At 66.4% G+C, this 57,671-nt stretch carries 52 protein-coding genes and 1 pseudogene (2 of these 53 running past the window's edge); 31 read left to right on the top strand and 22 right to left on the bottom strand.

Features of this window, described 5'->3' with window-relative positions; genetic code table 11:
• The 4 genes from rpoN to DFR24_RS02340 all read left to right on the top strand — a co-directional run.
• On the top strand, positions 1-135 hold the 3' portion of the coding sequence (gene rpoN, locus DFR24_RS02325; protein WP_133879735.1) for an RNA polymerase factor sigma-54. 1,332 nt of this gene lie to the left of the window's left edge; the window shows 135 of its 1,467 coding nt (coding positions 1,333-1,467); its start codon lies off the left edge, out of view; the stop codon is at positions 133-135.
• 18 nt (positions 136-153) lie between these two features.
• A complete protein-coding gene (locus DFR24_RS02330) occupies positions 154-537 on the top strand; it encodes a response regulator (protein ID WP_133879736.1) in 384 nt (127 codons plus the stop codon).
• The gene (locus tag DFR24_RS02335; protein WP_133879737.1) at positions 530-1,993 is read left to right on the top strand and encodes a sigma-54 dependent transcriptional regulator; all 1,464 of its coding nucleotides are present in this window, start codon (positions 530-532) and stop codon (positions 1,991-1,993) included. The genes DFR24_RS02330 and DFR24_RS02335 overlap by 8 nt, the downstream gene beginning before the upstream one ends.
• Positions 1,994-2,140: 147 nt before the next feature.
• A complete protein-coding gene (locus tag DFR24_RS02340; protein WP_133879738.1) occupies positions 2,141-2,413 on the top strand; it encodes a DUF2277 domain-containing protein in 273 nt (90 codons plus the stop codon).
• Positions 2,414-2,499: 86 nt separating this feature from the next.
• Here DFR24_RS02340 and DFR24_RS02345 read toward each other — a convergent pair whose 3' ends face one another.
• From DFR24_RS02345 to DFR24_RS02365, 5 genes are all read right to left on the bottom strand, one after another.
• On the bottom strand, positions 2,500-3,279 hold the full coding sequence (locus DFR24_RS02345) for an SDR family NAD(P)-dependent oxidoreductase (protein WP_133879739.1): 780 nt from the start codon (positions 3,277-3,279) through the stop codon (positions 2,500-2,502).
• Between the two features lie 199 nt (positions 3,280-3,478).
• Positions 3,479-4,342 (bottom strand): SDR family NAD(P)-dependent oxidoreductase, encoded by an 864-nt coding sequence (locus tag DFR24_RS02350; RefSeq protein WP_133879740.1) that lies wholly within the window; start codon positions 4,340-4,342, stop codon positions 3,479-3,481.
• A gap of 31 nt (positions 4,343-4,373) precedes the next feature.
• The gene (locus DFR24_RS02355) at positions 4,374-5,948 is read right to left on the bottom strand and encodes a FadD3 family acyl-CoA ligase (protein WP_133879741.1); all 1,575 of its coding nucleotides are present in this window, start codon (positions 5,946-5,948) and stop codon (positions 4,374-4,376) included.
• Between the two features lie 139 nt (positions 5,949-6,087).
• On the bottom strand, positions 6,088-6,858 hold the full coding sequence (locus DFR24_RS02360) for an SDR family oxidoreductase (protein ID WP_133879742.1): 771 nt from the start codon (positions 6,856-6,858) through the stop codon (positions 6,088-6,090).
• A 66-nt stretch (positions 6,859-6,924) separates the two neighbouring features.
• Entirely contained in the window at positions 6,925-8,592 is a 1,668-nt protein-coding gene (locus tag DFR24_RS02365) for an FAD-binding protein (protein ID WP_133879743.1), read from the bottom strand.
• Positions 8,593-8,838: 246 nt separating this feature from the next.
• Here DFR24_RS02365 and DFR24_RS02370 point away from each other — a divergent pair, with 246 nt between their 5' ends.
• The 13 genes and pseudogenes from DFR24_RS02370 (at position 8,839) to DFR24_RS25245 (ending at position 22,522) form a co-directional block, all read left to right on the top strand.
• A complete protein-coding gene (locus tag DFR24_RS02370; RefSeq protein ID WP_133881429.1) occupies positions 8,839-9,729 on the top strand; it encodes a VOC family protein in 891 nt (296 codons plus the stop codon).
• Between the two features lie 5 nt (positions 9,730-9,734).
• Entirely contained in the window at positions 9,735-10,610 is an 876-nt protein-coding gene (locus DFR24_RS02375) for a CoA transferase subunit A (protein ID WP_133881430.1), read from the top strand.
• Positions 10,611-10,682: 72 nt separating this feature from the next.
• Positions 10,683-11,471 carry a CoA-transferase subunit beta gene (locus DFR24_RS02380; protein WP_133879744.1) on the top strand — a complete coding sequence of 263 codons (789 nt, stop codon included), beginning with the start codon at positions 10,683-10,685 and terminating at the stop codon, positions 11,469-11,471.
• A 97-nt stretch (positions 11,472-11,568) separates the two neighbouring features.
• Positions 11,569-12,462, top strand: coding sequence for an enoyl-CoA hydratase (locus DFR24_RS02385; protein WP_133879745.1), 894 nt, complete (start codon positions 11,569-11,571; stop codon positions 12,460-12,462).
• 145 nt (positions 12,463-12,607) lie between these two features.
• On the top strand, positions 12,608-13,750 hold the full coding sequence (locus DFR24_RS02390) for an NAD(P)H-dependent flavin oxidoreductase (protein ID WP_133879746.1): 1,143 nt from the start codon (positions 12,608-12,610) through the stop codon (positions 13,748-13,750).
• Entirely contained in the window at positions 13,744-14,508 is a 765-nt protein-coding gene (locus DFR24_RS02395; protein WP_133879747.1) for an enoyl-CoA hydratase family protein, read from the top strand. The genes DFR24_RS02390 and DFR24_RS02395 overlap by 7 nt, the downstream gene beginning before the upstream one ends.
• Entirely contained in the window at positions 14,505-15,671 is a 1,167-nt protein-coding gene (locus DFR24_RS02400; protein WP_133879748.1) for an acyl-CoA dehydrogenase family protein, read from the top strand. The genes DFR24_RS02395 and DFR24_RS02400 overlap by 4 nt, the downstream gene beginning before the upstream one ends.
• A gap of 3 nt (positions 15,672-15,674) precedes the next feature.
• Positions 15,675-16,727 carry an acyl-CoA dehydrogenase family protein gene (locus tag DFR24_RS02405; protein WP_133879749.1) on the top strand — a complete coding sequence of 351 codons (1,053 nt, stop codon included), beginning with the start codon at positions 15,675-15,677 and terminating at the stop codon, positions 16,725-16,727.
• A gap of 77 nt (positions 16,728-16,804) precedes the next feature.
• Entirely contained in the window at positions 16,805-17,953 is a 1,149-nt protein-coding gene (locus tag DFR24_RS02410; protein WP_133879750.1) for an acetyl-CoA C-acetyltransferase, read from the top strand.
• A 196-nt stretch (positions 17,954-18,149) separates the two neighbouring features.
• On the top strand, positions 18,150-19,031 hold the full coding sequence (locus tag DFR24_RS02415) for an SDR family oxidoreductase (RefSeq protein ID WP_133879751.1): 882 nt from the start codon (positions 18,150-18,152) through the stop codon (positions 19,029-19,031).
• 191 nt (positions 19,032-19,222) lie between these two features.
• Entirely contained in the window at positions 19,223-20,107 is an 885-nt protein-coding gene (locus DFR24_RS02420; RefSeq protein WP_133879752.1) for an alpha/beta fold hydrolase, read from the top strand.
• 90 nt (positions 20,108-20,197) lie between these two features.
• A pseudogene (locus tag DFR24_RS25240) lies at positions 20,198-21,310 on the top strand (acyl-CoA dehydrogenase family protein); the annotation flags it as partial.
• Positions 21,311-21,322: 12 nt separating this feature from the next.
• Positions 21,323-22,522, top strand: coding sequence for an acyl-CoA dehydrogenase family protein (locus DFR24_RS25245; protein WP_366518896.1), 1,200 nt, complete (start codon positions 21,323-21,325; stop codon positions 22,520-22,522).
• Positions 22,523-22,605: 83 nt separating this feature from the next.
• On the opposite strand, the gene DFR24_RS02430 is transcribed toward DFR24_RS25245, so the two are convergent.
• Positions 22,606-23,952, bottom strand: a complete 1,347-nt coding sequence (locus DFR24_RS02430; protein WP_133879754.1) for a phospholipase D-like domain-containing protein — start codon at positions 23,950-23,952, stop codon at positions 22,606-22,608.
• Between the two features lie 373 nt (positions 23,953-24,325).
• Between DFR24_RS02430 and DFR24_RS02435 the strand changes: the two genes are divergently transcribed.
• Positions 24,326-25,018, top strand: coding sequence for a hypothetical protein (locus tag DFR24_RS02435; RefSeq protein ID WP_133879755.1), 693 nt, complete (start codon positions 24,326-24,328; stop codon positions 25,016-25,018).
• A gap of 66 nt (positions 25,019-25,084) precedes the next feature.
• Here DFR24_RS02435 and DFR24_RS02440 read toward each other — a convergent pair whose 3' ends face one another.
• A complete protein-coding gene (locus tag DFR24_RS02440) occupies positions 25,085-25,336 on the bottom strand; it encodes a hypothetical protein (RefSeq protein WP_133879756.1) in 252 nt (83 codons plus the stop codon).
• A gap of 172 nt (positions 25,337-25,508) precedes the next feature.
• Positions 25,509-25,934, bottom strand: a complete 426-nt coding sequence (locus DFR24_RS02445) for a MarR family winged helix-turn-helix transcriptional regulator (protein WP_210772561.1) — start codon at positions 25,932-25,934, stop codon at positions 25,509-25,511.
• 27 nt (positions 25,935-25,961) lie between these two features.
• On the opposite strand from DFR24_RS02445, the gene DFR24_RS02450 reads away from it, so the two are divergent.
• From DFR24_RS02450 to DFR24_RS02495, 10 genes are all read left to right on the top strand, one after another.
• On the top strand, positions 25,962-27,458 hold the full coding sequence (locus DFR24_RS02450; protein WP_133879757.1) for a nitronate monooxygenase: 1,497 nt from the start codon (positions 25,962-25,964) through the stop codon (positions 27,456-27,458).
• A gap of 60 nt (positions 27,459-27,518) precedes the next feature.
• Positions 27,519-27,707, top strand: a complete 189-nt coding sequence (locus DFR24_RS02455) for a hypothetical protein (RefSeq protein WP_133879758.1) — start codon at positions 27,519-27,521, stop codon at positions 27,705-27,707.
• A gap of 34 nt (positions 27,708-27,741) precedes the next feature.
• Positions 27,742-28,701: a L,D-transpeptidase family protein gene (locus DFR24_RS02460; protein ID WP_133879759.1), complete on the top strand. Its 960-nt coding sequence runs from the start codon at positions 27,742-27,744 to the stop codon at positions 28,699-28,701.
• Positions 28,698-29,288: a M23 family metallopeptidase gene (locus tag DFR24_RS02465; RefSeq protein ID WP_210772560.1), complete on the top strand. Its 591-nt coding sequence runs from the start codon at positions 28,698-28,700 to the stop codon at positions 29,286-29,288. The genes DFR24_RS02460 and DFR24_RS02465 overlap by 4 nt, the downstream gene beginning before the upstream one ends.
• A 397-nt stretch (positions 29,289-29,685) precedes the next feature.
• Entirely contained in the window at positions 29,686-30,390 is a 705-nt protein-coding gene (locus DFR24_RS02470) for an FkbM family methyltransferase (RefSeq protein ID WP_162850992.1), read from the top strand.
• 127 nt (positions 30,391-30,517) lie between these two features.
• Positions 30,518-31,315, top strand: coding sequence for an SDR family oxidoreductase (locus DFR24_RS02475; RefSeq protein WP_133879761.1), 798 nt, complete (start codon positions 30,518-30,520; stop codon positions 31,313-31,315).
• A 7-nt stretch (positions 31,316-31,322) separates the two neighbouring features.
• On the top strand, positions 31,323-31,781 hold the full coding sequence (locus tag DFR24_RS02480) for a MaoC family dehydratase (RefSeq protein ID WP_133879762.1): 459 nt from the start codon (positions 31,323-31,325) through the stop codon (positions 31,779-31,781).
• 13 nt (positions 31,782-31,794) lie between these two features.
• A complete protein-coding gene (locus tag DFR24_RS02485) occupies positions 31,795-33,000 on the top strand; it encodes an acetyl-CoA C-acyltransferase (protein WP_133879763.1) in 1,206 nt (401 codons plus the stop codon).
• Positions 33,001-33,056: 56 nt separating this feature from the next.
• Entirely contained in the window at positions 33,057-34,064 is a 1,008-nt protein-coding gene (locus tag DFR24_RS02490) for a WD40/YVTN/BNR-like repeat-containing protein (RefSeq protein WP_133879764.1), read from the top strand.
• The gene (locus DFR24_RS02495) at positions 34,061-36,637 is read left to right on the top strand and encodes an efflux RND transporter permease subunit (protein ID WP_246051490.1); all 2,577 of its coding nucleotides are present in this window, start codon (positions 34,061-34,063) and stop codon (positions 36,635-36,637) included. The genes DFR24_RS02490 and DFR24_RS02495 overlap by 4 nt, the downstream gene beginning before the upstream one ends.
• Positions 36,638-36,722: 85 nt before the next feature.
• Here DFR24_RS02495 and DFR24_RS02500 read toward each other — a convergent pair whose 3' ends face one another.
• Positions 36,723-37,979, bottom strand: coding sequence for an HlyC/CorC family transporter (locus DFR24_RS02500; RefSeq protein WP_281280161.1), 1,257 nt, complete (start codon positions 37,977-37,979; stop codon positions 36,723-36,725).
• Between the two features lie 125 nt (positions 37,980-38,104).
• Positions 38,105-38,890 (bottom strand): cytochrome C assembly family protein, encoded by a 786-nt coding sequence (locus DFR24_RS02505; RefSeq protein ID WP_133879766.1) that lies wholly within the window; start codon positions 38,888-38,890, stop codon positions 38,105-38,107.
• Positions 38,891-39,030: 140 nt separating this feature from the next.
• Here DFR24_RS02505 and DFR24_RS02510 point away from each other — a divergent pair, with 140 nt between their 5' ends.
• Both DFR24_RS02510 and ffh read left to right on the top strand, forming a co-directional pair.
• On the top strand, positions 39,031-39,798 hold the full coding sequence (locus tag DFR24_RS02510) for a 3',5'-cyclic-nucleotide phosphodiesterase (RefSeq protein WP_133879767.1): 768 nt from the start codon (positions 39,031-39,033) through the stop codon (positions 39,796-39,798).
• A gap of 145 nt (positions 39,799-39,943) precedes the next feature.
• Positions 39,944-41,308, top strand: a complete 1,365-nt coding sequence (gene ffh, locus DFR24_RS02515) for a signal recognition particle protein (RefSeq protein WP_133879768.1) — start codon at positions 39,944-39,946, stop codon at positions 41,306-41,308.
• A gap of 107 nt (positions 41,309-41,415) precedes the next feature.
• Here ffh and DFR24_RS02520 read toward each other — a convergent pair whose 3' ends face one another.
• Complete coding sequence (locus DFR24_RS02520; RefSeq protein ID WP_133879769.1) at positions 41,416-42,159, bottom strand: hypothetical protein; 744 nt, start codon at positions 42,157-42,159, stop codon at positions 41,416-41,418.
• A gap of 255 nt (positions 42,160-42,414) precedes the next feature.
• On the opposite strand from DFR24_RS02520, the gene DFR24_RS02525 reads away from it, so the two are divergent.
• Complete coding sequence (locus DFR24_RS02525) at positions 42,415-43,269, top strand: TonB-dependent receptor (RefSeq protein ID WP_133879770.1); 855 nt, start codon at positions 42,415-42,417, stop codon at positions 43,267-43,269.
• A 109-nt stretch (positions 43,270-43,378) separates the two neighbouring features.
• Here DFR24_RS02525 and DFR24_RS02530 read toward each other — a convergent pair whose 3' ends face one another.
• From DFR24_RS02530 to DFR24_RS02580, 11 genes are all read right to left on the bottom strand, one after another.
• Positions 43,379-46,114, bottom strand: a complete 2,736-nt coding sequence (locus tag DFR24_RS02530; RefSeq protein ID WP_162850993.1) for a TonB-dependent receptor domain-containing protein — start codon at positions 46,112-46,114, stop codon at positions 43,379-43,381.
• Positions 46,115-46,478: 364 nt separating this feature from the next.
• A complete protein-coding gene (tagF, locus tag DFR24_RS02535) occupies positions 46,479-47,177 on the bottom strand; it encodes a type VI secretion system-associated protein TagF (protein WP_133879772.1) in 699 nt (232 codons plus the stop codon).
• Positions 47,177-50,779: a type VI secretion system membrane subunit TssM gene (gene tssM / locus DFR24_RS02540; RefSeq protein WP_133879773.1), complete on the bottom strand. Its 3,603-nt coding sequence runs from the start codon at positions 50,777-50,779 to the stop codon at positions 47,177-47,179. Before tssM ends, tagF begins: the two co-directional genes overlap by 1 nt.
• A gap of 56 nt (positions 50,780-50,835) precedes the next feature.
• The gene (locus DFR24_RS02545; RefSeq protein ID WP_210772559.1) at positions 50,836-52,167 is read right to left on the bottom strand and encodes a DotU family type VI secretion system protein; all 1,332 of its coding nucleotides are present in this window, start codon (positions 52,165-52,167) and stop codon (positions 50,836-50,838) included.
• Between the two features lie 127 nt (positions 52,168-52,294).
• Positions 52,295-53,629, bottom strand: a complete 1,335-nt coding sequence (gene tssK / locus DFR24_RS02550) for a type VI secretion system baseplate subunit TssK (RefSeq protein ID WP_133879774.1) — start codon at positions 53,627-53,629, stop codon at positions 52,295-52,297.
• 61 nt (positions 53,630-53,690) lie between these two features.
• Positions 53,691-54,203, bottom strand: a complete 513-nt coding sequence (gene tssJ / locus DFR24_RS02555; RefSeq protein ID WP_133879775.1) for a type VI secretion system lipoprotein TssJ — start codon at positions 54,201-54,203, stop codon at positions 53,691-53,693.
• A gap of 51 nt (positions 54,204-54,254) precedes the next feature.
• On the bottom strand, positions 54,255-56,072 hold the full coding sequence (gene tagH / locus DFR24_RS02560) for a type VI secretion system-associated FHA domain protein TagH (RefSeq protein ID WP_162850994.1): 1,818 nt from the start codon (positions 56,070-56,072) through the stop codon (positions 54,255-54,257).
• A 127-nt stretch (positions 56,073-56,199) separates the two neighbouring features.
• Positions 56,200-56,844 (bottom strand): CHAP domain-containing protein, encoded by a 645-nt coding sequence (locus tag DFR24_RS02565; RefSeq protein ID WP_133879777.1) that lies wholly within the window; start codon positions 56,842-56,844, stop codon positions 56,200-56,202.
• Between the two features lie 45 nt (positions 56,845-56,889).
• Positions 56,890-57,231, bottom strand: coding sequence for an FHA domain-containing protein (locus DFR24_RS02570; RefSeq protein ID WP_133879778.1), 342 nt, complete (start codon positions 57,229-57,231; stop codon positions 56,890-56,892).
• Between the two features lie 7 nt (positions 57,232-57,238).
• A complete protein-coding gene (locus tag DFR24_RS02575) occupies positions 57,239-57,640 on the bottom strand; it encodes a DUF4150 domain-containing protein (protein ID WP_133879779.1) in 402 nt (133 codons plus the stop codon).
• Between the two features lie 17 nt (positions 57,641-57,657).
• Positions 57,658-57,671, bottom strand: partial view of a DUF3540 domain-containing protein gene (locus tag DFR24_RS02580; protein ID WP_133879780.1) — the final stretch only. It continues 664 nt past the right edge of the window; only the last 14 of its 678 coding nucleotides appear in the window; its start codon lies beyond the right edge, outside the window; the stop codon is at positions 57,658-57,660.

A 57,671-nucleotide genomic window follows, 5' to 3' on the forward strand; every position in this document is an offset into this window, starting at 1 on the left:
GCGCTGCTGCTGCGCCAGGGCATCCGCGTTGCGCGACGTACGGTCGCCAAGTACCGTGAAGCCATGAAGATTGCCCCGGCAACGGCGCGGCGTACCGCTCCGGTGCGGCGTGGTCAGCTCGTGCAGGTGGGCTGAGAGGTGGAGAATAAAGACATGGACAAGCTGCGCACGCTACTGATCGACGACAACAAGGGCTTCGTCGTGCTGGCCAAGCACCTGCTGGCGTCGGTCGCCGAAGTCGACGTGATCGGCTGTGGTTACGACGGTTTCGATGCCGTGCGCATGGCCGAGGAATTGCGCCCCGACCTGATCATCATCGACCTCGCGATGCCCGGCATGGGCGGCCTGCAGGCCACGCGCCTGATCAAGGCGCAGGACTCGCCGCCGCGCGTGATCATCGCCAGCCACTACGACGACGCCAGTCATCGTGAGCACGCGGCCGGCGCGGGCGCAGACGGCTTCGTGAACAAGCAGGAATTCGAACACCGCATCCCCGAGCTCGTCCGCGGCTTCGTTCCCGGGGTGACGCATGCCTGAGTCCAGAGTGCTCGTCGTCGACAACGACGACTCCCGCGCCCAGGCGATTGCGGCCTGTCTCCAGTTCATCGATTACAGCCCTGTCACCGTCGACAGCGTGCAGTCGATCAAGCTGGGCGAACACAAGCCGCAGGACTGGCTTGCCGTGATGGTCGGTGGCGTTGCGGACTGGAACGAGCTCGGCGGTTTCGTCAGCTGGCTCAAGCGCGATCGCTATCACCCGCCGGTGCTGATGCTGCCGCCCAACCACGAGAAGGCGGTAGGCGCGCTCGAACTCGATCGCAGCGCCTGCCTGCCGGTGGACTACCCGGTGAAGTACGCGCAGCTCAACGAACTGCTGCGACGCGCCGGGCTGGTTCGCATGGATCAGCAGGCCGCGACCGTTCGTGTTGCCGGTCCTTCCGGAAATTCGGTCGCGGTCCGTCGCGTGAAGCGGCTGATCGAGCAGGTGGCCTCGCACGACACCACGGTGCTCGTCACCGGTGAATCCGGCACCGGCAAGGAAGTGGTCGCGCGCGCGGTGCACGAACACTCGCATCGTCGCGACAAGCCGTTCGTCGCCGTGAACTGCGGCGCCATCCCGGCCGATCTGCTCGAATCCGAACTGTTCGGTCACGAGAAGGGCGCGTTCACCGGCGCCATCACGACGCGGCGCGGCCGCTTCGAGATGGCCGACGGCGGCACGCTGTTTCTCGACGAGATCGGCGACATGTCGCTGCCGATGCAGGTGAAGATCCTGCGCGCACTGCAGGAACGCACCTACGAGCGCGTCGGCTCCAATCGCAGCCAGCGCTGCGACGTGCGCATCATCGCGGCGACGCATCGCAATCTCGAACAGGCCATCGTCAAGGGCACGTTCCGCGAAGATCTTTTCTATCGGCTCAACGTGTTCCCGATCGAGATGCCGCCGCTGCGCGAACGTCTGGACGATCTGCCGCTGCTGATCGACGACCTGATCGTCAGCCTCGAGAAGAACGGTCACGGCACCGTGGCGCTCGCACCGGCATCGGTCGAGACGCTGCGCACCTACCACTGGCCTGGCAACGTTCGCGAACTGTCGAATCTGGTCGAGCGTCTCGCGGTGCTGCATCCGCGCGCCGTCGTGCAGCCCGGTGATCTGCCGAGCCGCTATCGCGGCGGCGTCCAGGCCACCGCCGTCGTCGAACTGGCTCCGATCGCCAACGAAACCCCGGTCCCCGGACTGGACAGCGTGATGCCGGCCCGCAAAACGGTCGGCGAGTCCGTGCTGCCGCCGGACGGCGTGAACCTGAAGGATCACATCGAGAACATCGAGCTGGCGCTGATCAAGCAGGCGCTCGCGCAGTCCAACGGCGTCGTCGCACATGCGGCGAAGCTGCTGAACACGCGGCGGACGACGCTGGTGGAGAAGCTGCGCAAGTACGGCCTGACGCGGGAACTCGCGAGCGATCCGGAAGCGACGTCGACGGAAGCGTGAGCTGGCCCGGGCGCAACCCGGGGCTGACTTCGCGACCGGATGGGAAACGCCCCGGGTGCAACCCGGGATGCACCAGGTCCGATGGGCGAGAACCCCGACGACTTCGTCCGGGCTACGATTCCGGCGGTCTTCCCCGGGACGTCTGCCATGTGCCGCAACATTCGCACGCTGTTCAACTTCGCGCCGCCCGCGACCGACGACGAGATCCGCGCGGCCTCGCTGCAGTTCGTGCGCAAGCTCAGCGGTTTCAACGCGCCGTCGAAGATCAACCAGGCCGCGTTCGACCAGGCGGTGGAGCAGGTGACCGAAGCCGCGACCTTGCTGATGCAGTCGCTGGTGACCTTGGCGCCGCCCAAGGATCGGGAAGCAGAACGGATCAAGGCGCAGGCGGAATCCGCGCGACGGTTCGGGCGGGCTTGAACGCCGCGTAATAGCCGTAGCCCGGGTGAAACCCGGGGATGCGCTCCGTCGAGAGGAGAATCCCCGGGTTTCACCCGGGCTACGAGTTAGACGCCCGGCGCGCCCGGAAACCCGACGTAATACTGCCCGGTGAGCATGCCGCCATCGACGGCGATTTCCGCTCCACACAGGTAGCTCGAATCGTCGCTCGCGAGGAACAGCGACGTCTTCGCCACTTCCTCCGAATCGCCGACGCGCTGCATCGGCACCATCGTGTAGCGCTTGTTCACGTCGGTCTTCGCTTCCGCGTACGGATTGCCCATCGCGGTGTCGATGCCGCCGGGATGCACGGAGTTCACGCGCACGCCCTTGTGTCCGTACTCCATCGCCGCGACACGCGTCAGGCCGCGAATGCCCCACTTCGACGCGCAGTACGCGCCCAGGCCGTTGGCGCCCTTCATGCCGTCCGCCGACGAGATGTTCACGATGCTGCCGCGGCCGCGCTCGCACATGCGCGCACCGACGGTGCGCACGCCCAGGAACGTACCGGTGAGATTGATGCCGGTAACGCGCTCGAAGTCCGCCTTGTCGGTATCGCGGATCGTCTTGAACAGCAGCACGCCGGCGTTGTTGACCAGCACGTCGATCGGGCCGAAGCGCGATTCGGTCTCCGCGACCAGCGCCTGCCACTGGTCTTCGTCGCGCACGTCGAGATGGCCGAACGCGGCGTTCGCGCCCAGTTCCGCCGCGAGCTTTGCGCCGTCCTCGTCCAGCACGTCGGCGATCATCACCTTGGCGCCTTCCGCGACGAACAGGCGGCAGGTCGCCGCCCCCATGCCGCGTGCACCGCCGGTGACGATCGTGATCTTGTCTTTAATTCTGCCCATGGGGTTCTCGTTGTCTGAGTAGTCAGGAAAAATCTTTCGCCGCAAAGGGCGCAAAGGAAAAGAAAGGACGCAAAGGAATGCGGGTAGCAGCGCGGATGAAGAAGCTGTTCACCTCGCTTCATTTTTCTTTTCTCTGCGTTCTTTCTTTTCCTTTGCGCCCTTTGCGTCCAGGCTTTTTTTAAAAGCTACGGACGCGCGACTACTCGACGACCGCCGGATGCGCGGGATGCGGGCCGCCGAGCATCGGACGATGCGAAGGCGGCTGCCGGCCTTCGTCGCCGACGCTGTATTCCTGCGCCAGCTCCGCTCCGATGTGAACCTGCCCGGACTTCTCGGCGCGCTTCGGATCGCGGTACAGCGCGGCGAGCACGTGGCCGGTGAATTCGGGGGTCTCGGCGATGTCCCAGAACCCCGCGTATTTCTGTGGCTCGGAATCCATGACGCGCTTGGTGCGGTCGGTGCGCAGCATGCCCATCCAGATCGAAACAGCTGCGACGTTGAACGGCTTGAGATCCACGCCCATGTCCTTGGCGAGCTTGTCGACGCCGACTTTCTGCGCGCCGTATCCGGGCCCGTGCATGTAGCAGCTCGCGCCGAACGAGGACGTGAAGGCGATCAGTCCGTTTTTCTTCGCCGCCATCAGTTTCGCGGCGTGCCAGCTCGCGACGTAGGCGGAGCGCAGTCCGACGTCGAGGATGTCGACCATGTCGAGCGGCTTCTCCCAGAACGGACCTTTCTGGATCAGGCTGTCGTGCAGGAACGTCGCGTTGTTGACCAGGATGTCGAGGCCGCCGGACTCCTTCGCGACGCGCTGGAACAACGCTTCGACCTGGGCATCGTCGCGGTGATCGCAGGCCACTGCCACGCCACGGCCGCCGGCGCGGGTCACTGCTTCCGCCGTCTCGTTGATCGTGCCGGGCAGCGGTGCATCGCCGGACTTCAGCGAGCGACCAGTGACGTACACGGTGGCGCCGTGACTGCCCAGCGCGATCGCAATGCCCTTGCCCGCGCCACGCGAGGCTCCGGTGACGACGGCAGTGACGCCTTTGAGTGAGTCGGACATCTGGTTTCTCCCCTTCGTATAGCTGGAATGTTCAGGACGACGGCGTCGTCGTGTCGCGCAACTGGTACTTCAGAACCTTGCCCGACGGATTCGTCGGCAGCTGCGCCACGAACACCACCGAGCGCGGCACCTTGTAGTTCGCCATCTGTTCGCGGCACCACGCGATCAGCGCGGCTTCGTCGAGCGTCTGTCCGGGACGCAGCACGACATAGGCGCGACCGACTTCGCCGAGGCGCTCGTCTGGCACGCCGACGACGGCGCTCTGCGCGATGGCGGGATGCGCGGCCATCTGCCGTTCGATTTCGGCCGGATAGCAGTTGAAGCCGCCAGTGATGTAGAGATCTTTCAGCCTATCCGTGATGCGCAGATAGCCGCGCGTATCGAGCACACCGATGTCGCCGGTGTGCAGCCAGCCGTCCGCGTCGATCGTCTCGCGCGTCGCCGCGGGATCGTCGAGATAGCCCTGCATCACGTTGTAGCCGCGCACGACGATCTCGCCCGATTCGCCGGCGGGGACCGGCTGGTTCTGCGGATCGACGCAGCGCATCTCGACGCCGGCCACCGCCTTGCCCGAGGTCAGCGCGATGGTCTGGGCGTCGTCGCCGCCTTCGCACAGCGATACGACGCCACAGGTTTCTGTCAGGCCGTAGCCGGTGAGCACGAGCTTGAAGCCCAGCTCCGCGCGGATGCGCTCGATCAGGCTGGGCGCGATCGCGGCGGCGCCGGTGATCGTCGCGCGCAACGAGGAGAGGTCCGTCGATGCGCGCTCGGGATCGTTGAGCAGCGAGACGAACAAGGTCGGAGGGCCGGGCAGCACCGACACGCGATCGCGCGCGATCCGGTGCAGCACGGCTTTCGCGTCGAAGACCGCGTGCGGCAGCACGGTGAGACCGGCGAGCACGCCGCCGAGCCAGCCGACTTTGTAGCCGAAGGCGTGGAAGAAGGGATTGACGATCAGGTAGCGGTCTTCCGGCACCAGCCCGACGGCGGCCGACCACGCCGCGATCGTGCGCAGGTTCTGCGCCTGCGTCGTCATGACGCCCTTGGGCCGGCCGGTCGTACCGGACGTGAACATCACGTCCATCAGGTCGCTGCCCTGGACGGCGTTCTCGGCCTCGCGCAGGCACGATTCGGAAACCGTGTCCGCCTTCAGCAGGAAATCCTGCCAGGAGAGTTCGCCGTCACGCGTTTCGTCGAAGACCACGACGGAGGCGAGCGTCGACGTGCGATGCGGTGCGAGCAACGCGGGATAGTCGGTGTCGAGAAAGCGGCCGGCGCAGAACAGCAGCTTCGCGCAGCTGCGCGCGAGGATGTCGCCGGCCTCGGCGCCTTTCATGCGCGTGTTCACCGGCACGATCGCTGCGCCGATCGAATGTGCTGCGAGGCCGGCGACGATCCATTCGAGGCGATTGGGCGACCAGATCGCGATGCGGTCGCCGCGAACCACGCCGTGGGCGAGCAGGGCGCGCGCGGCGATGCGGCGCTGCGCGTCGAGTTCGGCGTAGCTCAGCGACGAGCCGTCTTCGGTGACGACGGCGATACGCGCGGAATGACGTTCAACCGAACGCGCGAGTGCCGAGAGAACCGTCGTCACTTGCGGATTCATTCGCCCTCTCCGCGCGTGCGGGGAGAAGGCGGGGTGAGAGGGGCCCGCAATACGAGAGCGGGCACGACGCCCAAAAGCCGCCCCTCACCCAGGCCTTCTCCCCATCGATGAAGCCGACGGGGAGAGGGAGAAAAGCGGATCAGTCCGCCCACATCAGGTATCCGTTGTCGATACGCATCTCCGCGCCATTCACGAAGCGCGACTCGTCTGACGCGAGGAACAGCACGAGGTTGGCGATGTCCTCGGGCTTGGCCATGCGCGCCATCAGCTGCTTGGGATCCTTCTCGCGGATGTATCCGGGCTTGCCGCTGCCGAGCCGCTTCGTCGTCATGACCATCGGCGTCATGATTCCGTCCGGATGCACCGAGTTGCAGCGGATCGGATAGAGCTGGGCACGACAGTGGGCGGCGACGCTGCGCGTCAACGCGGCGACGGCGCCTTTCGAGGCGCTGTAGGCGGCCGTCGACGACTGCCCACCGATGCCCGCCATCGACGACATGTTCACGATCGAACCGCTCGGGCGTTCGCGCATCGCGGCCAGGCCGTACTTGCAGCCCAGGAAGTAGCCGTCCGAGTTGACGCGCTGGACCTTCTGCCACAGCTCCAGCGTCGTGTCCTCGATCGTCGCCATCGCCAGGATCGCGGCGTTGTTGACGAGGATGTCGAGGCCGCCGAAGTGCTCCTGCGTCTGCTTGATGGCGCCGATCCAGTCCTCTTCCGAGGAGATGTCGTGGCGCACGAACAGCGCGTTCTCGGTGCCGATGTCGGCGGCGACCGCGCGACCGGCCTCCTCGTTGACGTCGGTCAGCACGACGCGCGCGCCTTCCCGAGCCAACAGCAGCGCATCAGCCTTGCCGACGCCGCTCGCGGCGCCGGTGATCAACGCGACCTTTCCGCTTACTCGTCCCATCTTGTCGCTCCCTTTGCGCCTTTGCGGTGAATATTTTTCGGTGTCGCGTAAGTTGTCAGCTAAACCTCAACCGCCAGCCGCATGCCGTCCCGCCCGTCGCCCCGACCACAGGCAATCCGCAAGCGACAGGCCGCTCACGTAATGGTTGGACGCGATTCCCACCGCGGTGCGCCCAGCAGCATAGAGACCCGGGATCGGTTGCGACTGCGCGTCGACGACGCTGTTGCTGTCCTCGTCCACGCGCAGTCCGCCGAGCGTGATCGCCGGGCAGGGGAACATGCGGTTCGTCACCGCGATGTCGAGCGCGTAGAACGGCCCCTGGTGCAGGCGCGCGCGCATGTCGTCGGCCTTGCCCAGCACATCGGCGGCGCCGCTCGAGGCGTCCGCGTCGTAGCGTGCGATGGTCTCGCGCAGTGCCTGTGGCGGGACGCCGATCTTCGACGCCAGTTCTTCGGGCGTGTTTCCACGCTGCGCGAACAGCATCAGCAGCAGCGCCGGATATTTCTGGAACGGCCAGGCCTTCGACTTCAGGCACTCGCGGATCGCGGCCTTGCGCAGCGGCGCATCCAGGATCAGCCAGGCCTTGCCGCCGTGGTTCTCGACCATCTCGACGCCCAGGCGCGCGCCGTACACCTGCTCGTTGCAGAAGCGCACGCCGAGACCGTTGACGACGATGCCCCGAGGCAGGTTCTGCGGCGGATTGATGAAACGCCAGGCCGAGACCTTTTCCATGCGCGTCGGCACGCCGCCGACCGATTCGCCCAGGCGGATGCCGCTGCCATCGCAACCGGTGGCGCCCAGGCGCAAGGTGCCGCGGTACTTCGGCGCGTTCTGCGCGACCATCTCGCGATTGAAGATGAAGCCGCCGGTGCACAGGATCACGCCGCGGCGCGCGCGGATCGTGACGTGTCGGGCAACCCGCGTCTCCAGCACCAGCGCCTTGGCGCGCAGACCGTCGGCCCAGCCGGGAAACAGGTTGTGGACCTTTTCCGCGCGTTCGATCAGGCGCTGATGGTGCAGGGCCAGCGCCGATCCGGCGTCGAAGCCGGCGGCCTCGGCGCCCACGATGCGGCCCTGCGCGTCCTGCAGCAGCCGGCGCACCGAGAACTGCTCGATCACCGGGATCTCGAGTTGCCGGATACGCGTGCGCAGGTGCTCGAACAGGTTCTTGCCGGACATCCAGGTGCCTTGCGCGCGATGCCCGCGCGGTGCCGGTTCGGCGTGCGCGGCGAAGGCGGGCACCGGCTCGTTGCCGGAGTAGTACAGGTAGGTGCCGTCGGGCGGATACGAGGTCTTCGGCGGCGGAACCGTGGAGTCGAAGCAGGCGCCGGTGGATTCCAGCCATTCGATCAGGCCGCGGCTGTCGTCGCAGAAGCGCTTGAGCTGCTCGTCGCTGACCGCGTCGCCGGTCTCGTTGCGCAGGTAGCGGAACATCGCGTCCGCCGTGTCCGCGTAGCCGAAGTGCCGTTGCTGGCGCGTGCCGCCGCCGGCGTAGACGACGCCGCCGCTGAGCGCGGTCGCGCCGCCGCCGCCGAAGCGGTCCAGGATCACCACGTCGGCGCCGGCCTCGCGGGCGGCGATCGCAGCGGCCGCGCCGGCGGCCCCGAAGCCCACCACCAGCACGTCGCATTCGCGGTCGTAGCGAGTCGACGCGGGGTCGGCCACCGTCAGCGGGGCCTCGATCGGCAGGGTGCCGTCCGGTTTTGCGGGAGTGGGCGAGGACGAATCGGACACGAAGAAGCCGGGGGCGGGAACCTGTGCGAATGGTTTGCGAAGCGCGCGGGTGTAGCGTCGTCCGATGGGGTGAGCAGCAAAGGCGCCCGTGGCTCGGGTGAAACCCGGGATTGCGCTCCGTATGCGAGGGGAACCCCGGGTTTCACCCGAGCTACGGTGGTGATCGTCTCCCCTGTATGGGTGAAGAGAACAACCGCCTTGGCCGCGAATAATCTCGCATCGAGGAATGACCGGGACGGCATGAACATGGGCGACATCCAGCGGCTGGCTTACACGGTGGCGCAGACCACCGATGCGGCGAAGTGGAAGCACTTCGGCGAGCAGGTGCTGGGCATGGCCGTGACGCTGACGCCGGACGGCGGGGCGCGGATCAAGATGGACCGCCGCGACTTCCGCATCGCGATCGAACAGGGTGCCGAAGACCGCTATCTCGTTTCGGGCTGGGAGACGGCCGACCACATCGGCTTCGAGTCCACGCTGGCCGCGTTGCGCAAGGCCGGCGTCGAGATCACCGAGGGTTCCGACGAACTCCGCGCCGCACGCTGCATGGATCGCGTGGTCCGTTTCCGTGACCCCGCCGGCAACGCGCATGAACTCGGCTACGGCTACACCGGGGGACAGCAGAACTTCGTCTCGCCGATCGGCCACACCGGCTTCAAGACCGGCATCTACGGTGTCGGCCACACGGTGCTGCCGGCGATCCCGTTCGACGCGACCCTGGCGTTCTACAAGGACGTGCTCGGCTTCGGGCTGTCGGACGTCTTCAACTTCCAGCCGGGTCCCGGTGCGCCCGTCATGCGCATCTACTTCCTGCACGCCGCCTGCGGCCGCCACCACAGCGTCGCACTGGCCGAGATGCCGATGCCCAGCGGATGCGTGCACATGATGGTGGAGGTCAACTCGATGACCGAGGTGGGCCTCGCGCAGGACCGCGCGACGAAGCACGGCGTGAAGTTCATGGCCACGCTCGGCGAGCACGAGAACGATCGCATGACCTCGTTCTACATCATGACGCCGGGCAACTTCGCGCTCGAGTACGGTTTCGGCGGCATCAGCGTGGACCCGAAGACCTGGACGACGACCGAAACCAAACAGGTCTCGATCTGGGGCCACGACTTCTCGGTGGGCTACCGCTGATGAGCCTGAACAAGGAACTGACGGCCACGCAGGCCGTCGCGCAGATCCGCGACGGCATGACGATCGGCGTCGGCGGCTGGGGCCCGCGGCGCAAGCCGATGGCGCTCGTGCGCGAACTGCTGCGCACCGATGTGAAGGACCTGACCGTGGTGGCCTACGGCGGTCCCGAGGTCGGCATGCTGTGCGCGGCCGGCAAGGTGCGGAAGCTCGTGTACGGCTTCGTCACGATGGATGCGATTCCGCTGGAGCCGCACTTTCGCAAGGCGCGCGAGAGCGGCGCGATCGAGATCCTGGAACTCGACGAGGGCATGTTCGAGTGGGGCCTGCGCGCCGCCGGCATGCGCATGAGTTTCCTGCCGACGCGTTGCGGCCTGGGCACCGACGTGCTGGCGCGCAACCCCGAGCTCAAGACCGTCGCTTCGCCGTACGCCGACGGCGAGGTCTACATCGCGATGCCGGCGCTCAAGCTCGACGTGGCGCTGCTGCACGTCAACGAAGCGGACCGTCTGGGCAATACGCTGATCAAGGCACGTGATCCGCTGTTCGACGACCTGTTCGCGCGCGCGGCCGATCGTTGCTTCGTCAGCACCGAGAAGCTGGTCGACCGCTTCCGGCTTTCCGCCGACGAGGCGCGCTTCAACCTGTTCGAGCGCTCCCTCGTGCACGGCGTGGTCCACGCGCCCTGTGGCGCGCACCCCACCTACAACGGTCCGGACTACGGCTGGGACATGGAACACCTGAAGCGCTACAACGCGTCGGGCGCGGAAGAAGGCGGCTGGCAGAAGTACGTCGAGGAATTCGTGGCCGTGACCGAGAGCGAGTACCTGGCGAAGAACGGCGGTGCCGAGCGCATCGCCAAACTCAAGACACCGGTGTTCTGAGATGACGACGCAAGCCGACGTAGGGTGCGCCATGCGCACGCGATCCAGATTTCCGCAAGTGGCGAAGCGCGCATGACTGCCACGCTCGCAGAGTTGATGATCGTCGCCGCCTCGGAGTGCTGGCGCGGTGACGGCGAGGTGCTCGCCTCCGGCATCGGCATCGTGCCGCGGCTGGGAGCGAGCCTCGCCAAGCTCACGCACGCGCCCGAGTTGCTGATGACGGATTCCGAGACGATGCTCGTCTCCGAGCCGATCCCGCTCGGACCGCGCGGCGACTACGTACCCAGGTACGAGGGCTACCTGTCGTTCAACCGGGTCTTCGAATGCGTCTGGGGCGGCAAGCGCCACGCGATGATCGGACCGACGCAGGTCGACCGTTTCGGCCAGTCCAACCTGTCCGTCGTCGGCGGCACCTATCAGAAGCCCAAGTCGGCGATCCTCGGCGTGCGCGGCCTGCCGGGCAACCAGATCAACCATGCCAATTCGTTCTTCATCCCGAACCACGGCCCGCGCGTGTTCGTGGCCGGCGAAGTCGACATGGTCTCGGGCCCCGGCTACAACCCGGCGCGTTTCGCGCCCGGCATGCGCATGGACTTCATCGACCTGCGCCGCATCGTCACCGACCTGTGCGTGATGGACTTCGGCGGACCGGAGCACGCGGTGCGCGTGCGCTCGCTGCATCCGGGCGTCACGTTCGAGCAGGTGCAGGCGGCCACCGGCTTCCCGCTGCTGCAGGCGCCGAACCTCGGCGAGACGCCGCTGCCGACCGACGAGCAGCTGTCGATCATCCGCGGCCTGGATCCGCATGGCCTGCGCGCATCGACGGTCAAGAACGATCCGCCGGCACGGAGGGCCTCGTGATCGGTCCTGCGCTCGACCGGTCTGCCGGGTATCGCAGCCGATCTCGGACTGCGGGCGTTTTGTCGGGGCTGACGCCCCTCCTGCATGGGAGGTTTCGATGAGCGATCTCGTACCTCCCAAGCAGGTCGACATCACGTACGAAACCGAAGAACCGGTGCTGTATCGCGTCGAGGACGGCGCGGCCTGGGTCACGATGAACCGGCCGCAGTTCCACAACGCGCAGAACTCGCAGATGACGTACGCGCTCGACGCGGCGTTCCAGCGCGCGGTCAGCGACGACGCGGTGAAGGTCATCGTGCTCGCGGGCAACGGCAAGCACTTCTCCGCCGGCCACGACATCGGCACGCCCGGTCGCGACCTGCACAAGACGTTCGAGCGCAAGCACCTGCTGCCGGATCACACCAACAAGCCGGGCGCCGAACTGCTGTACACGCGCGAGCAGGAGGTCTACCTCGGCATGTGCCGGCGCTGGCGCGACGTGAGCAAGCCGACCGTGGCGATGGTGCAGGGTGCCTGCATCGCCGGCGGCTTGATGCTCGCCTGGGTGTGCGATCTGATCGTCGCCAGCGAGGACGCCTTCTTCCAGGACCCGGTGCAGCGCATGGGGATTCCGGGTGTCGAGTATTTCGCGCACGCGTTCGAACTGCCGCCGCGTGTCGCCAAGGAATTCCTGCTGCTCGGCGAGCGCATGCCGGCGCAGCGCGCGTACAACTTCGGCATGGTCAACCGCATCGTGCCGCGCGATCAGCTCGAGGCCGAGGTCAAGGGCGTCGTCGCGAATCTCGCGCAGAAGGGTCGCCTCGGAATGTGGCTGACCAAGCAGGCGATCAATCACGTCGAGGAACTGCGCGGCAAGCGCACCGCGATGGACGCCGTGTTCCACATGCACCACTTCGCGCATGCGCAGAGCGACCTGACCACCGGCAATCCGCTGGGTGGGCAGGACGCGAAGAGCATGGCCGCGGGCAACAAGAAGCAGGGTGGGGATTGAGCGTGGGCGTAGCTTATCCAGAAGCTTTCAACGCAGAGGCGCAAAGGACGCTGAGATCGCGTGACGGATCGCGCGCTGTCCCCCAGCTGTTGCCGTTCTCTGCGGCCTCTGCGCCTCTGCGTTCAACCGCGTTTTCCCCCGCGACATGAGCACACTGCTCGACACGCCGCTGACGCAGCTGCTCGGCTGCCGCTACCCGATCGTGCAGACTGCGATGGGCTGGATCGCCGACGCCAAGCTGACGGCGGCGACGAGCAACGCAGGCGGCTTCGGCTTCCTCGCTGCGGCCGTGATGTCGACGGCCGAGTTCGATGCGGCGATCGCGAAGCTGCGCGAGCTGACGCCGCACCGCTTCGGCGTGAACTTCCACATGTTCCAGCCCAATGCAGCCGAGATCATCGAGCGCGTCATCGCCAATGCCGACCGCGTGCGCGCCGTGTCCTACGGCCGCGGGCCGGATGCGAAGACGATCAAGCGCCTCAAGGACGCCGGCGTGCTGTGCATGCCCACCGTCGGCGCACTGAAGCACGCGCAGAAGGCCGTCGAACTGGGCGCCGACCTCATCACCGTGCAGGGCGCCGAGGGCGGTGGGCATACCGGCTCGGTGCCGACGACCCTGCTGCTGCCGCAGGTGCTCGATGCCGTGAAGATCCCGGTGGTCGCTGCCGGCGGATTCCACAGTGGTCGCGGCCTCGCGGGCGCACTCGCGTTCGGCGCGGCCGGCATCGCGATGGGCACGCGCTTCCTGATGACGGCGGAGTCGCCGGTGCCGCGCGAAACGCTCGCGAAATATCTCGCGGTGAAGGAGCCGGCGAACATCCGTGCATCGACCGCGATGGACGGCCTGCCGCAGCGCATGATCGACAACCCCTACCTGCTGCGACTCGAAAGCGGCGGCCTGCTGCATCGCCTGCTGGTTGCGCTGTCCAGCGCATGGCAATGGCGCGCACATACCGGCATGACGGTCGGGCACATGCTCAGGACGTTCTTCGCCGCGCTGCGCGAAGGCGACTCGGCGATCCAGACGCTGATGTCGGCCAATGCGCCGGTGATCATCCAGCGCGCGATGGTGCAGGGGCGTCCCGATGAGGGCGTGCTGCCGAGCGGGCAGGTGGCGGCGGTGATCGATTCGCTGCCGGCTGTCGATGCGTTGATCCAGGCGATCGTGCGCGAAGCGGAGAGGCAGCTCGAAGCCGTAACGCGTCGTAGCCCGGACGAAGTCCGGGATGCGCCCGCTCAGAAAATTGCGAATGCCCCGGACTTCGTCCGGGCTACGGAGGCATCGTGACGCCTTTCAAGACCACGATCACCGACGGCATCGCCGAACTCGTGATCGACCGCCCGCCGGTCAACGCGCTCAACGACGCCGGCTGGCACGCGCTCGCCGACGAGATTCTGCGCCTGGGCAGCGAGCCCGCGGCGCGCGTGATCGTGATTCGCGCCGAAGGGCGCGGATTCTGCGCCGGCGTCGACATCAAGGAACTCGACGCGCATCCCGAGAAGATCATCTCGGTGAACGCCGGCAACTACCGCAGCTTCGAGGCGGTGCATCGCAATCCGCTGCCGGTGATCGTCGCCGTGCATGGCTTCGTGCTCGGCGGTGGCATCGGACTGGCCGGCGCGGCGGACATCGTCGTCGCCAGCGAGGACGCGACGTTCGGTGTGCCGGAAGTCGATCGCGGCGCGATGGGCGGCGGCGCGCACCTGCAGCGGCTGTTCCCGGTGCAGAAGGTGCGCATGATGTATTTCACCGGCGATTCGATCACCGCGGCCGAAGCGCATCGGCTCGGCGCCGTGGAGCGCGTGGTTCCCAAGACTGAGCTGCGCGACGCTGCGCTGGCCATCGCGACCAAGATCGCGGCGAAGAGCACGGCGATGATCCGGCTCGCCAAGGAATCGCTGAACGGCATCGAGGACGGCAACCTCGAGAACAAGTACCGCTGGGAGCAGGGCTTCACCTTGCAGGCCTATGCGAGCAAGGACTCCGCCGAGACCCGCCGTGCCTTCGTCGAGAAGCGCGAAGCGAACTTCGAGAAGAAACCATGAGACTGGAATACACGGAACGCCAGAAAGCGTTTCGCAAGGAAATACGCGACTGGCTCGCGGCCCACGTGCCCAAAGAGCCATTGCGCAGCTTCGACACCGAAGAAGGTTTCGCGCAGCACCGCGCCTGGGAACGCAAGCTGTCGGGCGCGAGCCTGTCGGCCGTGACGTGGCCGCGCGACCTGGGTGGCCGAGGGCTCGATCTGATCGAGTGGCTGACGTTCGAGGAAGAGTACTGGCGCGCCAACGCGCCGCTGCGCGTCAACCAGAACGGCATCTTCCTGCTGGCGCCGACGCTGATGGAGCACGGCACCGAGGAGCAGAAGAAGCGCTTCCTGCCGCGCATGGCGGACGGCAGCGACATCTGGGCGCAGGCCTGGTCGGAGTCGGGCGCCGGTTCCGACATGGCCGCGATCCGCTGCAAGGCGGTGCGCGACGGCGATCACTACGTGCTGAGCGGCTCGAAGATCTGGTCGACGCGCGCGGTGTGGGCCGACTGGTGCTTCGGCCTGTTCCGCAGCGATCCCGCGTCGTCGCGACACCACGGCCTGAGCTTCCTGCTGCTGCCGCTGAAGCTGCCGGGCATCACGATCCGGCCGATCAAGCAGCTCAACGGGCTGCCGGGATTCGCCGAGATCTTCTTCGACGACGTTCGCGTGCCCGCGGACAACCGCATCGGCGAGGAAGGGCAGGGCTGGAACATCGCGATGGCGACGGCCGGCTTCGAACGCGGCCTGATGCTGCGTTCGCCCGCCCGTTTCCAGCAGACGGCGAAGCGCTTGGTGGATCTCTACCAGCAGAACCGTGCGACGGCCGACGCCGATCCCGCCATCCGCGACGCCGTGCTCAAGGCCTGGATGGATGCCGAGGCCTACGCGCTGGCGACCTATGCCACCGCCAGCCGTCTGGCGCGCGGTGGACAGATCGGCGCCGAGGCGAGCACCAACAAGATCTTCTGGTCGGAACTCGACGTGTCGATGCACGAGGCGGCGATGAGCATTCTCGGCGCGCGCGCCGAACTGATGCCGCATGCGCCCGACGCACAAGGCGTCGAGGGCTGGCTCGACGGCTTCCTGTTCTCGCTGGCGGGGCCCATCTACGCGGGCACCAACGAGATCCAGCGGAACATCATTGCCGAGCGCATGCTCGGGTTGCCGAGGGCCTGAACCGTGGACTTCACCTTCGACGACCAGCAGCTCGCCTTCCGCGACGCGATCCGCAAATTCCTGATGGTCGAGGCCGCGCCCGAGTGGCTGCGCGAGATCTGGGAAACCCGTTCGGGCCGCTCGCTCGATCTGCGCACCAAGCTCGCCGACCAGGGCCTCACCGCGATCTCGGTTCCCGAGCCGCACGGCGGCATGGGCCTGGGCGATCTGGACTGGGTGCTCGCGCAGCAGGAACTGGGTTACTACGCGATTCCCGATTCGCTGAACGACACCGCGTACCTCGCGGTGGATCTGCTGAAGCGCCTTCCGGCCGGCCATGCGCTGGCCGCGCAATGGCTGCCCCGCATCGCGCAGGGCACCGCGCGCATCGCGATCGCGCATCCGGTGAATCCGTTCACGGCGGACGCGGAGAATGCCGACCTGCTGCTGCTCTGGCACGAGGACGAGATCCACGCGCTGAAGCCGGCGCAGGCGAAGCTGACGCTCAACGAGAGCATCGACATGTCGCGCCGGCTGTATCGCATCGACTGGACGCCCACCGCGAGCAGCCGCGTCTGCGACGCCTCCGCGGGTCGTGCGATCTGGGAAGACCTGCTGAATCGCGCGGGCCTTGCGCTGGCGGCGCAGCTGGTCGGCCTGGCATCGCGGATGCTGGACCTGGGCATCGATCACTCGGTGAACCGCAAGCAGTTCGGCAAGCCGGTGGGTTCGTTCCAGGCCGTGAAGCACCACATGGCCGATGTCGCGGTGAAGATCGAGTTCGCCCGTCCGGTCGTGTATCGCGCCGCCTACGCGATGCAGAAGGGACAGGCCGATCGCGCCGTGCATGTCTCGCACGCGCGGCTCGCGGCCGGTGAGGCCGCGCGGCTGGCGGCCCGGCGCAGCATCCAGGTCCACGGCGCCATGGGCTACACCTGGGAAGCCGATCTGCAGATGTTCATGAAAAGGGCCTGGGCGCTGGAGGCGAACTGGGGCGATCGCAGCTTCCACAAGGCGCGGGTCGCCGCCCATGTCCTGGATCCGGTTGCAGAGCTCGGACCCGCCCATACTTTCTAAGGGGAGCCGGCGGTGCAGCTGCGTCGCCGGCGCGAGATAATCGCGCTCCCCTGAATTCAACCGAACCCGGAGACACCATGGCCGAAGCCTATATCGTCGATGCGCTGCGCACGCCCACGGGCAAGCGCAAGGGCAGCCTTGCCAACGTTCACCCCGCCGATCTGGGTGCCTTCGTGCTCAAGACGCTGGTCGGCCGCAATGCCGTGCCGGCAGACGACATCGAGGACGTCGTGTTCGGCTGCCTCGACGCCATCGGCCCGCAGGCCGGCAACATCGCGCGCAGCTGCTGGCTCGCCGCAGGCCTGCCGATGCACGTGCCGGGCGTCACCATCGACCGCCAGTGCGGCTCCTCGCAGCAGGCGGTGCACTTCGCCGCGCAGGCCGTGATGTCGGGCACCAGCGACGTGATCATCGCCGGCGGTGTGCAGAACATGACGATGATTCCGATCATGTCGGCCGCGTTCGCCGGCAAGCCGCTGGGCATTCCCGATCCGTACTCGGGTTCCAAGGGCTGGACCGAGCGCTTCGGCACGGCCGAGGTCTCGCAGTTCAACGGCGCCGAACTGATGTGCGAGAAGTGGGGCCTGTCGCGCCAGGATCTCGAGAAGTTCGCGCTGGAAAGCCACAACCGCGGTCGCAAGGCGATTGCCGAAGGCCGCTTCGATCGCGAGGTCGTGCCATTCAACGGCCTGGCCATGGACGAGACCACGCGCGAGACCTCGCTCGAGCAGATGGCCAAGCTCGAGACGCTGCGTCCGGGCGGCAAGATCACGGCCGGCGTCGCCAGCCAGATCGCAGACGGCGCCTCGGCGGTGCTGATCGCCAACGACAAGGCGGTGAAGAAGTACGGTCTCAAGCCGCGCGCACGCATCCATCACATCAGCGTCTATGCCGATGATCCCGTCATGATGCTGTCGGCGCCGATGCCGGCGACGCGTTATGCGCTGAAGAAGGCCGGCATGAAGATGTCGGACATCGATCTGGTCGAGATCAACGAGGCCTTCGCACCGGTGCCTCTGGCCTGGCTCAAGGAACTGGACTACCCGCACGCGCAGACCAACGTCAACGGCGGCGCCATCGCGCTGGGCCATCCGCTGGGCGCCACCGGCACCAAGCTGATGACCACGTTGCTGCACGAGCTGGAGCGCACCGGCAAGCGCTACGGCCTGCAGACGATGTGCGAAGGCGGCGGCGTGGCGAACGTCACGATCATCGAGCGGCTGTAAAAGAAGAACGGCAGCACCGTAGCCCGGGTGCAACCCGGGGCTTTTTTCTCCGCTGGACGGAAGAAGCCCCGGGTTGCACCCGGGCTACGTCGTTTCCGGGCCGTGGATCTGGACCCCGTCCATCCGGCTGAAGCCAGCACGGCCACAGGCACCGACACTTCGCGAAGTCCTGAATTTCCCGAATCCGGAGCAACCCGTGGGCATCTGCGACAACCGCAGCATCATCGTCACCGGCGCAGGTGGCGGCCTCGGCCGGGCCTACGCGCTCGCGCTCGCCGCCGAGGGCGCCGGCGTGCTGGTCAACGACATCCGCCGCGAGGCCGCGGATGTCGTCGTGTCGGAGATCGTCGCGGCCGGCGGCAAGGCAGCCGGTAACAGCGACGACATCACGTCGATGGCCGGCGCGGCGAACATCGTCGCGGCCGCCGTGGAGACCTTCGGCGACGTGCACGGCGTCGTCAACAACGCCGGCATCGTGCGCGACCGCATGTTCACGTCGCTGTCGGAAGACGACTGGGACCTCGTCGTGAAGGTGCATCTCAAGGGGCACTTCTGCATCGCCAGCACGCTGGCCAGGCGCTGGCGCGACCAGGTCAAGGCGCGCGGCGCGAAGATCGACGGCCGCATCATCAACACGAGCTCGGGCGCCGGTCTGCAGGGCTCGATCGGGCAGAGCAACTACGCGGCGGCCAAGGGCGGCATCGCGAGCCTGACCCTGGTGCAGGCGGCCGAACTGGGCCGCTACGGTGTCACCGCCAACGCGCTGGCACCGGCCGCGCGCACGAGCATGACCGAAGGACCGTTCGGCGAGCTGATGAGGACGCCGGAAGACGGCAGCTTCGATCACTACGCGCCGGAGAATGTCGCGCCGATCGTGGTCTGGCTGTGCAGCCCGTATTCCGCGCACGTCAGCGGCAAGGTGTTCGAGGTCGAAGGCGGCAAGCTGGCGATCGCGACCGGCTGGCACGGCGGCCCCGGCCGCGACAAGAAGGCGCGCTGGAATCCGGAAGAGCTCGGCGAGATCGTCGACGCGCTGGTGGCCGAGGCTCCGCCGGCGCAGAAGGTGTTCGGGACCTAGGGATCGCCGACGGAGATTCTGTCGGGGCTGACGCCCCTCCTACGAACATCTTCACCCTGTAGGAGGGGCGTCAGCCCCGACCGCCCCTCCGGAGCCTGCGCAGCGTTTCCCCGGAAAGGGACGGCCGCCGACCCCTCGGCCCGAGCCGCATGCGACGATCCATCGCTCCGCTCTCCCAGGACCCGCGCCCGATGAACTCCGACGTTTGCGAGACACCCGCGCTGCGCATGGGATTCATCGCCGGCGGACCTGCCGACGGCGTCCCGGTGCTGCTGCTGCACGGCTGGCCGGACGATGCCAGCACCTGGGATGCCATCGCGCCTGCGCTTCACGCCGCCGGCTTTCGCACGATCGCGCCGTGGCTGCGCGGCTTCGGGCCGACGCGGTTCCGCTCCGGCACGACGATGCGTTCCGGCGAGATCGCCGCGATGGCGCAGGACGTCCTCGACTTGGCGGACGCGCTCGGGCTTGATCGCTTCGCCGTCGTCGGTCACGACTGGGGTGCGCGCATCGCCTACCTGCTCGCTGCCACCCATCCGCAACGGCTGACGCATTGCGCGGCGCTGTCGCTCGGATGGTCTCCGGGCAAGCTCGCCACGCCGGGCTTCGAGCAGGCAAGGGCGTTCTGGTACCAGTGGTTCCTGGCGACCGATCGCGGTGCCGAAGCGCTGCGCACGCAGGGCAAGGCCTTCGCCCGCCAGATGTGGGACACCTGGAGTCCGACCGGCTGGTTCGACGACGCGACGTTCGCGGCCGTCGCGCGCTCGTTCGAGAATCCGGACTGGGCGGACATCACGCTGCATTCGTACCGCGTGCGCTGGGAAGGCGCCGCGAAGGACCCCGCGCATGCCGCGCTGTCGAATCAGGCGCTGCAGGCCCGCCAGATCCTCGTGCCGACGCTGACGATCCAGGGCGGCGACGACCGCTGCATCCTGCCGTTCACGTCGGAAGGCAAGGAGGCTCACTTCGGCGCGTCCTACGAGCGCCACGTGCTCGACGGTGTCGGCCATTTCCCGACGCGCGAAGCGCCGCAGCGCGTCGGCGAGCAGCTCTGCATGTTCCTGATGCGCAACTGAGCGAGCGACGAACCTGCCGGACCCTTCCGCCCCGGACCGGTCACCCCAACGGGTGATGAGACCGCGCGCTGCGCCGCCAATAATCGCGACATGACGTTTGCCCTTGGCGAAGACCAGATCCTGATCCGCGACGCGGCGGCAGACTTCCTTGCGGACGCCAGCGACAGCACGGCCGTGCGTCGCGCGATGGACAGCGAGCAGGGCTACGACGACGCGACCTGGCAGCGCATCGCGCAGGAACTCGGCTGGTGTGCGCTGGCTGTCGGCGAGGCGCACGGCGGACTCGGGCTCGGCGCCGTCGAATCGATGCTGCTGTTCGAGCAGGCCGGTCGGCGCCTGCTGTGCGCTCCGTTGTTCGCCACCGCGGGGCTGGCGATTCCGCTGCTTTCGCAGATCGCGGAGCTGTCTTCATCGTCAGCCGCATCGCAGGCGCTGGGCGACATTGCGCGTGGCGCGACGCGCTTCGGCGTCAGCCTGCCCAGTCAGCCGGACTGGACCGTGACCGCGGTGACCGCCGAGCGCGAATCCGGACGCTGGCGCGTGGACGGCGAACTGCCGGCGGTCGTCGACGGCGCGAGCTGCGACCAGTTGCTGTTCTTCGCCATCGTCAACGGCGAGAAGTGCGGGCTGTTCATGGCGCCGCGCGACGCCGAAGGCGTGGTGACACAGGCGCTCGAAGGCTGGGATCGCGGTCGACGCTTCAGTCGCGTGCGCTTCGAACAGGTTCGCTCGGCGCAGCGCCTGGATGCCGACGGTGTCGCACCGGCCGCCCTGCGCAGGGCGACGGCACTCGCGCGCCTGAACCTGGCGGCCGAACAACTCGGCAGTGCGCAAGCCTGCCTCGACATGACGGTGGACTACGTTTCCACCCGCAAGCAGTTTGGTCGACCCATTGCTGGATTCCAGGCGGTGAAGCATCGCTGCGCGGAAATGATGGTGCGGGTGGAGGCGCTGCGATCTGCGGTCCACGGCGCCGCCGTCACGGCCGACGCGGCAGCGAACGACGACGGAACGGAACTGGAACTCGCTTGCGCCGCTGCGAGAGCTTCGGCGAGCGACACGGCCTTCTGGTGCGCGCAGGAAGCCATCCAGCTCCACGGCGGCGTCGGCTTCACCTGGGAATACGACCCGCAGCTTCATTTCAAGCGTGCCCAGGCGGCGGTCGGCTGGCTGGGCCGGCCCGACGCGCTGCGCGAGCACATCGCCAGCACGCTGCTGGACGAAGGCGAGGCGCCGAGTCTTCCGAAGCCCGAAGGCTTTCGCGCCGAAGTCGCCGGCTGGATGCAGGCGCACCTCACGGGACGATTCGAAACGCTGCGTCATCGGGGCGGCCCGGGCGACGAGGAATTCGAGCCGGCGCTGCGCAAGGAGTGGGAGCGCGAACTCGCGGCCGGCGGCTGGACCTGCGTGGGCTGGCCGGCCGAAGCCGGCGGCCGCGCGCTGTCGATCGACCAGCAGGTGATCTTCCACGAGGAATACGCGCGTGCCGGCGGACCGGGACGGATGGGTCACATCGGCGAGGGGCTGATCGGCCCCGCGCTGATCCATTTCGGAAGCGCGGAGCAGAAGGCGCAGTTCCTTCCCGAGATCGTCGCCGGACGCTGCTTCTGGGCGCAGGGCTACTCGGAGCCGAATGCCGGATCGGACCTCGCCAACGTGCAGACGCATTGCTGGCAGGAAGCGGATGGATCGTGGCGCGTGCAGGGCCAGAAGATCTGGACCTCGCTCGCGCACGAGTCGGACTGGATCTTCGTGCTCGCGCGTTGTGAGCCCGGCTCGAAGGGCAACAAGGGCCTCGCGTTCCTGCTGATGCCGCTGCGGCAGCCGGGTATCGAGATCCGCCCGATCCGCCAGATGGGCGGCGGCGCCGAATTCAACGAAGTGTTCTTCGACGGTGCGCTTGCAGAGGCACAGCATCTGGTCGGCCAACCCGGGGACGGCTGGAAAGTGGCGATGGGCCTGCTCGAGGTCGAGCGGGGTGTTTCCACGCTGGGCCAGCAGATGCACTTCGCGCACGAGCTCGAGCGGATCATCGCGGCGGCCAGGCGCAACGGCACGGCGCGCGACCCCGTGATCCGCCAGCGCATCGCCAGCGCGTCGATCGGGCTGCGCGTCATGCGCGCCAACGCGCTGCGCATGCTGGCCGACGGCGCCGAAGTGGGTCTGCGTCGCGAGGCGCTGATCTACAAATACTACTGGTCCAACTGGCACCGTGATCTCGGCAAGCTGGCGATGGACGTGCTCGGGGAAGAAGGCGCCGTGGTATCGCAAGACCCGGCGATCCGCTCGCTGCAGCAGATGTTCTTCTTCTCGCGCTCGGACACGATCTACGCGGGAACCAACGAGATCCAGCTCAATCTGATCGCGGAGCGCGGACTGGGCATGCCGCGCGAAGCAAGGCCAGCGTCCCCGTAACCCGGACGACGTAGCCGTCGTAGCCCGGACGAAGTCCTGGGTGGCCCTAGCAAAACGAACCGCAACCACGGACTTCGTCCGGGCTACAAAAAATACGCCATCAGGCGCGACACGAATTCCTGTGCACGCAGCCACCACGACCGCCGCCGCCACCGCCGCCGCTCGAACGCCACCGAGACCGCGATGTCGTCCTCGAACATACGGTTCATCTGCCGCGCGAACGCACGATCGACGATGACGGCATTGGCCTCGTTGTTGTGCAGCATGCTGCGCCAGTCGAGATTCGCGGAACCGACGGTGGACCACAGGCCATCGACGGACGCCGTCTTCGAATGCATCACCGGGCCCTGGCGTTCGTAGACCTGGACGCCGCCGCGCAACAGGCGTCCGTAGTACGAGCGCCCGAGGTGGAAGATCGCCCACGAATCCGCCTTGCAAGGAAGCACCATGCGCACTTTCACGCCGCGGCGCGCGGCGCGCGTCAGCGAGCGCAGCAGACGGCGATCCGGAGCGAAGTAGGCGACCGTGAGATTGACGTGCGATTGCGCGTGATCGATGGCCGAGATCAGCGTCGCGAAGATCGGATTCTTCTGGTCGTCGTAGACGCTGCCGATGGCGCGCACGCGGGCGTGGCCGGACGAGGGGATCGGGTCCGGGAAAAAGCCGGACGGGTCGAGCGGCTCGTCCGAATGCCGCCGCCAGGTCTCGACGAACAGATCCTGGAACTGCGCGGCCGCGGGGCCTTCGATTCGCAGATGGGTATCGCGCCAGCCGGCGTCGATGACGTCGCCGTTGGAACCGGGTGCGTGCCGCGCCGAGGGAACGCTCGAATAGGTATCACTGATGTTGATGCCGCCGACGAAGGCGATGCGACCGTCGACGATCAGCATCTTGCGGTGATCGCGGTTGTTGATCCGCCAGAGCCGCGGATTCTTCGCCGCGGGATTGATCGGATGGAACTCCAGCAGCCGCACGCCTGCCGATCGCAAGGCGTCGAAGAAGGATCCCGGCACGCCGAGCGTGCCGATGCTGTCGTAGATCAGGGTCACACGTACGCCGGCGCGGGCGACGCTCTGCAGGACGCTCGAGAAATGCCGCCCCACGACGCCGTCGTCGAAGATATAGGTCTCGAGGTTCACGTGACTGCGCGCTCGCTCGATCGCGTCGAGCATCGCCGCGTAAGTCGCAGGACCGTTCTGCAGCAGCGTGACGCGATTGCCGTCCATGAGCGGTTGTCGCGGATTGAGGCGGGCCTCGCAGTCCAGGTGCTCTCGCAACGAAGGCGGATCGTCGTCCGAACGCGCGGCGCTCATGACGTCGAGACCACGAAAGACGGACTGGCGCAAATCGGCCGCGTGCACGGCGGCACCGGGAGAAGACGCGGACTCAAGATCGTCCGCGTGGAGATGCGCGAGGCGGCGCTCGAGCACGATCAGAGGTCGGCCGGAGAAAAAGCAAGACCGCGTGGCGCTTCAACGAGGAACCACCGCTTCATCGTCTCTTCTCCTTCATCGTCGTCATCGTGATCAGTCCGGTGGTCGCGCGAAGAGCCGACCAGCCGGCGGCGTCTCATAGGGGCGTAGCAATAAAGCGGCCTCGGGCCACGAGGAAGCGAACACCGCATTTCGCAGTTGCAGAACGCCAGCCGTCCCCGCGCAGCGCGTTGCGACATGCAGGCAGAAATTCGGACGCATCCACTGGAATGTGCGGGAAAATTGCGGGAATTTCGCTTGGCACACTTCGCGCTTTGGCTGCTGGCAACAACCGCAACGGCCGGACAGGGGACGCGCTATGCACAGCGCATTGAGCAGGGCTTTCGCAGCGATCATCGTGGTGCTGGTCGCCTTTGCGCTGGGAGAATGGGCAGGGCTCGGCACGACGTGGTCGGTTGTCCTGGGCCTTGTATCCGGCGCCGTCGTGGCCCGGCAGGGAGCCCGGCATCGTTCGCTCGAACAGGCACGCGCTCGCTGGTACGAGAAGTCGCAGCGGTCGTCGACACAGCAGGTTGCGTTCGAGGCGCCGCCAGCTGGCGCTGAGAATTCCGTGATGACCGACCCGGCGTCCAGGCAGAGTCTGGCGGCGACGTTGCGAGCCGACCGGGTCAACTGGATGTGGATCAGCTATGCGCTGATCGCGGGCTGGGCGGTGTACGAAGTCGTTGGGACGTCGGAGATCGCACAGGTCCCGGTTGTCGACGTCGCCGTGGCGAGCCCGGCGCCGACAGGGCAGGGGTCCGCGCAACCGCCGGCACCGGTCACGACGGCGGCGGTCCCGACGGTGGTGGGCGGCGGCGATCCGTCCGTTTCCACGCCGCTGCTGGCCGCTTCCGATACGCCCGCCCGGGAGCTGATGGTGGAGGCCTCCGCACCTGCGCCGATCGCTGCGCCGCGTCATCGGGCGGGATCTTCGCGTGCCTGCTCTTGCAGCGATCCGCGGTGCGGCTGCCGGCGGTCCATCGATCGCGTGCGACCGGATTCGACGCGAGGAGAGATGTAGCCGGCGTCGCTCGCGGCTAGGACGAACCACTGCGGCTTTGAGTGAACCGGAGTGCAAGAGCAAGGCCTAGCTGCCTCCCGACCCCAGAATGGCGGTGCCCGCGAATCCGACGAGTGCGGCGGCCAGCGAAGGGCCGCCGGGTTTGCGCATCAGCAGGCTGACGAGGCAGCAGATCAACCCGGCGTGAACCGCGCCGGCGTGCATCACCAGCCGGACGAAGCCGGCCGGCGGGATTCGGCGCAGAAGAATCTCGATCACGCCCGTCCCCGACGCGAAGAATCCGAGCGCCACGCCCCAGGTCATCGCGCGCGCGGCCAAGCTTGCGAGATCCTCCGAATCTCTTGCGAGCGCCAGCGCGTCGGCCATCGAAGCGAAAGCCAGGACCGCCAGCGGAAAGGCGACCCATCGGCGGTGAGAGGGCCATCGCCGCCACCGCTGCGGACGACGTCCGAAGCGCGTTTCGGCGCAGGGCCGATGGACATCAGCGAACTCAACGCGAGGCCGGCGCCAGCACGTCGCGCAGAGCCTGAAGTTCGGCGTGGTGCAGCGGGGCCAGCCGGTCGAGGATTTGCAGGCCCTTTTTCGTCAACATCACGTGCACGGCTCGTCCATCGGTTTCGGATCGGGTCCGTTCGACGATCCCGAGCGCCTCGCATCGGGTGACCAGCGACACCATCGCGTTATGCCGGGTCTGCAGGCGCTCGGCGAGTTCTCCGACCGTCGCCCAGTCGCGTTCGGGAAATCCGCGGATCTGCAGCATCAACTGATACTGGATCGGCGTGATGCCGTGTTCGCGCGATACCTGCTCGCTGAAGCGCAGAAACTGCCGAAGCTGGTAGCGGAAAGTTGCCAGCTGCTCGAACTGCTTCCGGGTGATGGCGGCGGGCGCCGCGGGCTTTTTCATGCTCATGAACAACTATATCGCGGCGTGATATAAAACGGCATGCGAGATGAATCTGCATGGCCGTTGGCGGCCACCCTGAGAACGCCGGTCTGCGATCTGCTCGGTTGCACGTGGCCGATCGTGCTGGCGGGGATGGGAGGCGTGGCGCGATCCGAACTTGTGGCGGCGGTCACGCGCGCCGGGGGCTTCGGTTTTCTCGGGATGGTCCGCGAACCGGTTGCGCTGATCCGGTCCGAAGTGGAGGCCGTGCGTGCGCAGACCGACCTGCCGTTCGGTGTGAACCTGATTCCGGCTGCGACGCCTGCCGCGCTGCTCGAGGCCCAGATCGCCGTCTGCATCGAGCTGCGGGTGCCGGTGGTGGCCCTGTTCTGGAGCCTGATGCCCGGCCTCGTGGAGCGGTTGCGAGCGGCTGGCATCGTCGTGGTCTGCCAGGTGGGATCGCTCGAGGAGGCACTCGCGGCGCAGATCGCGGGCGCCGACGCCCTGATCGTGCAAGGTGTCGAGGCGGGAGGGCACGTACGCGGGCGAGTGGCCCTGATGGACCTGTTACCGCAGGTGGCCGGCGCCATCGAACGGCTGCCGCTGCTCGCCGCCGGAGGAATCGCCGATGGCCAGGACGTTGCGACGGTGATGGCCCTCGGTGCGCAGGGCGCGGTGATCGGAACCGCGTTCGCGGCCACGCAGGAATCCTTCGCCCATGACTTCCACAAGCAGCGCCTCGTCGAAGGCCGGACGAGCGAAACCCGGCTGACCGACGCGTTCCACATCAATTGGCCGCGGGAGGCGCACGTGCGCGTCCTGTCCAACAGCGTGACGCGCGGCGAGCGCGGAGATCCGGACACGCCGGCGCACCAGGTGATCGGAGACGAGGAGGGCCGGCCGATCTATCTCTTCAGTACCGATTCGCCGTTGCGCTCGATGACGGGCGACTTCGAGGCGATGGCGCTCTACGCCGGCAATGGCGTCGATCGCATTCATCGGGTCGTCTTCGCGGCCGAACGGCTGCGCGAGATCGTGACGCAGGCCGCATCGCAGGTGGCCAGCGGCGCGACGGCGAGGGCACCGCAGGGAATCGCATCGTCACCGCCATGCCAGTTGCATGAACTGGCGCCCGAACACCTCGGACATTGGAGCCGCGATGCCTGCGTCGAGGCCCTCAACACGCTGCTCGAGGCCGAGCGTGCCGGCGCGCGCGTCGCGATGCTGACGGCGGCCCAGCTTCCCGAGGGCGCGACGCGGCAGCTCGTGCTCGACATCCAGCGCGATGAAGCTCGCTGGTGCGCCGTTCTGACGCGCGCGCTGCGCGCATCGAGCGCCGAGCCGTCGCGCGCAACCGGTGCGTTTCTGGGCAAGGCGATGGCGATCGCCGATATCACCGAGCGGCTGGCATTCCTCAATCGTGGACAGGGATGGGTCGTGCGCAAGTTGCAGGAGATGTTGCCGCGAATCGCGGACGATGCCCTGCATGCGGACCTGCGCGCGATGCTGGACTCGCACCTGCGAAACATCGAACGGGTGGGAGCCGGCGCGGATTAAGTTCCGGTTCGGTTGCGGGGGCTATGTCTGGACGGAATTCCTCTTTCAGGAGATGCCGTCATGAACAAGCCACCCGAGTCGCAGCTGCGAAATAAGGATCGCCCGGCGCCGAAGGATCGACGTCTGCCGGTCGATCCGGATCGCGCGCCGGACGAAGGTCCGGACGAAGCGGTCGAAGGTCGTGATCGCCTGAGCGAGAACGAAGGCCGCCGGATGGATCCCGGCATTTCGGATTCGTCGCACTCGTGAGCGGAGCCAAGCGGTTGCGGGCCGCGGCCCCGCGATGAAGTGCTGCGCGCTGTTCCTCTTCTGCGTATCGGCTGCGGCAACGGCGCAGACGCCCACCTTCACACCCGAGCAGGTTCTGGCGACGAGCATCGAGAAGATCGGACCGAAGTCGGCCGGCGCCGCCGCGATGCGGGCGCAGATCCGGCTCGATCGTCTGCGTTTCTCCCCGGGCGAGATCGACGGGCAGTACGGCACGACGATGAAGATCGCGATCGGCGGGTTCCAGAAAAGTCGCTCGCTGCCGATGACGGGCATCGTCGACGAGGCGACCTGGCAGGCCCTCGACCAGGACACCGCGCCCACGCTCGCGCAGTACCGGATCATCGATGCCGATGTCGCCGGCCCGTTCACACCGGTGCCGCAAGACATGATGGAGCAGTCGAGGCTGCCGTCGCTGGGTTACTCCTCGATCGAGGAGGCCCTCGGCGAGCGCTTCCACGTCGCGCCGGCGTTGCTCGTGCAGCTCAACCCCGGAAAGGACCTGAGGAAGGTCGGCGAGGAGATTCTCGTCCCCAACGTCGTGCCGCCGGGAAAGATCGAAGGCGCGAAGTCGGTGGTCGTCGACAAATCGTCATCGACCGTCTCTCTCCAGGACGAACAGGGCAAGGTGCTCGCGCAGTTTCCGGCGTCCACCGGAAGCCGCCACGACCCGCTGCCGATCGGACGCTGGAAGATCAACGGCGTGGGCCGCAATCCGGTTTTCAAATACAACCCGGACCTGTTCTGGGACGCGGACTCGGATCACGCCAAGGCGGTGATCCCGGCCGGCCCGAACAATCCGGTCGGCGTCGTGTGGGTGGATCTGAGCAAGAAGCACTACGGCATCCACGGCACACCGGAACCTTCGAAAATCTCGAAGACGCAATCGCACGGTTGCATCCGGCTGACCAACTGGGATGCGATGACGCTCGCCGAATCCGTTTCACCCGGCATGGCTGCCCGATTGCAGCCGTGACGGCACGGCTCGCCGGCTGGAGGGCGGTCATTGCCGTGATGCTGAGCACCGTCGCGATGGGCAGCGGCGCCGCCGATGCACCTGCCGGAACGTCGATAGGCGAGCAATTTCCAGCGCGGTCGGGAGAGATCTCCGCATCGGTGGCGCAGGCCCTCCGTCCCGCGCTGCCGTTGCGCGTGCCGGTGAAGGACATCGCACCGGCGCAGCTGGTCGACACGTTCACCGATCAACGCGGCAGCGATCGTTCGCACGAAGCCATCGACATCCTCGCACCGCGCGGGACACCGGTCGTTGCGGTCGACGATGGCGTGGTCGTCAAGCTGTTCCTGAGCAAGCCCGGTGGTATCACGGTCTACCAGTTCGACCGCACGCGCAGCGTCGCCTACTACTACGCGCACCTCGAGGCTTACGCGGACGGCCTCGCCGAGGGTCAGCTCCTCAAGCGCGGCGACCCGATCGGGTTCGTCGGCAGCACCGGCAACGCCAATCCGGCAACACCGCATCTGCACTTCGCGGTGTTCGAACTGGGGCCCGAGAAGCAGTGGTGGAAGGGACGGGCGATCCGTCCGCTGTCGCTGTTCCGGTAGACGGCGGCCGTCAAGGAGTAGTGCGGATCTCCCGCTGAAGCGGGACTTCCGGGCGCAGCGCTCGCGCCTGAACCGTGGCTGCAGCGGCGCCGCCTCATCCGGAATCGGGCGTGGCCGACGCTCGTCTCCGCTGGCAACGGATCGCCGGCGCACTGCTGATGGCCATCGCCGTGCGGGGCACGCGCATCGCGCGCTGCGAGCACCCCGGTCACGAGGCGCTACGCGAGGCGCAGGGCGCTGACGTGATATCCCGCCATCGACAAACTGCCACGCGTCCGTCATCGCGGATGCGTAGCGTGGCAACTCCTCTTCTTGCGACGTTTCCGACGGCTCCGCGCCCATGCACGCGCATCTTTCAGTCCGCTGGGCCGCCTTCCGTTACGGCCTGAAGCGGGTCTTGGCCTTCGTCATGGTGCCAATCCAGGGTGGGCCTCTGAAGGGCTGCCTGTGGGGTGCGTTCTGCGGTGTCCGTTATCTGCGCGGCGACTACGACGCGCGTTACATCTCGCGGCTTCGCGCACTCGCCGCTCCCGGCGACACCTTCTACGACGTCGGCGCGCACGTGGGCTACTACGCGGTGGTCATGTCGCGATACCTGGGCCCGACAGGTCGCGTCGTCGCCTTCGAACCATTGCCGGTGAATCTGCGCTTTCTGCGACGCCATCTGCGCCTGAACCGCTGCGGCAATGCCGAACTCGTCGAGGCAGCCGTCGGCGAGCATGCCGGGCGGGCGACGTTCGCAGCCGCCAAGGGCAGCGGACGCGGCGCACTGGGCGCAGGCGGCGGCACCAGCGTACGGGTGACCCGCATCGACGATATCTGGGCGGACGGCAACAGCGCGCCGCCGACGCTGATCAAGATGGATATCGAAGGCGGGGAACTGTCGGCGCTGCGCGGCGCCGGACGAACGTTGCACGAACATCGGCCGGTGGTGATGCTGGCGGTGCACGGCGAAGACCTGCGACGCGATTGCACGATCTGCCTGCAGGCGCAGGGTTACGAGCTGATCTGGTACAAGCCGAACAGCTGCATCGCGGTGGCCTCGGAGCGACTGGAACAGCTTCGCGCGGTACGCCTGGCCTGGGGCGCCGTCGCGGCCTGATCTCTTTGGCGCGAACGGACCGTCGGGGGAACCCGCACAGGCCCCCTGGCGGGATTCCTCGTCCTTCCGGCTGAAGCCGGACCCTGTCGGCTGGCGGACACTGGCGACGATCCGACAGGGACGTTGCATGAACCCATCCTCGAGCAACCCGCCGCCGTACGTACCGCCGCATGGCCTGCTGTCCGGCCGCTCGGTGCTGATCACGGCTGCCGCGGGCGGCGGCATAGGCTTCGCCACCGCTCGGCGCGTCCTCGAAGAAGGTGCGCGCGCCCTGGTGATCGCGGACATCCATCCGCGACGCCTCGACGAGGCCGTCGCCACGCTGCGCAAGGATTTCGCCGACCGGCAGATCGAAGGGCAGCTCGCCAACGTGACGCTTGAACCCGAAGTGCAGGCACTGGTCGAGTTCGCCGAGAGCCGAACCGGCGGGGTCGACGTGCTGGTCAACAACGCCGGCCTGGGCGGCTCGCGACGCGTCGTCGACATGACCGACGACGAGTGGCACAAGGTGCTCGACGTCACGCTCACCGGCACGTTCCGCATGACGCGCGCGATGCTGAAGAAGATGCAGCCGCGCGGGCGCGGCGCCATCGTCAATAACGCCTCGGTGCTGGGCTGGCGGGCGCAGAAGGAGCAGGCTCACTACGCGGCGGCCAAGGCTGGCGTGATGGCGCTGACGCGCTGCTCGGGGCTGGAAGCCGCGGAGTTCGGCGTGCGCATCAACGCGGTGTCGCCGTCGATCGCGTTCCACGAGCATCTGAAGAAGACTGCGCCGGCCGAGCTGCTGCAGCAGTTGGCCAGCCGCGAGGCCTTTGGGCGCGCGGCCGAGGTGTGGGAGATCGCCAACGTGATCGTGTTCCTGGCTTCGGACTACGCCTCCTATCTCGTCGGCGAGACGATCTCCGCCTCCAGCCAGCACCCCTGAGAATTCCGTGACCAAGACCGTGTTCGACTCCACCGATTCCGTGCTCTCGCGCGTCGGCCAGGAACTGGGCGTCAGCCAGTGGCTGACGATCGACCAGGCACGCGTGAACCTGTTTGCCGACGCCACCGACGATCACCAGTGGATCCACGTCGATCCGAAGCGTGCAAAGGACGGGCCGTTCGGGGCGACCATCGCGCATGGATATCTGACCTTGTCGCTGGTGTCGCGCTTCATGCCCGAACTGCTCGAGCTGCGCATGCGCATGGGCGTCAACTACGGCACCGACAAGGTGCGCTTTCCGGCGCCGGTGAAGGTCGGCGATCGCATTCGCGCGCACGCGCTGCTGGTATCCGCAGATGTCACCAGGGATGGCGGCATCCAGGCCAACATCCGGGTCACCGTCGAGATCGAGAACGGCGACAAGCCGGGCTGCGTCGCAGATACCATCGCGCGTTACTACTTCTGAGCCGGATAGCCCCATGAACGAAGCTGTCATCGTCGCCGTCGCCCGTACCCCCATCGGCCGTGCCTTCCGCGGCGCCTTCAACGACACCGAGGCGCCGGTGCTCGGAGGCCACGTGATCCGCGCCGTCGTCGAGCGCAGCGGCGTGGATCCCAAGGAGATCGACGACGTGATCCTGGGCGCCGTCGTCCAACAGGGCACGCAGGCGCACAACCTGGGCCGTCTCTGCGTCTACACCGGCGGCCTGCCGGAGACGGTGGCGGGCATGACCGTGGACCGCCAGTGCTCGTCGGGACTGATGAGCATCGGCATCGCGGCGCGCAACGTGATGTCGGGCGAGCAGGACATCGTCGTCGCGGCTGGCGTCGAGTCGGTGTCGCTGGTGCAGAACAGCCACAAGAACAATTACCGCGCGCAGTCGCAGGCGGTGCTGGAACTCCAGCCCAACGCCTACATGCCGATGATCGAGACCGCGGAGACCGTGGCCGAGCGCTACGGCATTTCGCGCGCGGCGCAGGACGAATACGCCTTGCAGAGCCAGCAGCGCACCGCGGCCGGCCAGAAGGCTGGTGCGTTCGCCGACGAGATCGTGCCGCTGACGACAGTCAAGCAGCTCTTCGACAAGGAAGGCAATCCGACGACGAAGGAATCCGTGACCCTGTCGCGCGACGAAGGCAATCGCCCCGAGACGACGCTGGAGAGCCTGTCGGCGCTCAAGCCGGTATGGAAGAACGGGCAGGTCATCAAGGAAGGCCGCAACGTCACCGCCGGCAACGCGTCGCAGCTCTCCGACGGCGCGGCCGCCGTGCTGGTCATGAGTGCTGCGCAGGCCAAGCACCGTGGACTCAAGCCGCTGGGCATCTATCGCGGCACCGCGGTGGCCGGATGCCGTCCGGACGAGATGGGCATCGGTCCCGTGTTCGCGGTGCCCAAGCTGCTCGCCAAGCACGGCCTGAAGGTGTCGGACATCGGGCTGTGGGAACTCAACGAGGCCTTCGCGGTGCAGGTGGTCTACTGCCGCGACAAGCTCGGCATCCCCAACGATCGTCTCAACGTGAATGGCGGCGCGATCTCGATCGGCCACCCGTTCGGCATGAGCGGCGGGCGGCTGGCGATGCACGCGCTGATCGAGGGCCGTCGGCGCGGTGTGAAGTACGTGGTGACGACGATGTGCATCGGCGGCGGCATGGGCGCGGCGGCACTGTTCGAAGTCGTGGCGTAAAGCCGGGTCGATTGCGCCGACGCGGCAGGGATCGCGCGGCGAACGGAGGAGGCAGCATGACGCAGCGTGGGGCCCTGAGCTCGTGCCGGAAACACCGCGGTTTCATCGCGGGCTGGCCCGCGTACGGCGTCGCGCTGATCGTGGCGGCGTCCGCCGTGTATTCGTTCGCACCGCGCACGTATCCGCCGGCACCGGCCACCGTGGTTCACGCAAACGACCTGCTGGTCACGCAGATCGCGCACCACGGATCGCGCTGGCTCTCCGCTGGCGAGCAGGGCCACATCCTGGTGGCGCAAAGCGAACAGGGACCCTGGCACGACGCCAAGGTCGAGCCGCAACGCGGCTCCAACTTCAACGATGTGCTGTTCGTCAGCGATACCGTGGCGCTGGCCGTCGGTCACGAAAGCTGGATCGTGCGCAGCGAAGACGGCGGCGAGACCTGGAAGGAGGTGATGTTCGACGCGGAGCGATCCGAGCCGCTGCTGGCGCTCGCCGGGCCCTACGACGGCACCTTGTTCGCGATCGGCGGATTCGGCCAGTACCTGACGTCGACGGACGAGGGCAAGACCTGGCAACGCGCCACGCACGAGGCGCTGGGCGATCGCCATCTCAACGACATGACCCGGCTCGGCGACGGCAACCTGCTGATCGCCGGCGAGCGCGGGCTGCTGGCACTGTCCTGCGACAACGGTGCGACCTGGACGGCACTGCCGGAGATCTACGCCGGCTCGTTCTTCGGTGCACTGGCGCTCAAGGACAACGGGCTTCTGGTGTATGGAATGCGGGGCAACGCTTTCGTCACGCACGACCGGCACACCTGGGTGCAGGCCGCGGTGCCCGGCAAGATCTCGCTGTTCGGCGGAACCGTCGACGACGACGGCTCGATCGTGCTGGTGGGCGAGAACGAAACCGTGCTGCGCTCGACCGATGGCGGCAAGACGTTCGCGATCGCACTGGCCGGTGAACGCAATCGCCTGATCGCCGTGCTGCCGGCAGAAGGCGACGGCTGGCTGGTGGCCGGCGAGTCGGGCGTGGGTTTGCGAAAGCCTGGAGGCAAGTCGTGAGCGCCGCTGCGGGACGCATGGAGCGCGTCGTCGACGGCTTTGCCCGGCGACTGGTCGCGTGGCGTCATCCGCTGTCGGTACTGTTCTTCGCGATGACGGTGTTCTTCGGCTGGAGCGCCACGCGCGTGCAGCTCGATCCGGGATTCCTGAAACTGATCCCCATCGAGCATCCGTACATGCGCACGATGATGGATTACATGCGCGATTTCTCCGGCGCGAACACCTTGCTGGTCAACGTGCGCTGGAAGGGCGAGGGCGAGATCTATAACAAGCCCTTCATGGATGCGCTGCAGAAGACCACCGACGAGGTGTTCTTCATTCCCGGCATCAATCGCACGAAGGTCTCGTCGATCTTCACGCCGAGCACGTACTACATCGAGATCACCGAGGACGGCTTCAACGGCGCGCCGGTGGTGCCGCCGCGCTACTCCGGCCAGCCCGAGGAACTCGAGGAGATCCGCAAGAACGTGCGGCTGTCCGGACAGATCGGCCTGCTGGTGGCCAATGACCTGAAGGCCGCGATGATCCGCGCGGATCTGCAGGACTACGATCCGAGCAAGGGGCAGGAAGGCCAGCGTGTCGACTACTGGGAAGTCCAGGCGCGGCTGTCGGAGATTCGCGGCCGCTTCGAGAATCCGAACAAGTATGTCTACAAGATGAAAGCGGACAGCGGGCCGTTCAAGGCCGGCGAAACCGTGCTGGAGGGCTTCGTCGATTACGGTCCGCTGCTGCGCTTCAACAGCTTCAAGGTGCTCAAGACCGCCGAGGGCGCCGACGGTGCCGAGAGCTACACGCTCAGGGGCGACGAGCTCGACGTCGAGATCGTGAAGAATCCGGAATTCAACCCGGACATCGAGGTCAACGTCATCGGGTTCGCGCGTTTGCTGGGCGACGTGATCATGGGGCTGCTCGGCGTGTTCGCGTTCTTCGCGCTCGCCTTCGTGATCACCTTGGCACTGCTGTTCGGCTACACGCGCTCGCTCAAGCTCACGCTGGTGGCAATGGTCGTGGCGCTGCTGCCGGTGCTGTGGCTGGTCGGCATCCTGCCGATGATCGGCTTCGGTGTGGATCCGATGTCGATCCTGGTGCCCTTCCTGATCTTCTCGATCGGCGTGTCGCACGCGGTGCAGATGACCAACGCCTGGCGCCAGGAAGTGGTGGCGGGTGCCAGCGCCAACGATGCGTCGCGCGCGGCGTTCTCGAAGCTGTTCATTCCGGGTGCCGTGGCGCTGCTGACCAATGCGCTGGGCTTCGCGGTGATCATGTTCATCGACATCCCGATCGTGAAGGAGCTGGGCATCACGGCCTGCCTGGGCGTGCTGCTGATGATCGTCACGAACAAGATGATCCTGCCGATCTGCCTGACGCACGTGAAGCTGGAGGACTACTGCCGCCGGCACTCGCTGAAGCCGGAATCGGCGCTGATGGTGGCGATCTGGCGCGGGATTGCGCGCTGCGCCGAACCGCGCATCGCGGTCGGCATCTTCGCTGTGACGCTGGCGCTGCTCGCGGGCTCCGCCGTGATGTCGCGCAACCTGGTGATCGGCGACTCCGGCGACGGCGTGCCGGAACTGCACGCCGACTCCCGCTACAACCGCGACAACCGCCAGATCGCGAAGAGCTACGACATCGGGACCGATGTGCTGACGGTGATCGTCGAAGCCAAGGAGTTCGAAGGCGAGTCCTGCCTGCACTACGACGTCATCAGCACGATCGACAAGTTCGAGCTCTACCTGCGTGGGGTCCATGGTGTGCAGTCGGTGCTCAGCGTGGCCGGCATCGGCCGCCTGATCATCTCGGCGTTCAGCGAAGGCAATCCACGCTGGCGCGCGCTGCCTCGTTCGCAGGCGGGCTTGTCGGCCGGATCCAAGGCCTTCGATCCCAACCTGGGTTTCAACAACGAGGGCTGCAAGGCGATCCAGGTCCTGATCTTCACCAGAGGCCACGACGGGCAGACCGTCGCTCACGTCATCGCCGAGATCAAGCGCTTCATCGCGGACCATCCGGTGCAGGGCGTCAACATGCGCCTGGCCTCCGGCAACGTCGGCGTGATGGCGGCCACCAACGAGGCGGTGGCCGAGGCCGAGGAGACGATGCTGCTGGCGATCTTCGGCGCGCTGGCCGTGCTGTGCCTGCTGACGTTCCGCTCGCTCAAGGCGACGCTGTGCGTGCTGGTGCCGCTGACGATCGTGTCGATCTTCTGCAACGCGCTGATGGCGCTGCTCGGCATCGGCCTGAAGGTGGCGACCTTGCCGGTGATCGCGCTGGGTGTGGGCGTCGGCGTGGACTACGGCATCTATCTATTCGAGCGCATCCAGCACGACATGCGCGACGGCCGCAACTTCCAGGACGCCTTCTACGAGGCGATGCGCACGCGCGGGACGGCGGCGGTGTTCACGGCGATCACGATGTCGGTGGCGGTCGGAACGTGGACGCTGTCGGCGCTGAAGTTCCAGGGCGACATGGGTCTGCTGCTCTCCTTCATGTTCCTGGTGAACATGATCGGCGCCGTGTGCCTGTTGCCGGCACTGGGGGCGTGGTTCTTCAAGGCATCGGCCAAGGCGGCGGCTTGATCCCGTCGTAGCCCGGACGAAGTCCGGGATCCTGCTTCGTCGAGCCGCAAGAACCCCGGACTTCGTCCGGGCTACGGTGACCCTCTCAGCCTGCCTTCTTCTTTTTCTTCTCGGTCATCTTCGCAGGCGGCCGCACGCGCGTGGCGCGCACCGCGTTCGAGCGCGTCTCGGTGATCTCGAACAGGTACCCCCCGATCTCGACCTGGCGTCCGGCCTGCGGGATGTTCTCGAGCTTCTCGAGCAGCAGGCCGTTGACGGTCTTCGGGCCGTCGGTGGGCAGCTTCCATCCCAGCGATCGGTTGAGGCTGCGGAGCGTCACCGAGCCGGACATCCGGTAGCTGCCGTCCGGATCCGCATAGACGTTCTTGATGCGGGTGGCCGGGTCGGAGGTGAACTCGCCCACCACTTCTTCGAGGATGTCTTCCAGCGTCACCAGGCCCTGGATGTCGCCGTACTCGTCGACGACGAAGCCGATGCGGCGCTTCTGGTTCTGGAAGTTCAGCAACTGCTGGTTGAGTGGCGTGCCTTCCGGGATGAAGTAGGGCTCCTTGGCGAGCTCGATCAGCGATTTCGTATCGAGCTTGTTGTCGGCCAGCATCGGCATCAGGCGCCGCACGTGGATGACGCCCACGAGTTCGTCGATCGACCCGCTGAACAGCGGCAGCCGCGTGTGCTGCGTCGAGATGATCTGCTCCCGGATCTGTTCCCAGGACAGCGACACGTCGACGCCCACGATCTCGTTGCGCGGGACCATGATGTCCTCGACGGTGCCCTTCTCGAGATCGAGGATCGACAGCAGCATGCGTTGATGGCGCTGCGGAATCATCGCGCCGGCCTCGGCCACGACGGTGCGCAGCTCCTCGGTCGACAGGCTGTGCTGCGCCGCTTCCTCGGGACTGACGCCGAGCAGGCGGATCATGCGGTTGCCGACGAAGTTGACGATGTCGATCAGCCAGCCGAACAGCTTGAGGATCGGCCAGTAGACGAAGGCGGCCGGAAGAGCCAGGCGCTCCGGGTTGAGGGCGCCCAGTGTCTTGGGCATCGACTCCGAGAAGATGAAGATCAGCAGCGCGGTGCCGATCGTCGCCACCAGAATGGCGGATTCGGGATTGCCGAGCGTGCGCTGCGCGATGGCCAGCAGCAGCATCGGGATCAGCGCCTGCGCGATGTTGTTGAGCAGCAGGATCAGGCCGATCAGGCGATCGGGCCGCTCGAGCAGCTGCTGGGCCATCCGGGCGCTGCGTTGGCCCTTCTGCGCACGCGTCTTGAGCCGGTAGCGGTTGATCGACATCAAGCTCGTTTCCGAGCCTGAGAAGAATCCCGAGGTCAGGATGCAGATCACCAGAACGGTGATCAGGATAGGCAGCGGGATGGTTTCCAAAAAGCGTGGGAATCCGACGGGCGTAGAACCCGGTAGTTACTGAATGAGGACTGAAGATGTCAACCGGGCGGGCATAAGGTTTATCGTCAAACCCAATGTTTCCCAAAGATTTGTTCGAGAATTAGCTTGCTGCCGAAGTAGGCCAGGATCAGCGTTACGTAGCCCGCGAGCGCCCACCGGATGGCGGTCCGGCCGCGCCATCCGTGACGCCAGCGACCCCACAGCAGCGTCCCGAAGATCAACCATGCGGTGATCGACAGGATCGTCTTGTGAGCCAGGTGCTGGGCCATCCAGTCGTGCACGAACCACAGGCCTGACAGCAGCGTCAGGCTGAGCAGGCCAAAGCCCACTGCGATCAGCTGGAACAGCACGCGCTCCATCGTCTGGAGTGCGGGCATGCGGCCGCCGGCGGGTGCCACCCGATGCCGATGCAGCAGGCGATCCTGTACGGCGAGCGCCACCGATTGCACGGCCGCCAGGGTCAGCAGGCCGGCGGAGAGCAGTGACATCAGCACATGGACGCTGACCTGCCATTCGCTGACCTGGACGGTGCTGACCGGCGAGGGGACCAGCGTCGCCCAGATCGCGAAGAGCCCGGCGAGCGGATAGACCGCGACGCCGTTGATGGCGATCGGCTCGCGGAACGAGAAGAGCCAGAGCAGCAGGGCCGACTGCCATGCGAACAGCGAGGCCGCTTCGGTGACACCGATGCGCAGATTCCCTTCGTGGATCAGGCTGAGTGCCAGGGCGCCGAAGTGCAGCAGGATTCCGATCGGAACGAGCCAGGCCGGCCGGCCGTTCCAGTTCCATTGCGCGTAAGCCGCCGCGAAGTACGCGGCAAGGCTCAGGGTGGACAGGCTCAGGGCGATCATGGATGTGCTGGAGAATACCATCCGCGCCGCTGCTGACCCTGAGCCATCGTGTCGCGCACGTGCTGGGCGGCGGGTCACAGTTGCGCGCCAGGAGTGGCCCGGATCGCGTGCTAGCATCGGGTGGGCATCGTGAGAGCACCATGCGGATAAGAGTGCTGGGTTGCAGTGGTGGCGTCGGGCCGGACCTGCGGACCACCAGTCTGCTGCTCGATGGAGAGGTCTTGATCGATGCCGGAACCGGTGTCGGTGATCTGTCCCTGCCCGAGATGCGCCTGATCTCCCGCGTCTTCCTGACGCACGCGCATCTCGATCACGTGTGCGGCCTGGCGTTCATGGCCGACAACCTGTTTGGCGAGGTTTCGCAGCCGATCCAGGTCACGGCAATCCGCCAGACCATCGCCACCATTCGCCATCACCTGTTCAACTGGCAGCTGTGGCCGGACTTTTCGTCGCTGCCGACGACGCAGGATCCGCTGATCGTCTTTCGTGAGTCGCCTGTCGGCGACCTCCATGACCTGGGAGGCGGACGCAGCATCCAGTCGTTCGGTGTCCTGCACACGATCCCGGCCGTCGGTTACGTGCTGAAGTCGCAGACCGGAGTGTTCGCGTTCACCGGGGATACCGGTGCCTGTGAACCGATGTGGGACGTCCTCAACAGCCTGCCGCGGCTGGACAAGCTGATGGTCGATGTCGCGTTTCCGGATGCGCAGGCCGAGCTGGGCGTGATCTCCCGGCACTACACCCCCACGCTGCTGAGCCGCGACCTCGGCCGGCTGCGGCATCGCCCGCAGCTGCTGCTGACGCACGGCAAGCCGGGCTGCGAAGAGGTGCTGCAGGCCGAGTGCGCCCGCGCTTTCGAGGGCTGGGACTACCGGCATCTGAAGCGGGGCGATCTCATCGAGGTCTGAGCAGGAGCCGGTGCGCCGCCGTAGCCGGGGGGCCTCGCGGGCACCCGTCCGACGATCCTGGACGTCGTCCGGGCGGCCGGCCAGCTAGGTTCGCGACGCCGCGCCACGTAAGCTTGCGGTCTGTCCTTTTCTGCTTTGAAGATCCATGTTTGAGTCCCTGACACAACGCCTGACCCGCACGCTCGATTCGATCCGCGGGCAGGGACGTCTCACCGAAGACCAGATCAATACCGCTGCGCGCGAATTGCGCATGGCGCTGCTGGAAGCCGACGTCGCGCTTCCGGTCATCAAGAGCTTCATCGACAAGCTCAAGGCCCGTGCCCTGGGCGCCGAGATCACGCAATCGCTGACGCCGGGACAAGCCTTCCTGCGCGTCGTGCAGCACGAGCTGACCGAGGCTCTGGGCGGGACCAGCGAGCCGCTGAACCTTCGCGCTCAGCCGCCGGTGGTCATCCTGATGGCCGGTCTGCAGGGTTCGGGCAAGACCACGACGACCGCCAAGCTCGCGCGCCGCTTGAAGGAGGACGACAAGAAGAGCGTCGTCGTCGTCTCCTGCGACGTCTATCGACCGGCGGCCATCGAACAGCTTCGCATCGTCGCCACCGGCGTCGGGGTGGACGTGTTTCCGTCCGCGGTCGGACAGGATCCCATCCAGATCGCGAAGGACGCGCTGGCGTATGCCAGGAAGCAGTTCGCCGACGTCCTGATCGTCGATACCGCCGGCCGCACGACGGTCGACCAGGAAATGATGGCGGAGATCGCCGCCCTGCACGCGGCGGTGCAGCCGACCGAGACCCTGTTCGTCGTCGATAGCATGACCGGCCAGGACGCGGCGAACACGGCCAAGGCGTTTGCCGATGTGCTGCCGCTGACCGGCGTCGTGCTGACCAAGGTCGACGGCGATTCCCGCGGGGGCGCTGCGCTGTCCGTACGTACCGTCACCGGCCGGCCGATCAAGTTCCTCGGGGTCGGCGAGAAGACCGACAAGCTCGAGGTCTTCCACCCGGATCGCATCGCCAACCGCATCATCGGTCAGGGCGACGTCCTGACCTTGATCGAAGAGACCACCAAGAAGGTCGACGCCGAACAGGCGCAGAAGCTCGCCAAGAAGCTGACGTCGAAGAAGGGTTTCGACCTCGCTGATTTTCGCGAGCAGATGCAGCAGATGCAGAGCATGGGCAGCCTCGAATCGATTCTCGAGAAGTTGCCGGGCGGGGCGCAGATGCAGGCCCAGCTCAAGAACGTGAACGCGGAGAAGGAAATCCGCCGCACGGTGGCGATCATCAATTCGATGACGCCGCAGGAGCGAAAATTCCCCGACCTGATCAAGGCGTCACGCAAGCGCCGCATCGCGACCGGCAGCGGTGTCGAGGTTCAGGAAGTCAACAAGATGCTGCGCCAGTTCGAGACTTCGCGCGATCTGATGAAGAAGATGGCGGGCGGCGGCATGGCGAAGATGCTGCGCCGTCTCGGCGGAAAGCTGCCGCCGGGAATGATGCCGCCGCGCTAACGCGTAGCCCGGACGAAGTCCGGGATTACTCTCGACTTGAAGAAAAGCCCCGGACTTCGTCCGGGCTACTCGGCCCGTAACCCGGGTGAAACCCGGGACCCGAGCGCTCAGTAATCGCGCATCGGCCCTTCGTAGTCGTTGCCGCTGAGCCCGAACGGAACCTCGCGGCCGACGATGGCCTCGATGGTCATCAGTTCGAGATCCGTGTGGTTCAGGAACGGTGCCGGCACGATGCGCTTGCCGGCGTCCGGTTCGGCCAGCACATAGCGCGGCGCGTCGTGGTGCGTGGCAACGATGTTTTCCGTCTGCGTGGGATCCTGTTCCGACGTGATGTCGGTGTTGCCGTAGCAGGTGCAGAGATACGTCTTCTCGGGGTCGGCTTCGGCGTACACGCCGGTGCCGCGAATGCCGATGGTGGCGATTGCCGTGCGCATCTGCGCGTGCTCGCCCTGGTTGCGCTTGCCGAACACGGTGAGGAGTTTTCCGCTGAGCAGGCGCATGCCGCGCACCAGCGCGGCCTTTCCTTCGAGCTCCAGCGACGTGCGCTCGCGCATGATGAACGCGGTGCCGCCGATGGCCGCGATCAGCAAGGCACCCTGCGCCGTCTCGATCTTGTCGGTCGGACCGATGCGGGTATTGCGCGTCGCCAGGCTGCCGTTCACGCGCACTGCCCCGCGCAATTCGAAGATCGACTGGCCTTCCGGCAGCTTTCGCGGAACGCGACCGAAAAGCTGTGCGAGCGCGGGCAGATTCCAACCCATGCCGCCGGCGAACAGACCGAGCGACATCGCCTTGACGAGCAACGCGCGGCGGGCTTCGTCGAATTCTTCGGTTGAAATACGCTTGGACATGATGTGGAGATGTCGAGCCGTGGCTCTTTCGGAATTTGTCGCGAGCATACACGGCGTCTCGACATGCGCCGACGGCGCACACAGGAAACTGTGCGTGAGTTCGCTTTACAAGGATTCGTCGCGAAGACAAGAATTGCGGACGGCTGGCGAAACGGTTCGGTGCAGATCCCGAAATGCCGCGTGGCCGCAATGAAGTGGATCGACCCCGAGGGCGCTGTCGTTCGCGAGCCTCCATCGAATTGGGAGACGCAGCGCGTGAAAGTTCCGGGACGCAGGATCCTGCTGGTGATCGGCCTTGCCAGTCTGATGTGCGAGTCGGCGCTGGCTGCGCCAGCGCGTGTGCGCATCAATGGCAGCGCCGGCATTGGTTACGACAGCAACGTCGGCGCAGCGCAGGCCAACGACGACAAGTTCGACAGCGCGTTCTACTCGGCGTCGGTGGCGGCGGACTACGTCGTGCCGGTCGGCCAGCAGGTGTCGGTGACGTTGCGCGGGCAGTTGCAGGGCGACGCCTACGATCGCTTCGACGATCTTTCCAACGCTCGCCTGCTGGGCCTGGTCCGCGCCGCGTGGAAGCCCAACCCCGGCTTCTTCACGCCGACGTTCTCCGGATGGACGTCGATTGCGCGGCTGGAATACGGCAGCGAAATCCGCACCGGCAGCGAGTTTCGCGGCGGCGCGTTCGTATCACAGCAGCTCACCACCGCGATCTCGATGAGGCTCGAGGGCAAGGGCTTTCATCGCAAGGCGGACGGCCGCGTGTTCGACATGTCCGGCCAGTCGCTTGCGACGAGTCTGAACTGGTCGATGGCGCCCGCGGTGTCGACGCTGCTGGCCTTCGAATACCAGACGGGCGATGCGTTCTCGATGTCATCGGAAAATCCGCGGATCGCCGCCATCGCGGACGCCATCGAACCCGACGATGCTTTCGATGACCGGGTCGCGTACCGGCTGGACGCGCGTACGCGCATCGTGACCGCCGGCGCGAACTGGCGCTTCGCGCCGGACTGGGCGCTTGATGCGCAGTTGCAGTCGATCAGCGTCGATGGAGATGGTGGCAATCAGTACGATCGCCTGATCGCCGTCGTCGGCCTGCTGGCGAGATTCTGAAGTACACCGCGTAGCCCGGGTGAAACCCGGGGCTTCTCCCGTCCGACCGAGCAGGATCCCGGGTTTCACCCGGGCTACGGTTGCGGCGGACTCAGAGGCTACGGCGGACTCAGAACTTGATCTCGTACTGGACGTAGCCAGAGCGACCCAGAGGGTTGGCGAAGTAGGACGTCGCCTCTCCCAGGAACTGGTTCTGGACGTTGGGAGTACCGGCGTCGGCGGTGAATGTCGGATCCAGCGGAAAGTCCTCGTCGAAGAGGTTGTCGAGACCGACCCTCAGCAATCCATACGTGCCGAAATCGACACGACCCTGCACATCGACGGTGGTGTACGGGTCGACGAACTCATCCGATCGTGCCGGCTCGGTCAGCGAGTTCGAGCCCGGATACTTGCCCACGCGATCGATGCGAACCGTCACGCCGTAGTTCAGGATGTTCCAATCGGTGCTGAAGCTGTAACGGTCCTCCGGAAGCAGCACCGTCTGGCCGAACCCGATCTGTTCGACGTAATCGTCGCCGGGCTGCGACTGCACCTTCAGCGAGCGCACGTGCGACCACGAGAACTGGTGCGTGAACGTGCCGTAGTGATCGACGTGCATCACGTAGGTCGCGCCCACGTCGACGCCCTCGATCTCCTGGCTCGACAGATTCAGCGCATTGGCACGGATCACGGCGCCGGGATCGCCACCGGTCTGCGGGCTGCCCAGAAAGCCGGCGTTGGGGCCTGAGGCGGCGCGCTGGATCTGATCGCAGAACGCACCGCTCGAAGCGCACACATCCAGCAACTGTTGCGCAGTCAGGTCGGCCACCAGGTCATCGACCTTGATCTCGTAGTAGTCGACATTCAGCGTCAGGTTGCGGACGGGCTCCACGACCACGCCGATGTTGAAGTTCTCGCCGGTCTCCTCCTTCAGATTCTGATTGGAGCCGATGACCAGCGGAACGCTCTGGATCGGAAGGCAGACGTCGGCGCCGCTGCCGGGCGTGCCGCCTGCGGCCAGGCACAGCGGCGTGTCGACGACGTCGTCGAAGGCATTGGTGTTGGCGCCGAACAGGCGCTGCAGATCCGGGGCGCGAAAGCTCTTGCCCCAGGATGCGCGCAGCAGAACGATTTCCACCGGCCGGTAGGCCGTGCGCACGCTGGGACTGAAGGCCTTGCCGGTGTCCGAGTCGTCGGCATAGCTGTCGACTCGACCGGCGACGCCGAACTCGAGGTTCTGCAGCAGCGGCATCCGGAACTCGAGGCCGACACCGGTGTACTTGCGATCACCGCCACCGCCATTGCCACCGTCGAAGACGTCGCCGGCCGTGGAGATCGCGTCGAACTCGTCCTTGTAGCGCTGCTTCTCGAAGTCGCCGTGCAGCGCGAACTCGACGTCTCCGCCCGGCAGCGGCAGGAACGACAACGGTCCGCTGAACGTCGCGTCGACACCACTGGTGCGCGAGACGGCCTTCTCCGACTGCGTGTGGCTCGCCTTGGCCACGATCGCATCGGGGATGCGTTGGAACAGATCCAGGCCGTTGTTCGACACCTCGTTGTCGAGCACCGAGCTCAGGATCGTCGGGCTCGTCGACTCCAGCCGGACTTCGTTGTGCGTGACGCCGGCCTCCCAGGAGAACGCACCGATCTCGCCCTGCAGGCCGAACAGTCCCTGGTAGGCCTGCGTGGTCTGGTCGGTGCCGCGCGGTCCGAATTCCACGAGGCGCCGCAGGAAGAAGCCGCCGCGTTCGTCGCCGGTGCCGGTGGTGGGATTGTTCACGGCTCCCGGCGCGACGTAACCCGGTCCGAAATCGGGATCGAAGTACTCGGGGCCGTAGATGCGGTTCTGCGTGAACGCCAGCGAGTCGCCGCCCTGGAATGCGTTCGGCTCCTGCTGGAACACGAGCTTGTTCCGATAGGCGCCGAAGCGGGCAAAGCTGTTGATCTCGCCGAACTTGCGATCCAGGCGCAGAAAGATCGAGCCTTTCTCGCTGTCGGGAATGAACTGGCGGTATTCGGAACGATCAAAACGGCACAGGTCGCCGTCGATCACGCCGCGGCCGCCCAGTGCGCCCCCGGGAAGGCCGCAGTTGGGGTCGATGGCCAGCGAGTCGCCGGTCTCGGCGTCGACGAAGGTGTTGCCGAATCCGCTGCCGACGCCGCCGTTGTCGAAGTCCGATTTCGAGAAGCTGCGATCGGTGAACTTGAGCACGTCCTGCTTGGTGTAATCGCCGACGATCTGGATTCGTGTTTCGCCCGAGGTCAGACCTTGCAGGAACTGGATGCGACGACTGGCGCCGCCTCCGTCGTCGCTGTCGCTGTAGCGCGCGATGATCTGGGATCCTTCGATGTCCTTGCGCGTGATGATGTTGACGACGCCACTGATCGCATCCGATCCGTAGATGGCGGAAGCGCCGTCGAGCAGCACTTCCACCCGCTCGACGAGCGATGCCGGGATGATGCTCAGATCGACGAATGCGTCGGTTCCGCCCAGTCCTTGCGGAAAGACCGGCAGGCGGCGGCCATCGAGAAGGATCAGGGTTCGACCAGCGCCGAAGCCGCGCAGATCCACCGACTGCGTTCCCTTCGCAAAGCTGAAAGATTGTCCGGTGCCGAATGAGCCGCCGGCGTTGTACGTCAGGTTGCCGAGCACTTCTTCGACCGTCGTGTAGCCGAGCTTGTCGATTTCCTCGTGCGTGATCGTCGCGACCGGCGTGGGGCCCTCCTTGTTGATCTTGCGCCGGATACGCGAGCCGGTGACGACGATGGTTTCAGCGTCCGCTTCCGCCGCCGGCGCCGGACTCCGCGCCGTCGGTGGGGCGGATGTTCCGGGCGCCTCGTCCTGCGCCACGGATGCTTCTGGCATCGATATCAGCGCGCCGAGAGCAAGGAGGAGGGATGCTGCGATAGAACCGGGCCGGCGTAGCAGTAGCGAGTTCATGATGTTCCCCGAGATGGAAGCAACCTGACCGCACAGAACGATGCGGGCCAGCGCTTGCTCGGTCGCATCGCTACTCTCCTGGCCAGACCGTAGTCCTCGATGTTGCGCTCGTCAATGCCGTGCAATTCATCAGGATTTCTCGTCGTGCGCCGTCAGCAAGGAAATGAGCCCGGAGCGACAACGAGCCTTGCGCAGGCATCGGCGTGCCTGTGCGGCGGTGCGTCCGTTCATGGGTATCAAGCCCATCGACCGGCGCCTGGGCGCGGTCGCACGACGAGCGTCGGCGCGCTCAGCCGCCGCTGAGCATCGTGGTGTAGCCCTCAGCGGAGGGAAGACCCTGGCAGGCCCACACGAGGGCGCCGCGTCCCTGATCGTCAGCGGTGCTCCACCACAAGCTGACAGCCGCTCCAGCGCCTCGCGTGGACTCGTTGGCGAGCGCGGCGAGCAGGGCGGGGACTTCCGAGGAAGCGACGAGCAGCGGGCGGTCGAAGTAATGCGACAGGTTGTCGGCGACGCGCGGGCGCGTGTCGTCGAGTCCTGCTGGCGGCGCAAACGATGCGAGACGATCTTCGAGCGCCTGGACGGATCCTTCGAGATCCAGCATCGCCACGGCCTCATGCTCGAGCGCTCCCAGCCATCGCGTGATCGAACTCATCGCCAGATCGGTCAGGGATTCGCGGGCAACGCCATGCGCCAGCGTGAAAGGGAAATGGCGATTGGCGCGATCGACGCTGGACATCAGCAGTCCGAACCAGGCGTTGTTGCCACAGACGCCCGGCGCCAGGCAGAAATGCCAGATCGGACTGTTCAGATAGCGCGTGAGCCACTCTTCGCCGAGCAGCGAGCGGCCGCCGTAGATGACCGACTGCAGCCAGTCATCCCAGGTGCTGACGAACGAGGGCGGAAGGCGGCGGCCGGCGAAATCGCCCAGGAACGGAAGCTTTCCGTACCATCCCGGCAACGTCTGCGCGCCCGCCGCCCCACTCATCAATTAAGGCCTCGCGGGCAGGAGAAGCTGCGAAGGTCCTGAAGCCCGTAAGGGTTCTGGACGCTGCCGGCAGTGACTTCGAAACGCACATCGCGACCGTCGAACGAGAACGTGATGAACATCTTCTCGGGTTGCGCCGTGCGCTCGACCTTGGCCTTGTCGAACAGGCGGAACAGCGCCCACGGACCTTCCGTCGTGTAGCCGGAGCCCGAAGCGCCCGCCGGCTCGACGGTCAGACGCACGATCGATGCGCCGCCGGGGCCGGGCCACGAAATCCACTTGGGCTGCACCGGGCCATGCGCGTAGTTGACGCTCTGTCCGTCGACGTCGAGAAGGAAGCGCGTGATCCCGGCATCCATGTTCACCGGCTTGAACTCGTAGCGATACGAGGCCTGCGAGCCCATGCGGAAGAACACTTTCTTGATGCCATCGGCGCGTTCGAAGTTGGCGAGCGATCCGGCATACCCCATCGGCACGCCTTCGACCTTCTTCAGGCTCCAGGGCTTCGTCGCCGTGTCCACGTACTGCGACAGGGACTGCTGGAAGTACTGGTCGATCATGCCGCCGCTGGCGAACAGCGCCGCAAAATCATCCGACGTGACGTCCTTGGCGCTGCTGGCGGAAAACGGATAGCGACCGTTGATGGCCTTGGCGCAGAAGTCGCCGAACGATTGCGCAATGCCCTTCGACAGGTTGTTGCGCGTCTCCTGCAATGCCTGGCTGGAACCGACACCCGACAGGTCCTGCAGCATCGACTTGAACGGATCCGGCATGCGCGCTGCCTCGGCCTTCACGCGGGCCGGCGCGTCGCTCGGCGGCGGCGGATTGCCGCTCTGCACCGCCGTCTCCGTGTTGCTCAGCATCACGTAGACGTCGTTGACCAGCTTCAGGGCGCCATCCATCGGCGAGGGCACGCCATCGCCGGGTCCCATCACCCAGTAACGCAGCGAGGCGAAGCGATCGTCGACGATGCTTTCGAGCGTCTTTCCGGCCGTAGGGGAGTCGTCCTTCTTCTTGTCCCCCCCGAATAGCTTGGCGAGCTGATCCTTCTTTTGATTGATCTTGTCGGTCGCCTTGTCGGTGATGTCCTTCTCGGCGTCCTGCTTGGTCGCCAGCGTCGTCTCGCGAACGATCGCCCTCATCAGCAGCGGGATCGGCGAGTCGGGTGCGGACAGGATGCGTGCGGTCTGGATGCTCTCCGACAGGGACGTCGCCTTCTTGAGCTTCACGTCGGCGATGAATTCTTCCCACACACGAACGTAGTCCTGCAGGTACAGGCGCCGCACCTGCTCGGAGACGCCTTCACCGCCCAGCAGATCCTTGGCCTGATCGAGCGCGCTGGGATCCGCGGTGCCCAGCACCCATGACTGTTCGTCGCCAAGCTGCTTGGAGACTTCGCCGACGCGGCTCAAGAACCCGGAGTGATACCCGTTGTACGAATAGAGGCCCGGAACGCCCTTGGTCAGCGGCTGGTTGCTGACGCGCTGGAACACCAGCGAGGCGCTGGGACCGCCCTTGGTGGCGACGCTGAACTCGGGATAGTCGGCACCGATGCCTTCACGCTTCAGCCGGCTGTATACGCGCTGCGGCAAGCCGAAGCGGGTCAGGGCACTGCGGGCGCTGGCGATCAGCAGCGGATCGGGCGGCAGCGGCGAGGAGTAGTCGTCCTGGGCCAGCAGCGTCTTGAGGTGTTCGCCGAGTGCGGCGCGCTGGTCGGTGGTCACGCTGCGCGGCAGCGACTCATCCCAGTCGAACTCGATTGCCGCCGCCGCGTATTCGGGTTCCAGATGCGTGCGGTCCTGCAGCATCAGGTAGACCTTGAGCACTTCGTAGGTCTGTTCGAGGTCGTTGGCCGGAATGCTGCGCAGGCGATCTTCGATGCGATAGATCAGGCGCGGCAGGAAGGCGTTGCGCAGCAGGCTGCGATAGGCCTGGTCCGCGCCGGCCTGCAGCTTGGTGCCCTGGTAGAGGCCGTACGTCATCGACATCGGGGCGCCGTCGGCCACCGCGTCGGTGCGGGGAAGACCGCGTACGGCGTCGAGGACCGGCAGCAACGCGACCACGTTGGTATCGGCCTTGGCCGGAAGATCGGAAACCTGCTGTTTGACGACGTTGGTGCGCTGGTCGACGTCCTTGATGTAGGAACTGTTGCGTCCGTAGGAGATGGCCCAGGCAGCCAGCAAGCCGACGCCGAGCACGGCGCAGGCAATGTAGGCGCCCCACTTGATGGCGAGTCGCCGCTTTTCCCACTTGATGTTGGTGCCCGCGAGCGCCTGCTCCTCGAAGATGACGTCGTTGAGCAGGCGTGTCAGGAAGTAGCTGCGGCCACTGGAGGTCTGCAGCGCGAGCGGACTGCCGTCGAAGCCGAACGCGCGCGCGATGTTGCCGACGACACGATCGATTGGCCGGCCTTCCTGCGTGCCGCTGGTGAAGTACATGCCGCGCAACAGCGGAGCGGCGCCGAAGCGCGAGGTGACGAACACCTGGCCGAGGAAATCCAGCACGGCCGGCTTGAGCGCCGCGACCTGCTGCGGGAAACCGAAGATCAGCGCGCGCTTCTGCAGATCTTTTTCGTCGCGCAGGCGCTGCGGCTGACGATCGAACAGGCGGCGGAGCAGCCCGGCCCATTCGCCGTCCAGCGAGGGCAGGGGATCGGGCGCGTTGGGTTCCTGCGAGAATGTGAAGCTCGTACCCCAGACCTGGGCGCGCTCTTCCTTGCTCAGATCGGAGAAGAACTCCGTGAAGCCCGCGAGCAGGTCGACCTTGGTCACCAGCACGTAGATCGGGAAGCGGATCTGCAGGCGCTCATACAGCTCGCCGATACGTGCACGCGCGGCCTCGGCGTGTGCGGCGCGCTCGCGCGGCGACTGCGTGAGCATGTCGCTGGCGCTGATCGTCAGCAGGATGCCGTTGATGGGGCGGCGCGGCCGGAATTTCTTGAGCAGGTCGAGGAAGCCGTCCCAGGCGGCCTTGTCCACGTTCTGGTCGGAGTCCTGCGTGGTGTAGCGGCCGGCGGTGTCGATCAGCACCGCTTCGTCGGTGAACCACCAGTCGCAGTTGCGGGTGCCGCCGACGCCCTTGATCGACTGCGAGCCCAGCTTCTCGGCGAGCGGGAACTTGAGGCCCGAATTGATCAGCGCGGTGGTCTTGCCCGAACCCGGCGGACCGATGAAGACGTACCAGGGCAGCTCATACAGATACTGGCTGCTCGAGCGCGCGATCAGGCCGGAGACGCGACCGCCTCGACCTTCCAGCCGCACCTTGCGCAGCGTGGCAACGGCTTCTTCGAAGCGCTGGCCGAGCAACTGGATTTCCTGCTGGGATTCGCTCGGACCGGCCGGGCGGTTGGCAGGGCTCTTGGTGAGACCTTCCATCAGCTTGCGACTGGCCATCTTGGCGCGCGTGAAACGCCACACGCGACGTCCGATCAGCACCAGTGCCACCAGCAGGATCAGCGTCCAGCGGACCCATTCCGGTTCGAATGGGCGTATCGATCCCACCGCGATCAGCGGGCCGACGTACCAGATCACGAGGGCTGCCGCGATCATCCCGATCAGGGTGATCAGCAGCGGGTGAGTGAAGAAGCCGAAGATCTTGCTCATGCGGTAACTGTCATCCGTTGGGATGCGAGGGTGGCGTCGCGGTGACTCGGTTCAGGTCAATTCACCAGAACCTGCACGTCGACGCGCCGGTTCTTTGCGCGATTCGCTGGCGTGTCGTTCGGGGCCACCGGCTCGGAGTCGGCACGACCCTCTGACCGGATGCGACCTGCGGGGACACGGTTCGAAAGATGCTGGGCAACGCTCTCGGCACGGGCTGTCGACAGATGCCAGTTGGACGGGAAGCGCACCGAGCGGATCGGCTGATTGTCCGAGTGACCGATGATCAATACCTTGCCCGGCACCTTCGCGATCGCGTCGCCGATGCGTTCGAGCAGCGGCAGCATCTTGTCCGGGATCGAGTTGCTGGCCGGAGCGAAGAAGCCATCGGAACGGATCGTCACGACGCTGCGATCGGCATAGTCCCCGACGTCGACGAGGCCGGCGGTGATGTCGCTGGCCAGCAGTGTGCGCAGGCGGGGCGGCACCGGCTTGGATGGCACCGGCGGCGCGGCGCGCTGCTCCGCTTGCGGCGCCTGGATGCCGCGAATACCCGCGAATACGGGGTCCGACTTGCGGTTCAGGATGGAGCTGAACGCCACGAATGCGATCGTGAGGATCAGCGCGGTGGCGGCGACGACGACCCAGACCGGGATCGCATCGAGCACCTTGTTGCGCGGAAGCTGCGCGCCCTTCCAGTGCGGGCTGAGTTCGCGTTCGGGTTCGCCACGCTCGCGGCGCAGCATCTCGAACAGGCGCTCGCGCACCTGCAGCAGTTGCGCCTGCCCGTTGTCGAGCACGCGGAACCGGCCCTGGAAACCCAGCGACAGGCAGATTTCGAGCAATTCCAGGAGATCCCGGTTCTGCTTGGGATTCTCGGCCAGCTTGGCCAGCAACTGGAACGTCTTTTCGCCGCCCCAGGCTTCGTTGTGGAACGTCACCAGAAGGCTCTGCGCGCTCCACTGGCCGGAACCGCCCCAGGGCGTGTTGGCGGCTGTCTCGTCGACGAAGGTGCACAGCACGTAGCGCGCCGCGACGACCTGCTCCGACGGAATCTGCGCACGACGAGCCGAGGTCTCGAACGCACGGATGCCATCCACGAGTCGCGCCTTGACCTGCGACGAGTCCGCCTGTGTCGCCACGCGGAGCTGAGGGATCAGATCGAGCAGCGGCGTGGCGGCCGAGACCAGCGGATTCGCCCCGACCGTGTCCGGCAGATGGTCTAGCGAGGGCGCTGGCTGCGGTGCACGTGGCGCGGCGTGCTGCTGGGCCGGACGGGGCGGGGGCGGCGGTGCATCCGCGGGCTTGGACTGCGCGCGGCGCGGCGTCGGGACCATGACGGTGCGGTCGTCGGCGCGCGGAGCAAAGGGATCGTCGGGATCGATGGCCATGAGGGTGCCCTAAACGTGTTCGTCGCTGCAGGTGACACCAATGCTTCTCGCCCGGACAACGGAGGAGAAGGAAACCGCGCGCCTTGCGCGCGGTGGAGTGAAAAGGGCGGCCGTTCGTTTCATCGAACTACGAGCGGATGGCCCAGCATTCCATCTCGAGACCCGGGAACTCGCCGGCAATGTGCATGGCGAGTCCCCCCGATTTTTCGAGCTGCTTCCACATCTCGCCGCCGCGATCCATCTCGAAATAATTGAAGCCGGCGTGGAACGGAATCTGGCGAGGCGCCACCGGCAACGGCTTGAGCGCGATGCCCTGCAACTGGAGATTCACCAGGTCGCGCAGCTTCTCGACCGGACCGAGCTTGGTCTGAGCGGGGAAGCGCGCACGGAGCTGTTCGGCCGGAACCTGCGCGTTGACGGCCAGAATGAAATTGGCCGAACGGATCAGTTCCTGATCTGGAATCACGGCCACGTGAACGCCGAACTTGCGCGCCTGGAGTTCGATCGGGATCGCCGTGGTTTCCAGCACCACGCTCAGGCTGGCGCGCAGTTCCGCCATCAACTGCGGGAAGCAGCGTTCGGGGTGTGGATGCAGGTACTTGGGATACGCGGCCGGGCGGCGACCGTCGCGAAACGTAGCGAGATCGCCGGCCATCGTGACGCAGATCTGGTACAGCGTTTCCGGATGCAGCGGCGAGATGCTGCGAAGGTGCGCCACCAGCGGCTCGTAGCGATTGACGGTCTGCAGAAACAGGAAATCCGCGATCTCCGCCACGCCGCCGCGTCCGGGATGCGCCAGGCGGGACGCCAGGGCCTCACCGCGCTGGTGGAGCATGCCCTCGAGTTCCTGCAGATACGCCGACAGCACCGGGCTGACGCTGATCGACAGATTGGGCTGGATGAACTGGCGGTCGAGCACGACGAGGTTGTCGGCGCGCCGTTCCATGACGCGCGTGATACCGATCGTGACCCACGCGTCCGTCTGGTCGCGTGCGAGCAGCAGGCGCATCTTGAGATCCGCCACCCGCATCGGCGCGCGCCCATCGGCGCCGCTGTTGTGATCGGCAACCTCGGTGTCGGTCGCGCCGTAACGCGCGAACATGGCCTCAGAGCTGTCGCCCGAGTCCACCTCGACCGAGCCGGGGCGACGCACCGGCACCGCCAGCATCAGCAGTTCGTTCTTCGCATTGGCCGGAATCTCGAGCGGAACCGGGCCGGCATCGCGCTCGGGGAAGTCGAACGGCGTTCCGTCCGGCATGACGCCACGTGCCGCCGAGATCGACACCTTCCCGAGCGCCAGCGCGGTTTCGTCGAGAACGAAATGCGAGAAACCCCAGGGATAGGGCGTGATTTCACCCGCGCGATTTTCGAGCGCGCGCTCGAAATAACGGTCCTGCTGCTGGAAGTGCTGCGGCTGAAGGAACATTCCTTCTGACCAGACGACCTTTTTGCTCCAGGACATATACGGATTTCCAGTAGTTCAGCGCAGGCCCGGACGCGAAGGTGCGTCAGCGCAACGCGGTTCAATCCTTTTCAGCTTCATCCTCGACGGTGACGCTCAAGGCCTTCTGCTCGGCCTTGAGCGACAGCACGCCACTGGCGCCTGGGGCGATCTTGGTCGAAGCGCGCCAGGTGGAGCGTTCGACGTCGCGATACGCGCCCATGACGGCGATGAACTGCACGTCGGGTGCGTATTCGCGAGGCTGCGTGATGGTTTCACCCGGCTTGAGAACGAATTCCTCCCGCTTGGCGAGGTCGGCGGCGAGGATCTGCTCGTCCTTTTCGTAGAGCGCGAAGAAGTCGGCCTTCTCGAACTCGGTGAGTGAACGCAGCGCGTAGATGCGCACCACCAGCGGCGAGGCGCGTCCGGTGGCATCCGGATTCAGATCCGCTGCCGCAATGACCGCAAGCTCCAGCTTTGCTGGCTTCGGCGGTTCCGGCGGCTTCTTGCTGAAGCAACCGCTGAGCAGCATGACGCCGAGCACAAGGCTCAGCCACAACGTGATCGATCTCGAATTTCCCTGATATGCCTTCATTTGCCACGTCCCCAATCGCCCGGGTCAAGTCGACCCTTGAAACTTCTTCTGCTACTTGCGTCGTTGCTGTTGACCGCGCTCGAGCGCGGCGATGTGTTCCTCGTACGCGCGCAGGAACTCCCTTCCGAACAGCGCGTGGAAATCCTCCTCGGCTTCCAGCGCGATCTGGCGATACAGCTCGCTGAACATGTCCCAGAGCTTGCCCTTGCGGTTCATCGGGACCAGGGCGTTGATGCCGCCCTTTTCCGGCAGGCGCGATTCGATCTGAGACGGCTCGAAGCGCTTGAGCACCGCGGACAGGGCCGCTCGCAATCCGGCCATGAATCCGAACTCGTGGGCACGAAGATCGGCATACGCGTCGCGCATGGCCTCGTCGGCTTCCATGAAGCCCGGCATCTGCGGGCCGAACAGGTAGCGCAGTGCCAGCCTGGCGTCCGGCGAGAACTTCAAAGGATTGTTGCGCCCGCTGGCGATCATCGTGACGTCCGCACGCATTTCGCGCTTGACGCTGCCGCGCGCATTGAGCAGCGCGATGGTGCCTGCGGTCGACTCGTGCATCAGCGTGCCGATTTTGTACATCAGCTCGGGCGTCAGCTCGTTGATCACCAGGTCCTGTGCGTTGAGACCCGCCATCAGGGCGCCGAGCAGATCGGACGGAGCCGCGGCGGGCCCGGTCGGAACCGGAGGCTGCGTCGCCACAGGCGCCTGCGGTGCGTACCTCGGCGGCGGCGTGGGCTGCGCAGGCATCGGCGGCCGTGCAGCCGGCACCTGCGGAGGCGGAGGTGCAGGGCGCTCGATCTTCGGCGGAGGGGCCACGACCGGTGGTGGGGGCACCGGCTCTTCCGAGGACGGGCCGAAGGCGTCGAGGTCCAGAATCTGCGCTTCCGGCAGCGGCGTAGGCGTGATCGCCTTGGGGGGCGTGAATGCCGAATTGAGCTCCGGCACATGGTCCGACACCGGACCCGCGGCAGCCTTGTTGAAGCCGCCCAGGAACTGGGTCAGGCCGCTGTCGGTACCGCCGGAGTACGACGGTGCCGGCTTGCCCAGCGGGCCGCTGGCGAACGGGTCTCCAGAGGACGATCCGGACGACAGCCCGAACATTGCATCGAGACTGCCTTCGCCGGGCGCCTTGGGGGCGCTGTTGCCGCCCAGCAGCGAGGCGAAACCATCCTCGAAGTCGTCCAGATCGGCCGCGGGTTGCTGGGATTCCGATGGCGGAGGAGCCATCGGATCGAAATCGTCGGGAAATGAGCCGCTACCGAACTTTGCCGCAGGTGGGGGAAGGGGCGGCGCGGCGGTTCGTGGCTGCGGCGGAGGGGGGGGCGGTGTCGGCGCGGCCCCAAAGCCAAGGTCGTCGAACATCGAGTCCGCTGACTGCGAACTGCCGGAGCCGCTCCCAGCGCCGATACCGAGGATGTCGTCGAAGACGTTCGAAGAATCGGCCGCCGGGGGAATGTGCCCCACCGGCTCGCGAACGGGTGGCGCGACGGGTGCGGGTGGCCGCGCCCATTGCTGCGAGGCGGACATCGGCGGTGCCGTCCGTGCCGAAGCGGCGGCGCCGTCTTCCCGCACTTCGAGCTCGAACGGTCCGATCGTCAGCCGGTCGCCATTGCGAATCGCGGAGGTGTTGCCCTTGCCCAGCGGTACCCCGTTGACCCGAAGCGGATTGGTACCCTGGTCGACGACATGGAAACCGCCGTCGCGGAAGCTGAATTCAGCATGCACGCGCGAAACCGCGCGCTTCGGATCGTTGAGCACGAGCGTGCAATCTGGCGAGCGGCCGGCGCTGCCTCCGCGCTCGTCGATCTGGACCGACTGCGGAACCGGTGGCGTCATGCCGCCGACGCTCACGACCTCGACGGTGATCAACGCAGGCCTCCCGCGCATAGATGGAATGACGGGAGTGTACGGCCATTAACGGGGCTAGTTAAGGCGCGCGACGCGGACACCGCGGCGCGTCCCGGTCGACAATGAGAACGTGGTCTCAGGAACGCCGTCACGACTTGGGCTGCGGCCGGTAGAACTTGAAAGTGCCCTTGACCTTGACCGTCGTCTTGTCCTCGCCCTCGGTCTTCTCGTACGACTGGAAGTAGAGCTGGTTGGCGGTCACCGGCGCCTTCGTGGATGGCGGAATGTTCTGCTCCCAGACGGTGATCCGGCCGTCGCCGTCGATCGATTTGACGATGGCGGTATGGTGCGGACGGTCGCCGTTCTTGCTGGTGGTGTCCTTGGGCGTGTCGATCTCCATTTCAAACGAGTAATTCGTGAACTGGATGATGTCGCCCGGCTTGGCGGACGCAAGATCGACCGCGCTGCCCCAGATGTAGTCGGCGTCCTTCACGACGGGTCCGAAGTCTGCGGCGCTCTTGGCGCCAGCGTCCTTCAGCGCCTTGTCGGCCAGATCGAAGCACTCGCCGGATCCGACGACCTTGCCGCCATTGCTGCTGGCGTAGTTCAAGATCTTCTGCGCGTCTACCGCGCCGCCGGCGTTGAGTTCCTCGGGCGGCGTGGTCGGCGTGCTCATACCCATTGGGCCGGGGCGATCGCCTTCGGCCAGCAGGTTGGCCGAGCTGGTGGGGCCACCCGGACGCGACGCGTTCGGCGTCTCCAGTCCTACCAGTCCCATGCTGTTTCCGGCCATTTGCTCTCCTTGCCTGTCGTGCTGCCAAGTGCTCGAGGTTCTGCTTCAAGCACGCCCACGCACGGGAGCGCCACCGGCACCCAGCGTCGCGCGGATGACGTACACGCCCATCTCGAGCCTGGCTCCGTCGGTCACCGGCACTTCGTCGCCCATTTCAAGCGGCCGACCGTCGACCAGCAGATCGTTGGTCCCGCGGCACAGCACTTTCACCACCCCGTGCCGGCGCAGGAACTGGGCATGAATGCGTGAGACGGTGCGCCCCGGATCAGCCAGGACCAAAGCATTCACCGTGGCGCGCCCGACGGTTCCACCAGCGGCGTCGATGGTGGCTTCCATCGGACTGTCGGGTGCGCGGCCATTCACGCTGATGACTTCGACGAAAACCATGTGAGTCTCAGGGCATCAGGTCCAGCACGAGCGGCTGGCTCGGGACGGTCTGTACGCCGATGGCGTTCGTACTGTTCTGCATGGTCGTGCTGGTCAGCCTTGTGATGGGCATGCCCATGCACAGGCAGGTGTTGGAACCCAGCGTGTAACGACCGGGACCCATGACGGTGCCCGAGGCCACGCCCATCGCCACGCCGGGATTGTCGCCGTTCGACATCGGGGCGGTGGACGCGAGCGTATGAAGCGGACAGCACAGGACCAGCACGTTCGGAATGAACCCCACCGTCGTCGGCAGCAGCCAGATATTCGGATAGGGGATGGGGACCGGCGCGGGCGCGGGCGGGGCGGGGGTCAGGCAGACGTCGGGAAACGCCAGGCCGATACCGATCATCTGTGTATTGACGAACATCGGAATCTCCGTCCGGATCAGCCGAAGTGGA

The sequence above is a fragment of the Panacagrimonas perspica genome, assembly GCF_004364935.1.
Taxonomy (GTDB): domain Bacteria; phylum Pseudomonadota; class Gammaproteobacteria; order Nevskiales; family Nevskiaceae; genus Panacagrimonas; species Panacagrimonas perspica.

What these genes read in the sequence shown, in the direction of transcription:
- DFR24_RS02330 (WP_133879736.1), top strand. Translation starts at nt 154, where the DNA reads ATGGACAAGCTGCGCACGCTACTGATCGACGACAACAAGGGCTTCGTC.
- DFR24_RS02335 (WP_133879737.1), top strand. Translation starts at nt 530, where the DNA reads ATGCCTGAGTCCAGAGTGCTCGTCGTCGACAACGACGACTCCCGCGCC.
- DFR24_RS02340 (WP_133879738.1), top strand. Translation starts at nt 2,141, where the DNA reads ATGTGCCGCAACATTCGCACGCTGTTCAACTTCGCGCCGCCCGCGACC.
- DFR24_RS02345 (WP_133879739.1), bottom strand. Translation starts at nt 3,279, where the DNA reads ATGGGCAGAATTAAAGACAAGATCACGATCGTCACCGGCGGTGCACGC.
- DFR24_RS02350 (WP_133879740.1), bottom strand. Translation starts at nt 4,342, where the DNA reads ATGTCCGACTCACTCAAAGGCGTCACTGCCGTCGTCACCGGAGCCTCG.
- DFR24_RS02355 (WP_133879741.1), bottom strand. Translation starts at nt 5,948, where the DNA reads ATGAATCCGCAAGTGACGACGGTTCTCTCGGCACTCGCGCGTTCGGTT.
- DFR24_RS02360 (WP_133879742.1), bottom strand. Translation starts at nt 6,858, where the DNA reads ATGGGACGAGTAAGCGGAAAGGTCGCGTTGATCACCGGCGCCGCGAGC.
- DFR24_RS02370 (WP_133881429.1), top strand. Translation starts at nt 8,839, where the DNA reads ATGGGCGACATCCAGCGGCTGGCTTACACGGTGGCGCAGACCACCGAT.
- DFR24_RS02380 (WP_133879744.1), top strand. Translation starts at nt 10,683, where the DNA reads ATGACTGCCACGCTCGCAGAGTTGATGATCGTCGCCGCCTCGGAGTGC.
- DFR24_RS02385 (WP_133879745.1), top strand. Translation starts at nt 11,569, where the DNA reads ATGAGCGATCTCGTACCTCCCAAGCAGGTCGACATCACGTACGAAACC.
- DFR24_RS02390 (WP_133879746.1), top strand. Translation starts at nt 12,608, where the DNA reads ATGAGCACACTGCTCGACACGCCGCTGACGCAGCTGCTCGGCTGCCGC.
- DFR24_RS02400 (WP_133879748.1), top strand. Translation starts at nt 14,505, where the DNA reads ATGAGACTGGAATACACGGAACGCCAGAAAGCGTTTCGCAAGGAAATA.
- DFR24_RS02410 (WP_133879750.1), top strand. Translation starts at nt 16,805, where the DNA reads ATGGCCGAAGCCTATATCGTCGATGCGCTGCGCACGCCCACGGGCAAG.
- DFR24_RS02420 (WP_133879752.1), top strand. Translation starts at nt 19,223, where the DNA reads ATGAACTCCGACGTTTGCGAGACACCCGCGCTGCGCATGGGATTCATC.
- DFR24_RS02450 (WP_133879757.1), top strand. Translation starts at nt 25,962, where the DNA reads ATGCGAGATGAATCTGCATGGCCGTTGGCGGCCACCCTGAGAACGCCG.
- DFR24_RS02455 (WP_133879758.1), top strand. Translation starts at nt 27,519, where the DNA reads ATGAACAAGCCACCCGAGTCGCAGCTGCGAAATAAGGATCGCCCGGCG.
- DFR24_RS02460 (WP_133879759.1), top strand. Translation starts at nt 27,742, where the DNA reads ATGAAGTGCTGCGCGCTGTTCCTCTTCTGCGTATCGGCTGCGGCAACG.
- DFR24_RS02475 (WP_133879761.1), top strand. Translation starts at nt 30,518, where the DNA reads ATGAACCCATCCTCGAGCAACCCGCCGCCGTACGTACCGCCGCATGGC.
- DFR24_RS02485 (WP_133879763.1), top strand. Translation starts at nt 31,795, where the DNA reads ATGAACGAAGCTGTCATCGTCGCCGTCGCCCGTACCCCCATCGGCCGT.
- DFR24_RS02490 (WP_133879764.1), top strand. Translation starts at nt 33,057, where the DNA reads ATGACGCAGCGTGGGGCCCTGAGCTCGTGCCGGAAACACCGCGGTTTC.
- DFR24_RS02505 (WP_133879766.1), bottom strand. Translation starts at nt 38,890, where the DNA reads ATGATCGCCCTGAGCCTGTCCACCCTGAGCCTTGCCGCGTACTTCGCG.
- DFR24_RS02510 (WP_133879767.1), top strand. Translation starts at nt 39,031, where the DNA reads ATGCGGATAAGAGTGCTGGGTTGCAGTGGTGGCGTCGGGCCGGACCTG.
- ffh (WP_133879768.1), top strand. Translation starts at nt 39,944, where the DNA reads ATGTTTGAGTCCCTGACACAACGCCTGACCCGCACGCTCGATTCGATC.
- DFR24_RS02520 (WP_133879769.1), bottom strand. Translation starts at nt 42,159, where the DNA reads ATGTCCAAGCGTATTTCAACCGAAGAATTCGACGAAGCCCGCCGCGCG.
- DFR24_RS02530 (WP_162850993.1), bottom strand. Translation starts at nt 46,114, where the DNA reads ATGCCAGAAGCATCCGTGGCGCAGGACGAGGCGCCCGGAACATCCGCC.
- tagF (WP_133879772.1), bottom strand. Translation starts at nt 47,177, where the DNA reads ATGAGTGGGGCGGCGGGCGCGCAGACGTTGCCGGGATGGTACGGAAAG.
- tssM (WP_133879773.1), bottom strand. Translation starts at nt 50,779, where the DNA reads ATGAGCAAGATCTTCGGCTTCTTCACTCACCCGCTGCTGATCACCCTG.
- DFR24_RS02545 (WP_210772559.1), bottom strand. Translation starts at nt 52,167, where the DNA reads ATGGCCATCGATCCCGACGATCCCTTTGCTCCGCGCGCCGACGACCGC.
- tssK (WP_133879774.1), bottom strand. Translation starts at nt 53,629, where the DNA reads ATGTCCTGGAGCAAAAAGGTCGTCTGGTCAGAAGGAATGTTCCTTCAG.
- tssJ (WP_133879775.1), bottom strand. Translation starts at nt 54,203, where the DNA reads ATGAAGGCATATCAGGGAAATTCGAGATCGATCACGTTGTGGCTGAGC.
- DFR24_RS02565 (WP_133879777.1), bottom strand. Translation starts at nt 56,844, where the DNA reads ATGGCCGGAAACAGCATGGGACTGGTAGGACTGGAGACGCCGAACGCG.
- DFR24_RS02570 (WP_133879778.1), bottom strand. Translation starts at nt 57,231, where the DNA reads ATGGTTTTCGTCGAAGTCATCAGCGTGAATGGCCGCGCACCCGACAGT.
- DFR24_RS02575 (WP_133879779.1), bottom strand. Translation starts at nt 57,640, where the DNA reads ATGTTCGTCAATACACAGATGATCGGTATCGGCCTGGCGTTTCCCGAC.